Genomic DNA, 54,578 nt, shown 5'->3' on the forward strand with positions numbered 1-54,578 from the left:
AAATCCAATAATCTCTCTAAAACGATGAAACAAAACCACTGCCGCGGGATGGAGCAGCCAGGTAGCTCGTCAGGCTCATAACCTGAAGGTCGCAGGTTCAAATCCTGCTCCCGCAACCAACTTCCGTGAAAATCGCATCACCACGCACGGCGTTGAGAGATCTCGGCGCCGATTTGCATAGATGTTTCTATTCCTTTTCAAATCTCCGGAATTTTGCAGGAGGTCCGAAAGGCGAAGTGCGGCTTAATGGCTTCAGACAGCGGAACTCAGCTCAAATCCGCTTTGCTCAGAATGCCGCAAGCAAATAACGGGCTGCGGGTCGGGCCGCACGTCAGGCTATGCCGCGAGTTAATTGCAAAGGCAGTTCGAAAATGACTTAAGAACTTTTTGCAGATACGCGCTGGTGAACCTTCATACCGTGGCAAGCTGCTGCACCATGATTTCGCGCATCTTGAACTTCTGCGGCTTGCCTGTGGCAGTCATCGGCAACTCCGGCACGATCCGCACATACTGCGGGATCTTGAAATGCGCAATTTGGCCTCGGCAGTGGCTGAGCACCGCCTCTTCGTCCAGTCCGGCCCCCGGTGCAGGCACGATCCAGGCGCAGACCTGTTCACCGAATTTTTCGTCCGGCACCCCGAACACTTGGGCATCTGCGATCTGCGGGTGGCGGATCAGGAACTCCTCGATTTCGCGCGGATAGATGTTTTCACCTCCGCGGATGATCATGTCCTTCAGCCGCCCGGTTATGCTGCAGAATCCGTCCGAGTCTATGGTGGCGAGGTCGCCAGTGCGCATCCAGCCGTCCGAACTGGCGGCCTCCGTCGCGGCGGGGTCGTCCCAATAGCCTTGCATCACCGAGTAGCCGCGCACCAGCAGTTCGCCCCGCTCGCCCGCGGGCACGGTGCGGCCTTCGCCGTCCACAGCTTTCACCTCCAGATGCGGATGCACGCGGCCGACGGTGGTGCAGCGTTTCTCTGCCGGGTCGGTGGTGAAGCTCTGGAAGGAGACCGGCGCGGTTTCGGTCATGCCGTAGCAGATCGTCACCTCCTGCATGTGCATGTCCGTGTTCATCCGGCGCATGATTTCAATGGGGCAGGGGGCGCCGGCCATGATGCCGGTGCGCAGGGAGGAGATATTGCGCGGGGCCCGGTCCAGCTCCTGCAGCATGGCGACGAACATCGTCGGCACGCCGTAAAGCGCGGTGGCGCGTTCCGCGGCGGCGGCATCCAGCACCGCGGCCGGCTCGAACGCCTCGCCGGGGAAGACCATCGCGGCGCCCTTGGAGACCGCGCCCAGCACCCCCATCACCATGCCGAAGCAATGATAGAGCGGCACCGGGATCAGCAGCCGGTCCGCCCCGGTCAGCTTGATGCGGCTGGTGACGAAACGGGCGTTGTTGACGATGTTGAAGTGGGTGAGCGTCGCCCCTTTGGGGAGGCCGGTGGTGCCGGAGGTGAACTGGATGTTGATCGCATCGTCCGGAGCGAGCCCCGCGCTGATGGCGTCCAGGGCCGCGGTGTCCGCACCCGCGCTCATCTCCTGCAATGTCTCAAAGGGCAGAACGCCGGGGCCGGGTTCCGCCGCCATCACCACCGCATGGCGCAGCGCCGGCAGCCGTGCCGCCGCCAGCCGGCCGGGGGCGGCCGCGGCCAGTTCGGGCGCCAGTTCGCGGATCATCTCCAGGTAGCGGGAACTCTTGAAGCTTTCCGCCGCGATCAGCACCTTGCAGCCGGTCTTGTTGAGCGCATATTCCAGCTCCGCCAGCCGGTAGGCCGGGTTGATGGTCACCAGAATGGCGCCGATCCGGGCGGTGGCAAACTGGGTCAGAACCCATTCGCAGCGGTTCGGGGACCAGATGCCGACCCTGTCGCCCTTGCCCACGCCCAGCTCCAGCAGCCCCGCCGCCAGCCGGTCCGTTTGCCGGGCCAGCTCGGCATAGGTCATCCGGATGCCGGTATCCGTGAACACCAGCGCCTCGCGGCTGCCGTGCCGTTCCGCCGCCTGCCGCAGCAGGGCCGGGATGGTGATGTGCTGCAGCGGCGGCTCGCTTGGGCCGCGCACATGCGAAAGGCCGTCAATCGGGGCGGTGGGATCGGTTTGCGGGTCGGTCATGGTCAGTCTCTGCTGGGGGCTCTGCGGGGGGCGCGGGGCGGGCCGCCGCGGCGGCGGCCCGGCCGGAGTTTACTGCGGATCAGCCGCGGGCGATGTTGATCACCTGCATCTGGGTGTATTCCGCCAGCCCCTCGACCGATTGCTCGACGCCGAGGCCGGAGCCCTTGAAGCCGGCCATCGGGATGTGCGGGCCGATGTTCAGCTGCTGGTTCACCCAGATGGTGCCGGACTCGATGCGTCCGGCGATCTCGGCCGCCTTGGCGGTATCGGCGGAATGCACCGAGCCGCCCAGCCCGTAGTCGGAGGCGTTGGCGCGGGCGATCACCTCGTCGATGCTGTCGAAGCGGATCACCGGCAGGATCGGGCCGAACTGTTCCTCGTCGACGATCTTCTGGCCGTCGGTGACATCGCGCACGATGGTCGGGCGGACGAAATAGCCGGGTCCGTCCTTGGCGCTGCCCCCGGCAATGATCTGCCCGCAGGCGCGGGCGTCTTCTAGGAAGCCCTTGATCTTGTCGAACTGCGCCTTGTTCTGGATCGGGCCGATGGTCGTCCCCTGCTTCATGCCGTCATCGACCACGGCCTGCTCCGCGAGGGCCGCCAGCTCGGCGCAGAACGCCTCGTAGATGTCGCTGTGGACATAGGCGCGCTTCACCGCCAGGCAGACCTGGCCGGCGTTGAGAAAGGCGCCGCCATAGACCTTTTCGGCCGCCGTCTTCACGTCCACGTCCGGCAGCACGATGGCAGGGTCGTTGCCGCCCATCTCCAGCGTCACCCGCTTCATGGTGTCGGCCGCACTGGCCATGATCCGCTTGCCGGTTTCGGAGGAGCCGGTAAAGCCGATCTTGGCCACATCCGGGTGCGCCGTCAGCTTGGGTCCGAGGTCGTTGGCATCGGTGATGATGTTGACGAGGCCGGCCGGGAAGATGCGGGCGCAGATCTCGCCCAGCTTCAGGGCGGAGACCGGGGTGGTCGGGGCCGGTTTCAGCACGATGGCGTTGCCGGCCATCAGCGCCGGACCGATCTTCCAGCAGCACAGGAGCAGCGGGAAGTTCCAGGCGATGATGCCCGCCACCACGCCCAGGGGCTTGTGCCGCGTCTCGATGCGGAACTCGGCGTCATCCTGGATGACGCGGTCCGGCAGCTCCAGCGTCGCGGTATGGGCGAGATAGCCCTGCGACCACGCGACCTCTCCCTGCGCTTCGGGCAGCGGCTTGCCCTGCTCCAGGGTGATCAGCCGCGCCAGTTCGTCCGCCTCTTCGCCGATGGCGGCGGCCAGCGCCTCGACCTTGGCGCGGCGTTCTTCCATTGGCGTTTCCGCCCAGGCTTTCTGCGCGGCCTTGGCGGCGGCCACCGCCTGGTTCAGATGCGCCTCAGAGGCATGCGGCACGCGGGCAAACACCTCCTCCGTCGCCGGGTTGATCACCTCGATCATGCGCTCCGCCGAAACCTGTTCGCCGTTGATCAGCATGCCATAGTCCATTGCCGTTCTCCCTGTTTATCCGTCAGCCGGGTTTGATTGGGAAAGACAAGCACGGTCCGGCGGCGGGGTCTTGGGGGCGGGTGCCAAAGAGTTTGCGTCCTGCGCCAAAGATCCGCCGGGATCGCAGGTGCCGAGGAAGCCGCGCGGCGAGCAGCCGAACTGCTGGCGGAAGGTGCGGTTGAAGTGGGAGATATCGCCGAATCCCGCGCCGTAGGCGAGCTGGGCAATCGGCACACGGGCCTTCTGCCGCGCCGCGTGGCGCAGCTTGCCCGCCACCGCGGCCAGCCGGGTGCGGGTCAGGCAACCGGTGAAGGTGGTTCCGTTCTCTTGGAATTCCCGCTGCAGCTGGCGCCGCGACAGCCCGGTGCGGGCGGCCAGCGTGTCCACCGTCAGCCGCGGATCGGCGCTGAGCAGCTCCAGCGTTTCGCGGATCAGCCGGAACCGGCTGCTGCGGCTGCCAAGACTGCCGGCCCCCGGGCGCGGGCCGGCACCGGCAAAGGCCAGCGGCACCAGGTCAAAGATATAGCCGGCGGTGTCCTCTGCGCCGCCGGCATCCAGCAGCCCGCACAGGCTGGCGTGCAGCGGATGCGCTCGGGTGATCTTGCGGCCCGCCGCGGGCATCTCCCGGCGGGTTTCCAGCACCAGCGCCCGCGGCAGATGCGCCGACAGGAAGGCCGCGGGCCCGCCGCCGATGCTCAGCTCCGCGGCGCGGGTGGAATCCAGCAGCAGGAACTCCCCCGGTTTCAGCAGCGTCTCGCGGCCCGCGTGAAGGATGCCGGTCTCGCCTTCCAGCTGGCGCAGCAGGAAGAAATGCTCCTGATCGTCGCGCAGAATGCCCTTGCGGGTGCGCTCGATGCGGGCGGACGGGCAGCGGATCTCGGCCACATCGACGCCGCTGCGCCACCGCAGGTCAAAGGTCCCTGTCCACTCGCCGACGGCCCGGTCCGGGACCGCATAATAGTGGCCGCAGCTGGCGCGCAGGGTGCTGTTCCATGGTTCAAATCCGATCATGCGGCGTGCGGGCCTCCTGTCCCTATGCGCTCGCGTCCGGTGAAGGACGGGGTTTGCAGCATCTCCCCGACCCCGCCTTCCGCGTTGGCCCGGGCCAGCAGACCGGTGAAATGCGCAGCCGCCAGGCTGGCGCCCCGGACCGGCGAGCCGGGGCCGCCGGGGCAGGCGCCGAAGCGTGCGGCCGGGAGGTTCAGCAGCGACCACTGGCCGGCGCCGCAGCGGGCATCGCCCTGCACCGAGAACACGCCATCGCAGCCGGCCGGGCAGACCGGCGTGCCGCGGGCCGGGGCCGAGGCCACCAGCAGCTTGCCCGACCGCAGCACTGCGGCCGCGGCCGCCGCCAGCAGCGGGCTGGCACCGGCATGGCCGAACGAGCAGTGCACGATTGCCGCCTCCGTCTCCGCGGCGCGGTGCAGCGCCTTTGCCGCGGTTGCGGGCGTGGTGGACAGGCGGCCCGGAAAGATGCTGATCCCGAGGATCTGCGCATCCGGTGCATTGGCGCGGATGGCTGCGGCCATGCAGCTGGCGTGCAGCGCGGCCGGGCTTCCGGCAGCGCGGGGATGCACATCGCAAATTTCCGCCCGGCCGGCGAGGCCCGGGGTGTCCGCGGCCAGCGGACCGTCGATCAGCGCGATCAGCGGCGCAGGGGTCATGCCACGGCCTCCGTCAGGTTGATTTCCATGCCGAACTCCCCGCCCGCCGCCGCGCCGCCGTGGGCGGTCAGGATGCGGGTGGCATGGGGAAAACGGGCGTCGATATAGGCCAGGATGCGGGCGGCAGCGGCGGGGTCCACCTCCGACAGTGCCTCATCCAGGATCAGGATGTCGAACGGGGCCAGCAGCGCGCGCAGTAGGCACAGCCGCTGGCGCTCGCCGCCGGACAGGGTCAGCCCGCTTTCGCCCAGCAGGGTGGCGAGACCGCCGGCGCTGCGGAACCTGTCCGCCAGGCCGAACAGCTCCAGCAGCGCCCAGACCTCCGCTTCATTATCCGGATCAGCCCAGAACGCGCGGCTCTGGAACAGGTTGTCGCGCAGGCTGGCGCGCAGGGTAAACGGCCGCTGCCCGGCAAAGGCCACGCGCGGCGGCAGGGCGGCGCCGTCCAGCAGGGCCAGGTCCGCACCGCCCAGGCTGGCACGCCCGGCTAGAGGCTGCGCCCGCCCGCAGAGCACCGCCAGCAACGAGGTCTTGCCCGCGCCGCTGGCCCCCCTGAGCGCCACCCGGGTGCCCTCGGGGATGGTCAGGGACAGCGGGCCGAGCGGCGGAGCAGCCCCGCGGGAGACGGTCACGCCGTCCAGCCGCAAGGCATAGCCGGACGGTGAAAAAGCGGCGGTGCGGGCGGGGGCATCCGCCTGCATCACCGCATTCAGCCGGGCCGCCGCGACCTTGACCCGCGCCTGCGCGTGCCACAGGCCCAGCAGCGATTGCATCGGACCGGTCATGAATCCCATGTAGGCGATGAAGGCGATCAGCGACCCCAGCGGCCACTCGCCGCGGATCACCATCAGCCCGCCCGCCAGAAAGATCGCCGAGCGGGTCAGGGCCGACAGCAGTACCGGCACGGCGCGGGTGAACTCGCGCCAGAGGTTCTGGGCGATCAGCTTCCGGCTCAGGCTGTCGTGGTCGCGCAGGCTGCGCCGCTCGGCCCAGAGGGTGCCGCGGGCGGCCTGCAGGGCGGGCAGTCCGAACAGGGTTTCCGACAGACCGGCTGCGTAGCGTCCCTGCATCTCGCGCACCGCGGCGGCGTGGCGCTCGGTCCGGGGCCGCGCCCAGGCCAGAAAGGCAAGCTCGACCGGGGCCAGCAGAGCGGTCAGCAGGCCGAGCCGCCAGTCCAGCACCATCAGCATCGCCGAGCCGCCGATCAGCCGGATCAAGGCCGAGGAGCCGCCCAGCACCGCGTTGAAGGCGAATTTCTGCACTTCGGCGGCGTCGCCGTCGATGCGGGACAGCAGCTCGCCCGCGCGCTGCGCGGCAAACCAGCCGGCGGGTTTGGCGGCCAGCCGGGACAGCAGCCGCCGCCGCAGCCGCGCCAGCATCCTGACGGACGCGCGCATATGGAGGATGCTGCTGAGCGCGCCGGTGCCGGTGGCCAGCAGGCCAACCGCAAACAGCGCGAGCGACCAGACCACCAGCTGCGCGGCATCGCCCGCGATCAGCCCGCGGTCGATGACCAGCTTGCTGATATAGGGCGGCAGCAGGCCGAGGCCGGCGGCAAGGAAACTGATCAGCAGCAGCAGCGCCAGCCGGCGCCGGTGCGGGCGCAACAGCGGCAGCAGCCAGCCTGCGGCGGCGGGTGTAAAAAGCGCCGCACCTGCCCGGGCAGGCAGATGCGGCCAGGCGCGGGCCACGGCGGGGCGGCCCGGCTGGGGAGAAAACTTTCCGGCGCTGCCGGTCATCCCTGCGGCACGACTTGCAGGGTGGAGACGGACATGTCGCCGCCGGAAGGCATCCGGATTTCGCCAATGCGCTCCAGCGTTTCGCTGTCATAGATGCCGATGTCGTCATTGGTGCCGGCGACATAGATCTCCTTGCCGTCGCTGGACACGTTGATGACGTAATAGGTGTGCGGCAGGTCGACCCGTTTCACCAGTTCGCGGGTTTCCAGATCGTGCTTGGAGAGTTGGGTGTAGACCCCGTAGAGATACTTGGGGTCCACGGCGCTGCGCACACCGGAGAACATAAGCACCTCGAAGGAGGCGAAATCGGCAATCTCGGTCTCGCCGGTCGTGAGGTCGACGGACTGGTAGCCCCAGACAAAATCCGCCATTTCCTGCTGGCTCTCGTCGGTGAAGACCGCAGCTGTATACATCAGCATGAACTCGTCGTTCTGGCTGCCGGTGGGCCAGAAGGCGAGAACGTCCGGCGGGCTGTACGTCGGGCGGTCCCAGCTGGCGTTGGCGATGGCCACCTCGGTGCCGCCGGTTGCAGGATCAATCCGGTAGACCTCGTGGCCGGCCAGGTAAACGCTGCCGTTGCGGTCGGTGGCCATCAGCGTCGCCCGCCGCGGGGCGTCGAACAGCGCTGCCGGCTCGGCCTCCAGCCCGGCGCTGGCATCGTAGACCGCGAACTCGGGCTGAAGCACCTCGTAGCGGTCGATCTTTTTCCGTACCGGGTTGCGCACCGTGTAGATCTGGCTGCCGTCCTTGGAGACTGCGAGCGAGGCCAGCGAGCGGCGGGTCACATCGCCGTCCGACTGGGCGGCATGAAATACGGTTTCGCAGGTTTCGATATTGACGCCGACCACATCCTGCCAGTGGTTCAGCAGCACATAGGCGATGCCGTTGTCCGGCGACATGGCGATCACCCCGGGCGTCACGTTGGTGCCGAGGTCGCAGTCCTGCTTCAGCGCGCGGGTATCGGCATCGAACACGTAAAGGTTGGAGGGGCGGGCCACCGTTACCAGCAGATCGCCCGCTGCCAGCGGCAGGGCGGAGGCGCACAGCGCCGCAGCAGCAAAAAGCGCGGATTTCATGATACGGGTCTCCTCAGGTCTCGGCATCGGTGGGGTAGGTGGCGCCAAGCGCGCGCCAGTCCTTGGCGGCATTGGGAGCGTTTTCGTCCCAGTTCTGGTGATTGACCATGATGTCGGGCACCTGGGCGGGCCACCAGCAGGGGTCGGAGCAGCCGTAGAGATCCGCCTCCATCGGCTGACAGAGGGCCGCGAGGCCGCCGAAGGGATCGACTTCCCAGCCCGGGTCGAATGTGGTGGCGCAGCCCGCGGTCACGGTTTGCATCGCGCGGACCTCTTCCATCTGGCCTTCGGCGGCGGCCTGCTGGACGCGTTCGGCTTTCTGATTGAGCGGTTTCATTTTCCAAACGCCCTCCTCGGCGCAACATGCTGGTGAAAGTACTGCGGCGCCTTGGCGATCAGTTCGGCATAGGCGGCGACTCCGAAATCGATCCAGTCGCGCATCAGGTCGCAGTAGTGATAGGTCGGCATCATCGGGTCGCTGAAATGGGCATAGCTCTCGTGGTAGCAGCCGCCCGCGCACAGGTTGCGGATCCGGCAGGTGGCGCAGCCCTTCTCGGTGCGGTCGGAGCGCGCCTTGATGAACCCCGACAGCTCCTTGCGCTTGATGCCCTCATCGACGGTGCCGAACTGGTCCATCTCCGAGCCGGTGAACCGGTGGCAAAGGTTCAATGCGCCATCATGGTTGACCGCCAGCATCCCCACACCGGCCCCGCAGGGCAGAGCCTTGGAGCGCCCCTCGTAGAGGTCGTTCATCATCTGATGCATGTTGGAAAAGCCGATGTTGCGGCCCTCGAGCGCCTCCTCGACATAGCGGCGGCCGAGGGATTTCATGCCCTCGAACACCTCCAGCAACTCGGCGCCGTTGAGGTTGAAGGCATCCATCTCGCCCGAGGTCACCGGCGAGAAGCCGACCTCGGCAAAGCCGATATCGTTGATCAAGTGGTCCCAGATCTCGACAATGTTGGTGATGCCGGCGGTCAGGGTGACGCGGGCGCCCACCGGTTTGGATTTGTAGCGCGACAACAGCAGCCGCGCCTTGGCGGCGACCGCATCATAGGTGCCCTTGCCGCCCACCGTCTTGCGGTTGAGGTCGTGCTGCGCCTTGGGGCCGTCAATGGAGACCGTCAGGCCGAACCTGTGCTGGTCGAGCCAATCGATCAGCGGCTCGGTCAGCAGGGTCGCGTTGGTGGTGAGGCTGAAGTTCACCGCCTTGCCGAGGGAGGCGAAATGCGGCTCGGCCCAGTCCACCACCTGCCGGATCAGCGGCAGGTTCGACAGCGGCTCGCCGCCGAAGAACACCACGTTGTAGCTGTCCCGGTCCGGATTTTCCGCCAGCAGCATCTCCACCGACTTCTGCGCGGTTTCAAAGGCCATCTTCTGGCCCTTGGACGGGATCGCCAGATCTTCCTTGTAGCAGTAGGAACAGGCCAGGTTGCAGCCGGTGTTGACGTTCAGGACGATGGTGGTCAGCGGGAAATTCTCGATCTCGATGGGCGGCCGTTCCGGCTGCAGCGGGCGGCCGTCGTTGACGATGTCGAGCCGCACCAGCCCGTCGAGCCGTGCCACCGCATCCGATGCCGCAAACCGCGCCTCGAACTCCTCCATCGAGAAGGCCTGCGCCTGCGCCGCATAGTCGAGGATATCCCTGTCCACCCCGTCCATCTCGAAGATCGAGGTGGTGGGGACGTGGAACAGAACCTCGCGCCCCTCGACCGCGACCCGGTGCGCATTGGCCGGCTGATAGTGAAAGTCTTTCATGGTCTCTCTCCCCTGTCTCAGCGGATCGGCGGGTCGATGAAGCGCTGCACGGTGACGATCAGCATCGCCTCCGCCTGCTGGCCCATCGCCTCGGCCTGCACCTTCAGCTCACCCGCGTTGTTGGCGCTGAAAGGGCGCTCCGGGTTGGGGCCGGCAATGGCGGGCATGAAGATGCCGTTGGCCTGCATGTCCCCGGCGTATTCGGTGTCCTTCATGTGGGCGGCGTGTTCATGCGCGTTGGCCACGGTCCATTGCGCCTCAACCCGGCCGATGCGGACGTCGTCGTCGGTGCCGGCCTGGCCGTCGGGGCCGTTCCACATGCCGACCGCGTTGAAGTAGGCGGGCACCGCGGCCGGGCCTTCCTCGCTGCCGCCGCCGACGCGGGCGATGGTGAACTCCGGCTCGACCCGGATGCTGTCCACCGAGGTGTAATGAGCGATCTGCCCCTCGGCCCCGCCTGCGCTGAAGGTGACCACGCCGTTGCCCTCTGCCGCCAGCGACAGCGCCGCGCCAAAGCTGTTCGCCGTTGCATCGCCGCTGGAGGCGTCAAGACCGTCAAGCCCGGTGCCAACCACCTGCACCAGTGCCTCCCCTGCCGGCACGGCAGAGGGAACGGTGCCCAGGATGACGCTGCCAGCCCCGTCCCGCACACCGCTCAGCGGCGCGCCCAGGGCGTCGTTGCTGCGGTCGAACTGGCGGCCCTGCAGGCTGTTGCCATCCTCGGACAGCGCCAGCACCTGGCGGTAGGCGGTGCCGCCAATGTCCAGATTGGCGCGCCATTCATAGCCGGTATAAAGGTTCATCTGCCCCGACGCCGGATGCGCAGTGCCGTCCGCCGTCATGAACGCGCCGCTGACCTGATAGGGCGAGGCATCGCCCGTCACCGTCAGCTTGCCGTAGGCCTCACCGATGCCGGGCAGGTCGGTCATCACCACCCAGTCGCCCGCCACCGGCTGTTTGTCCGCTGCCTGCCAGTCCGTCCAGGCGGCCGTCTCCAGCGGGTTCTGCTCCGCCAAATAGCCGGCGATTTCGGTCCGGGCGATCTTGTACCACTCCCGGTCGCGGCCAAGCGCCTGGTATTCGATGGTGGGGAAATGGCCGACATGGAAATCCATATGCAGCTCCCATTCCTCGGCGGTGCGGTTCTGCAGAAGCCCGCGCGCGCCGGTATGGCAGCGTGAGCACATCGAGGCGAAGGGCTCGTCAAAGCTCTCCTGCGCGTTCGGGTCCTTCTCCAGCGCATAGCGGAACGGGGCAGCCTCGGACGGGGCCAGACCCTGGGTGTCCGCCAGGTGCTGCACGATGGCCCGGCGGTTCCCGGCGCTGACGTCCAGCCCATGCGCCTGCTGCATCCGGACAATGGTCATCATCCAGCCTTCCGGCGTCTTGCGCTGGCCGGTAATCCGGGTCAGCCCGCCGTCCTCGGCGGTGTGGCAGCCGCCGCAGGTGTCCTGCAGCAGCTCTTCGCTGGCGAGGGCGGCCGTGGCGCCGGTTATCGAAAAGAGCAATGCGGCCGTCAGACGGCCTGATCGTGGTGCCATTGAAATGTCTCCCTGTTGTTGGTGTCCAGGGGGAGCGCGGCCCCCCCGGTGAAACCCTGCGCTGCAAGCCAGCGGTGGATGGCCTGTGCCGCCTGCGGCGGGGCTTCGGGTATAAACTCGGCGTGAAACCGGGCCGGGTCCGGCAAGGGGCGCCCGTTCAGACGGCGCAGGAGCGGAACGATCTCCTGGCCGCCGACAAAGGCAGCGCCGCCGGGCGCATCGCTGGTGATCAGCACCTCGCGGCGCGCCAGCCGGCCGTTCTGGACGACAACCCGCGTGCCGGTATGAGGGCGGATGTCCGTATTATGGGCGGGCGCATCGTCCGGCCAGGCCGCGCGCTGTTGCCAGAATGTGCTCCGAAACCCCGCCTCGCGGTAGAAATCCCGGCCCACCCGCGCCTGCCGCCAGAAGGTCTCTGCCACCCGGTTGCGGTAGAACTCGCGGGCCAAATCAGCCTTTCCCGCCAGCAGCGCCCGCGCGATGGGCACCGCCATCAGTGCCGAGGATACGGCCCAGAACATCCCGTGCCCCGACAGGGGATCCAGCGCCACCGCCGCATCACCTAGCCGGGGGCAGCGCGGATCCAGATCCGGTGCCGTCAGCCGTGGCGCAATTGCGTGTACGACGGGACGGGCGGGCAGGGGAGGGACTCCTGCTACAGTCCCCCACAAAGCTGCCACAGCGTCTTTGCCGCCCGTCTGGCCCAGCGAAGCCGCAGCCCCCACCGCCTGCAGCCAAAGCCGGTCCCGTTTCACTGGAACCGACCAGATCCAGCCCTCGGGCCGCGCTTCGAGCCACGGCGTTTCCATATATCCCTTCTGTGCTGGCACAATCCCGGCAACGGAGATCGTGTCCGGCCCCACCTGCTCAGCTCGGCTCGAATCCGAACTTTGGCGCGGCGCCCGGCGGCCTCGGGCTTCGAAAAGCAACCCGGCAGACAGGCATTGGCCATCGCTCAGCCGGATTTCCCCGGCCTCCGGCCGCACGCTGGAGACCGCCGCCAAAACAACACTGACGCCCTCGGCCCGCGCCGCTTCCAGCAGCCCGCTGTCAAAGGCGCTCCGGTCGGCCGGATGCTCGCTATTCTGCCCGCCCTGGAACGCGCCCCAGCTGACATGGCGCTGTGCCGCCGGGCTGATCCCGGCCAGCGGCAGCCGGTGCCGCGCCAGGATGGCAGCGACGCGGCCGGACATGCCCTCGAAGCGGGTTCCGCGCGGCGGCAGGGTGGCCAGCGCCACGCGGAACCCGGCGCGCGCCAGCAGAACTGCCGCCACTGACCCGGCCGGGCCGCCGCCTGCAATCGCAATATCAAAGGTGTCTGTTTGAGGTGCCATTCAGCCAAAATGCCTCGGCAGGCCGCCTCTTGTGGCGGACACTTCCGGACAACAAGACGACATTTCCGGACAGAATCGGCGGCTCTGGCCCCGCCTGCCGTGATTTTTCTGGAATGGCGATTTTTTGCGGTATTCTGGCGCAATCCTGAGGAAGCGCACGATGCCACACAATTATCAGCCGCGGATTTCCGCCACTACATTGAACGACCCGGTGCGGGCCGTCGAATTCATGAATGGCGATGCAAACACGATTTTCCGCAGTGCCAGGATCAGACCGTCTGACCTGAACGGGGAGATCGGCCTGAAGAAGTTCGTGGATTTCTGCGAGCATGCTTCCGCGGCACTCGGGCTGCCGGACTTCGGCTGGCGGGTCGGTTCAGTCTTCGATCTGCAAAACCTTGGAACACTTGGGGAATTCATAAAGCAGGCCCCAACGCTCGGCGCCGCGTTCTCGTTGTTCCGGAATGCCTTCCCGGTGGTGCAAAGCGACTCTGAAATGCGGCTGAGCGTCGAGGGCGACAAGGCGCTTCTGACATACAGGATTCTGGACAACAGCATCTGGCCGCGTCAGCAGGATGCCGAGCTGACTCTTTCGGTTTTCAACAGTCTCGTTAAATCCGCAACCGGGCCCGACTGGCGGCCTGAAAAGCTGTTGCTTGAGCACGAATCAAGTGCGCTGCGATGCGAAAACAAGGCGGGTCCCCGCTGTCCCGTGCAGTTCGGAGCTCCATCTAACACGCTGGTGTTTTCCGCCTGCCTGCTGGACTTGCCTTTGCCGGGCAGCGAAAACTCAGCATTCAAGGAAGCCTCGCAGTCCATTGTTCTTTCTGCCCGGCAGAGTGAACGCCAGGCGCCTGTGTCCGTGCGGGTGCGGCGCGAGTTGCTGATGCGCATCGGCCGGGAAAGTTTCGAGCAAACCACTGTCGCGGCCGCGCTGGGCATGTCACGCCGCACCTTGCGCCGCAAGCTGGAGGATGAGGGCGAGAAATTCTCCCGGCTGCTGGCGAGTTGCCGGATGGAAATCGCCAAGCGCATGCTGCGGGCGCCGGGAACGCAGCTGCACGATATTTCCGAGAGACTGGGCTATTCCGAGGTGTCCGCCTTCGAACGCGCTTTCCGGCAGCAGGAGGGGGCCACCCCCAGCCAGTACAGGAAGCAGACATCTGCCTGAACACCCGGAAAAGTGCTGCAGCAATGAAACCGGCACCAAAGCCGGGCCAGCAACCTGTCCGAACAGAGCGTGGAGGTCTTGGTCCGGGAGCGCGAGGCGGCATTCATCGAGGAACCGCGCCGCATGATGCCCCTAGCGTGACGCCCGGCCCTGCTGCCGGAACACGCCCGAAACGCTGCCGCCTGAAGAATTCTGACCGTAACTAAATACACTGGCCGCCAGGGGCGGCCAGTGTATTTGCATATCGCGCACAGCGCAGTGTGCTATCCTCAACGCTTCCCGGCGACGATCCGGTCGAGGATCAGCGCGCAGAACAGGATCGCCAGCCCTGCCAGAATGCCCTGCCCGGCGGCCGCATACTGCAGCGCCTCCAGCACGTCCTCGCCCAGCCCCTTGGCGCCGATCAGCGAGGCCACGACAACCATTGCCAGCGACAAGAGGATGGTCTGGTTGACGCCGGCCATGATCGTCTTGCGCGCCAGCGGCAGATCCACCCGCCACAGGAGGTAACGCGGGGTGGCGCCGAAGGCGAGCGCCGCTTCGCGCACGGTTTCAGGCACCTGCTGCAGGCCGAGCACGGTGAAGCGGATCACCGGCGGGCTGCCGAAGATCATTGTTGCCACGACCCCCGCGGGCTTGCCCGAGCCGATAAAGGCCACCACCGGGATCAGATAGACAAATGACGGCATCGACTGCATGAAATCCAGCACCGGGCGCACAACTGAAAACACCTTGGGGCGGCGCGCGCAGTAGATGCCGAGCGGAATGCCCAGGGTGATCGAGATCAGTGCCGCAGCACCCAGCAGGGCGATTGTGGTCATCGCCTTCTCCCAGAAGTCCAGCAGCCCCAGGTAGGCCAGCGCTGCACCCGTGAAAATCGCCACCCGGGCTCCTGCCGACAAGTAGGCGAGCATCACGATGACCAGTGCTACCACCGGCCAGGGGGTATCGACCAGCACCACTTCGATCCAGTCCAGAAGCGTACGCATGCCCGCAGTCAGCCCGTCAAAGAAGCCCCTGCCGGACGTCTTGGTCCAGTCAAACACTGCTTGGACCCCGTCACCCACATTCAGCCGCCAGTCCCGGTTGGTCGGAAAGGCATTCAGCAGGGAGAACGCATCGGGCAACGCAAATTTCAGCGCCGACAGCACAACAACCGCCGCCGCAAGCACAGTGGAAACCGCCAGCCGCGGCACCGACCAGCCGCTCGCCACGTTCCGGTCGGAGCGCCAGCGGGCAAACTGCCCTTCCAGCGTCCAGTTCGCCAAGGAGGCCGCCAGTAACTTGACCGCCAGCAGCAGCGCACCGCCGACCATCAAATAGATGACCCCGCTGGCGTTCGCCGCCGCTGCAGCCTCTTGCGTGCTGGCCAACGCTCCCTCTAGCGACTCGGCAGCGCGTTTCAGCGACTCCAGCGAGGAAGCGCCTGACGCCTCTGCCGCCGCAATCTGCTGATGCCGCAATTCCAGCGTCTGGGCGATCTGCTCGGCCCGGATGCGCAAGTCGCGGCCCAGATCGCCGAACAGCCCCATGGCGATCTGGATATAGGCCAGGGTTTCCAGCACCAGAAATCCCAGGAACCAGGACCACAATCCCCTTGCCCCGAACCAGACCGGACCGAGAAAGCCTGCCGCCCGGTTCAAGGTGAACCGGTAGCCCGGCGCCTCCATCATGTAGCTGAAAACGTTCCGGTAATAGCTTTGCGACTGGCCAGTGAACTCGTCCACGAGCGAATTCAGGCGCCCGGCGGTTTCCGGCTTGATCTGCGATTGGTCGATGTGTTTCATAACCGTCTCCTTAGGCCTGGCTGTCCTGAATGGCGCGGATCAGACCCGCGCGGTTGATCACCCCAACAGTGGCCCCGGCGTCCGCCACCTTCACGATGCCGTGGCCGTCCACCGCCAGCTCCATCAGGTCGCTCAGGTCCATGTCGGGCCGTGCCACCTTGGCATCCGCAGGAAGCGCCCCGTGCGTTGCTTCGAATTCGGCCACCGGTTTCATCACCGAATGGGCAAAGATCATGTTCAGCTTGGAGATTCCGGCCACGAAGTCCGCCACATAATCATCCGCCGGATTGAGTATGATCTCCTCCGGGGTGCCAATCTGTACGATGCGCCCGTCCTTCATGATGGCGATGCGGTGGCCTATGCGGATCGCCTCATCGAGATCATGGGTGATGAACATTGTGGTCTTGCCGAGCTTGCGGGAGAGCTGCATGAACTGGTCCTGCAGCTGCTTGCGAATCAGCGGATCAAGCGCCGAAAACGGCTCATCCATCAAAAGGATCTCGGGGTCCGAAGCAATTGCCCGCGCCAAGCCAACCCGCTGCTGCATGCCGCCGGACAGCTCATGGGCGTATTTGTCCTCCCAGCCCGAAAGCTCCACCAGATCCAGCACCCGGTCGGCCTCTTCCCAGCGGCGGGCCTTGCCGGTGCCGCGGATTTCAAGCGGCATCGCCACGTTGTCGCGCACCGTGCGGTGCGGCATCAGGCCGAAGTTCTGGAACACCATGGCAACCCGGCGGTTGCGCAGGTCGCGCAGGCCTTCGGCGTTCAGACCCATCACATCATCACCGTTGATGTAGATATGCCCGTCGGTGGGCTCCAGCAGCCGGTTCACATGGCGCACCAGTGTTGATTTTCCGGAGCCCGACAATCCCATCACGCAGAACAGTTCGCCGCGTTCGATCTGGAAGCTGGCATCTGCCACCCCGACCACGCAGTTGAACCGCTCCAGAACCTGCGGCTTGGTCAGCCCTTCCGCGTGAATGGCCTGCAGCGCCTCATCTGCGCGTGCCCCGAAAATTTTCCAGACGCCGCGTGCGTCAATTGCGATATCACCCGCCATGGCCTTCCCCTGTCTTTGAAGTCTCGTGCCGGCACCTGCAGCCGCGCGGGCGGCAGGTGCCAATGGATGGGATCAGTTCAGGCCAAGCCAGCCGTCAACAGTCTCGCCGTTGGCGGCCAGCCAGTCCGACACCGCAGCGTCGATCTCCTGGCCCTGGATCACCACTTGATAGGTGAGTTTGGACAGCTCGCCGGAGTCCATGTCGATCCGGCTCAGGAAGGCGGCCGCCGCCGGGTTCCGCTGTTCCAGCGATTTGGAATAGGCCACGGTCACCGTCTTGACCGGGTCGCCTGATGTAATCGAGGATTTGTTGTACCAGTCGGAATCCTGATCCGGCTGCAGCATGGTATAGGTGTCCGGATTGTGCTCCGGTTCCTCAATCATGGTTACGTCGTAGAGCGCATGCACGTAATGCGGCTCATAGCAGTAAAAGACCACGCCCTGTTCCTGATCGATGGCGTCCTTCAGGCGGGCGTAGAACACTGTTTCGTCCTCGGTCGAGGGCTCGAGAAAGGTTTCGATACCGTAGTCGCGCACCTTCACTTTATGCACATTGGTCGAGGCCCAGCCGGTCGCGCCGAGCCAGATCTCGCCCTTGCCGTCGCCATTGGTGTCATACAACTCCTGCGCCATCGGCGTGGCCAGGTCGAAAACGGACGAAATGCCATGCTTCTCGACCATGTAGGTGGGCGTGCAGAAGCCGGTGCGGCCCTGGTAGCTGCCCGAGGACAGGCCGACGGTGCCTTTCTGATCAACATATTCCTCGGTAAAGGACAGGTGGTTGGGCAGCCAGACGTCCGGATGCACGTCGATATCGCCGCGGCCGCCGTCCATGGCGGCAAAGATCACCGCATTGGCGCCGGGGGCATAGCCGGCTTCGCCGCCTAGGCGGGTCTCGATCACCTGGCCGATCACCCGGCTCATCACCTTGGCGCCGGGCCAGCTCGGCTCGCCCACCATAACCTTCTCCTGTGCCATGGCACCCGCGGCGCTCAAGCTCAGGGCCGTCGCGGCAGTCAATCCAGTCAGCATCTTCATTGGTCTTGTCTCTCCTGTTGGGGTTGAGGTTGCGCGCTCAGGCGCGGGCCCGCTTTCGCTGCGGGTCTATGAAGGGAATATCGGTGACAGTAGCGCCGAGGCGCTTCATCCGCCCGTCCAGCTGGCCGATTTCCAGCCGGGCGCCATTCCCGGCGTGTTCGACGCCCAGCCGGGCGATGGCGATGGCGTGTTCCAGCGAGGGTGACCGGGTGGCGGAGGTCACCACCCCCACCTGCCGCTCGCCCTGATATACGGGGCTGCCGTGCAGCGGCACGTCGTAGCAGCCAAGGAGCAGGCCTTTCAGCACCCGGCGCGGTTCGCGGGCATTGCGCTCCAGCGCCGCCTTGCCAGTGAAGGAGGGCTTGCTCAGGTCAACCGCGAAGCCCAGCCCGGCCTCGAATGCATCCACGCCCGGCGCAAATTCCGCATTGGCGGCAGCCAGACCGGCCTCGATCCGGATAATGTTCAATGCGGCGGAGCCCATCGGGGTGATCCCGAATTCCTCTCCCGCCGCCATCACCGCATCCCAGATCGCCAGGGCATCTGCCTTGGAGCAGAAGATCTCGTAACCCAGTTCACCTGTGTAGCCGGAGCGGGACAGCATGAAGGGCGCTCCCTCCCGGTCGTTTAGGCGGGCGACCGTGACGCCGAACCATTTCAGCTGATCCAGCTGGGGCACATGCGGCTGGGTAAATGTGATCTTGCGCAGCAGATCCCGCGATTTGGGGCCTTGGATCGCCAGATTGGGCATCGCCCCGCGCATGTCATGAATACGGACCTGCAGTCCCATTTCCTGCGCCAACGTTTCCAGCACCCGGCCGCTTTCCTCCGAGCCGCAGCACCAGCGGAACAGGTCGGGGGCCAGGCGGAACAGGGTGCCGTCGTCGATCACCGTGCCGGCCTCGTCGCACATCAGTGTGTAGGAGCCGCGCCAGACCGCCAGCTTGGCCACGTTGCGGGTGGTCGCCCGCTGCAGCAGCACCTCGGCATCGGGGCCGGCGATGTCGTATTTCCGCAGCCCGCTCATATCCTGAACCGTGACCGCATTGCGGCAGGCCCAGTATTCGCCGGTGGTTCCATGCGACGGGAAACTCACCGGCGCCCAGAGATCACGCGCGGGGGCAAAATGCTGGGTCAACGGTTCAAGCCGTTCATGGAATGCGGAGTTCTGGCTGATCGACATCGGGGCGTCTTCCTTTTCGCGGTAGGCAACAGCGCGGCGCAGGGGTGTTTCGGGACGGTAGATGCGCACATGGACATCGGTCGGGTTCCAGCCGTTGATCGGATCTATGTCGTCCGGGCAGGCGGTGGAGACACAGACCAGGTCCTCCAGCGCCCGCATCGCCACATAGTCGCCGGGCCGGGAGTGGGACTCCTCGGTCATGATGTGATGCGAATGGGGGTCGACCCAGGTGTTCCAGAAGAAGTTGATGGCGGGCCAGGCGGATCGCCGGGCGATGCCGAAACGGGACAGTGATTCCGAGATGTTATCGGAACAGTTCACGTGACCGGGAAAGCCGCGCTCCTCGTAGCCGCGCGCGGTGCAGGCAAGGCCAAAGGTGTCATGCCGCCCGCAGGTGTCCTGCACGACGTTCAGCAGCGGCCGCATGTCCCGGTCAAAGAACTTGTCCAGCAGTCCAGGCCCCGGATAGGCGCGGCGCACCATCGAACGGGTCGCGGTGCCGTCGATCATCTTTTCCTCTCCGCGCTGCAGTTCCGCAGCGTTGAAAGCGGTGAAATCCGAGCATTGCTGCCCCTGCACGTCGATGATCTGGATGATTTCGCCTTTTTTGACCTCGTAAGACATGGCCGTGGCGCGGCTGACGGTGAATTCGTCGCGGGTATCCCCCAGCAGCGGCGGCAGCAGCGGCGTGTTACTTGCCGCGGGCTGCCAGGTTACCGTGGCATTGCCTGCTGACCCGCCAAATGCCAGCTGCTCCCGGTTGGCCGGGCAACAGATCCATGCGGTGACCTCCGCTGCCGCTTTCAGAAGCAGCGGCTCTCCGGTCAGCTTGGCCGTGCAAGCCGGAATCCCCGCGGCGCTATCGCCGCCATTGACGCTGATCCAGCCCAGCAGCTCCGCAATATCGCAGGTCTCCTGCGCCAGTTCCGCATCAGGCTGCAGCCCTAGCGCCGCCAGCGCCGGGCGCCCGGCGGCATCAAAAACGGCGATCTGCAGCGCGGCGCCTTGCCCTGGCCCTTCGAGCGACAGCAGGTCGCCGGCCCGCAGCTCCTGTTTCAGAAGCTCTCGCGGCGCCAGCACGCGGGCCACTCCCTCGCGCGCCTTCCGGAAGCCGGGAAACGCTCTCACTGGGGTCTGAAACCCCATGTTGTCAAAGTCGTGCAGCACGCCATAGCAGGTCATTGCAGTGTCCGAATCTCAGTTATGTAACCGGTTACATGGTTGATGAAACCGGTTACATGTGTCAAGAATTTCCTCACAGCCGAGAAAACGGACAACAGAAAGCAGGCGGGCATGACCGGAAAAGCGACCAGAAAGAAAGCTAACCTTCGGGATGTTGCCGCCGCCGCAGGCGTTTCGGTGGCAACCGTTTCCAGGGTGATGAATTCACCTGAAGCGGTTTCGCAGGCGACCCGCAAAAAGGTGCAGGGCGCGATGGACAGCCTGCGCTTCATGCCCAGTGCTGCCGCCCGCGCGATCAGTACCGGCCGTACCCGTTTCGTCGGCGCGCTGGTGCCGACTCTCGACAACGCGATCTTCGCCCGCTACCTGTCGCGGCTCGAAAGTCAGCTGGGCAAGCACCGTCTGTCGCTGATCGTCTCCACCACCGACGGCGTTCCGGAGACCGAAGTGGAAAAGGCCCGGACTCTGGTCGACATCGGCGCCGAGGCGCTGATCGTGTCCGGGGTCACGCACGATGCCGCGCTTTACGAACTGATCGACCGCGGCGAGATCCCGGCAATGGCCACCTCCTGCTTCGATCCCGGATTTGCTTTGCCCACCATCGGCTATGACAACGCCGCCGCTGCACTCAGCGCGCTGACGCATCTGTCCTCCCTGGGCCACAGCCGCATCTCGGTGATTCACGGGCCGACCGAAACCAACGACAGGACCGGCACCCGCGTCGAGGCTCTGCGCCGCCAGCCAGGCGGCGCAGAGCTGATGTTCCATCTCGAACCGCTGTCGATCGAGGGCGGCTGCAATGGCGTGCAGCGCGTGATGGAGGCACGGCCGGACACCACCGCAATTCTCTGCATGTCCGACGTGCAAGCGACCGGCGCGCTGTATGAGCTGCAGCGCCGCGGCATCGCTGTGCCCGCGCAAGTGTCGCTGATGGGGATTGATGACCTGCCTGGCTCCGCCCATACCTCGCCTGGGCTCACAACCGTCCATCTGCCGGTCAGCCAGATGGGGATCGTGGCGGCCGATGCTCTGTCCTCCTGGCTGGAGGCGCAGACCTTGCCTGAACCCGTTCTGCTTGAATCCCGGCTGGTTGTCCGGGATTCGACGGGCCGGCCTGCCTGAGGCCCGGCCCTGCCGGCGTACAAGGCGGCAGGGCACCTGCAGCAGGCGCCGGGAAGAAAGCCGGCGGGTCACAGGGGGTCAGCGGCTTCGCGTGCCCCCGGACCCTCTATGCCGCCCCAATCCTTCCCGCGGGTTGTGCCGGGCCGTCTCGCGCCATCGCTTCGCCAGCTCTTCCATGTCGCCGGTAATCTGGTCCGGCATCACAATCCTCAGCCGCACAAACTGATCACCCGGCCGGGCCTTGGCGGCGGTTATCCCCTTTCCCTTGAGCCGCAGGCGGCGGCCGGAAGAGGAGCCTTTTGGCAGCGCCAGCGTAACAGGGCCGGATATGGTCGGCACCTCGACCCGCGCGCCTAGAACCGCCTCGTCAAACGTGACCGGAAGCTCAATTTCGATATCGTTTCCGATCCGGGTGAACAGCGGGTGCGGGCGCACTCCGATTTCCACATAGGCATCGCCTGCCGGGATGTTGCCGCCTCCAGGCCGCCCCTTGCCGCGCAAACGCAGGGTCTGGCCGTCCCGCACCCCCGGCGGGATCGTCAGCTCGATCGTCTGGCCATCCGGCAGCGGCACCGTGCGTTTGGCGCCGCGCGCGGCATCCAGAAAATCGACCTCGAGGTGGTAACGCAGGTCCGCTCCGCGGGGGGCAAAGCCGCGGGTGCCGCCGCTGGTGTGCCTGCGCCCAAAGATGCCTCCGAAAAGGTCTGAGATATCTTCGTAGTCGCCAAAGCCGCCTGCCGGGCGGCCGCGGTCTTCGCGGTCTGTCCCTGTGTAGCTGCGGTAGTACTGCCGTTGCGGCCGTTCCTGGCCGCTGGCATCGATTTCGCCGGCATCGAACCGGCGCCGCATTCCGGGGTCGCCGATAATGTCATAGGCGGCCCCCACGCGCTGGAACTCGGCTGCCTTGGCCTTGTCGCCGGGCGACAGGTCGGGGTGAAGCGACTTGGCAAGCTTTCTGTAGGCCTTCTTGATTTCAGCCTGTGTCGCGTCCCGCGAAACCCCAAGCACCTTGTACGGATCGTCTGTCATGTTCAGGTTCCTCTGCATTGGGCGCTCGCTGCCGGACGCCCCGCTGCTGCCTCAAAGGTAGGATGCCGCATGGAATTTCACTCCCGCGCCGGCGCGCCCGCGGTGCTGCCAGCGGCTTTCAGCGCCATGATCCGGCGTTCAAGCGGCGGATGGCTGGCAAAAAGGGCCTGCACCCGGCCGGCGTCAAACGCGAGTGTCCGCATTTCGTCCGGCAGCGGCCGGCTGTTCTGCAGCGTCCGCAGCCGCTCCAGCGCGGCAATCATACTGGCCCGCCCGGCCAGCGCCGCCCCGCCTGCGTCGGCGCGGAATTCGCGCCAGCGCGAGAACCACATGACAATCGCCATGGCAGCGACACCCAGCACAAGCTCGGCCACAAGCGAGACGATCCAGAACGCCGGGCCGTGGCCGCGCTCGACCCGCAGGACAAGCCGGTCAACCAGAAAGCCCGCGAGGCGCGACAGGAAGATCACAAAGGTGTTCACCACGCCCTGAATCAGCGCCAGTGTGACCATGTCGCCATTGGCGGCATGGCTCACCTCATGGCCCAGAACGGCTTCGATCTCGTCCGGCCGCATCTGATTCAGCAGCCCGGTGCTGACCGCGATCAGCGCCGCGTCGCGGTTCCAGCCGGTGGCAAAAGCATTGGGCGAGGGGTAGTCGAATATGCCGACTTCCGGTTGCCGGATGCCCGCCCGCCGCGCCTGGTCCTGCACGGTTTGCAGCAGCCAGTGCTCAGTCCGGTTGCGCGGCCGGGTGATGATCCGGACCCCCATCGCCGACTTTGCCATTGATTTTGACAGGAAAAGCGAGATCAATGAGCCGGAAAAGCCGATCACAGCCGAGAACACCAGCAGGGCTTGCAGGTCGAGGTCAACGCCATTGGCCTGAAGCAGACCTTCAAATCCCAGCAGCCGGAATGTAACGGACAACACGGCAAGAATGCCCAGGTTGGTTCCCAGGAACAGGGCAATTCGCAGCATTGCTCAAACCTCCTTGCCGCCGCCGCTGACTGTGACTTGGGCCGGGCGGATCAGCCGCTGCTTCAGGGCAAAGCCGGGGCGGTGCAGTTCTATGACCTGACCGGCAGGGATGCCGGGGCGGGCCGCCGTCGCCAGCGCCTCGTGGCATGCGGGATTAAAGCTGCAGTTCTCCGGCGCGACCACATCGATGCCAAGTACGTTCAGCGCCGCCTCGAAAGTGGCGCGGATGTTGCGCAACCCCTCCAGGTGGTGGCGCACGCGCGGATCTTCCGCATCCGGCGAATCCTGTGCTGCCGCGATTCCCAGCGCAAGCGCGTCCAGCGCGGGGGCAAAAGCGCGAACGGCTTGCACCACGCCCTGATCAAACCCTTCGAGACGGGCGGCTTCGGCCCTCTTGCGGTTGTTCTCGGCGTCCGCAAGCGCCTGCTTGAGGCGCTCGGTCAGACGTGCGACTTCATCAGCATCCCCTCCGACCGGCGGGGCAGCGGACGTGTCCGCAGCTGCTTGCACAGGTACTGTATCCGGCAGCGGCTTTTTCTCCTTAGGGGATCGTTCGTTTGTCATCAGCATCACCTCCTCGGCAATCTCATCGCATCACCAGGAAAATACGGGCGCCGCCCCTTTGAACGGTCAGCGCAAGGGCGCCATCAGCCCGGGACAGCTCGCGGCGCAGTTCGGTGACCGAGCTGACCGGGTTGCGGTTCACAGCCAGGATGATGTCGCCGGCCTCCAGCCCGGAGCTTTCGGCGCGGCTGCCGGGATCCATGCGGGTGACCAGAATGCCTTCCAGTTCGCCGAAGTCCGGGTCGCCCGGCTGCAGGTTGCGCAGTTCGGCGCCGGCCAGCCGGTCAAACCTGCGGTCGCCTGCCGCAGCAATCGCCCCGCCTTCGCGCAGCGTGGCGCTAAGCGTCATTGCGGTGCCGTCGCGGATGACGTCCAGTTCAACTTCCGTGCCAACCCGCTTCAGCCCGATCTGACTGCGCAAATCCGCCGAGCCGGCCACTGCCCGCCCGTCAACCGAGACGATCAGATCTCCAGGCTGCAGCCCGGCTTCCCCGGCCGCGCTGCCGGGTTCCACTTGGGTGATCACTGCGCCTGAGGCGGTATCAATATCCAGCGCCTCGGCAAGGTCTGGGGTGAAATCCTGGATGATCACGCCTAGCAGGCCGCGCCGCACCTCGCCGAACTCGATGAGTTGATCCATCACCGCCCGCGCCATATTAGCCGGCACGGCAAAGCCGATCCCCACATTGCCGCCCGAGGGGGCAATGATGGCGGTGTTGATACCCACCAGGCGCCCGTCGAAGCTGGTCAGGGCACCGCCGGAGTTGCCGGGATTGATCGAGGCGTCGGTCTGAATGAAATCCTCGTATCCATCAACGCTAAGACCGCTGCGGCCCAAGGCGCTGACAATGCCCGAGGTCACGGTTTGCCCGAGGCCGAAGGGGTTGCCGATGGCCAGCACGTAGTCCCCGACCCTGAGCCGGTCGCTGTCGCCAAGCTCGAGCGCTTTCAGGTTCTCGGCTTCGATCTGCAACAGCGCGATGTCGGTGCCGGGGTCACTGCCCACGAGCTCGGCATCAAAGCGCCGCCGGTCCTTCAGCGTGATCACGATCCGGTCGCCGTTGTCGATCACGTGATGATTGGTCAGCACGTACCCCTTCTCCGCATCAACGATTACCCCGGAACCTGCGCTCATCTGCCTGGGCGGGGTAGGGGTCTGGGGGGGCGGCATGTCGAAGAAGCGCCGGAAGAACGGATCGTTGAACAGCGGGTTCATTTCAGCTTTCTGGCGGCTTTCAACGGAAATGTTGACCACCGCAGGGGTGATTTGCTCCAGCAGCGGCGCCAGTGTCGGCAGGCCGTCTTCATTCAGGAACACGGGCCGGTCTGCCGGCTGCGCGGGGGCCGGAGCGGTGCCGAGTGCCAGTGCAACGCAAAGCAGCGCAATGGCCCGGCCGGTTTGAAAAACGATCGAACGCATATGAACTCTCCTTACGCGGAAAGATGGCGGCCGGCGGGCCGGCCGCCGCGGGCGGCTTGCGCGGGGTCAGGTTGCCTTGACCGGGATGCGCTTGACCTTGGCCTGGGCATCTGCAGTTTTGGGCAGTGCAACAGTCAAGACACCGTTTTTGAAGGTCGCCTCGGCCTTGTCCGTATCGACTCCCGGCGGCAGCGGAATGGTCCTGTAGAAGGCCCCGTAGGAGCGTTCGGACATATAGACGCCACGGCGCTTCTCCTCGTGTTCGACCTTCTTCTCGCCGCGGATGGTGATGGCGTCGCCCGACATGGAAATGTCGATGTCCTTTTCCGACATGCCGGGCAGTTCTACCGTCACCTCGATGCTGTCATCCGCTTCCGAGACATCGGTGCTGGGGCCGAACATGCCAATCGCGCTGCTGCGGCCATTCCAGCCGCTTTCGACCTTGTGCCAGAAGTCCTCGAACACGTTGTTGATGTCGCGCTGCAGAACGGCCAGCGGGTTCGACGGGCGGCCGGTTTCTGATGCAGGGGTCTTTTCCTTGTCACGACCCCACGGGATGAGATCGCTGATCTGCATGATGAGTTCCTCCTTTGCTCTTTCGGTGAGGCAACCTTACGCGGCTTTTACCGGGATTTTCTTGGGTTTGGCCTCGGCTGCGCGCGGCAGCTCCAACCGCAGCACGCCATGCTTGAAATCGGCCTTGATCTTGTCCTGATCGACCTCGTCGGACAGGGTGAAAGCACGTTCGTAGTCGCCTTCGCGGTATTCCGCGGCGATCCGCCGGTAACCCTCGGGAGCATGCGGCCGGACATGGCCGCGCAGGGTCAGCACCTGCCGCTCCAGCGTCACATCCATGTCATCGGGTGCAACGCCCGGCATATCGGCCATGATCACCGTCACTTCGCCCTGTTCGAAGATGTCCACGGCGGGCATGAACGTCATCGCCGTGCGGCTGCTGCCTGTCTCTCCGCGGGTGACTTCACGGCCGCCTTGGGCAGTCAGTTCCTGTGCCATTTTTTCCTCCTTTCGTTTTGCGGATTTCATGACGCTTTAATCTTAATGCGTTTGGGCTTGTCCTCTTCCGGGCGCTGCATCTCAACGGTCAGCACTCCGTTCCTGAACCGCGCGTCGACCCGGTCCGGATCAACCCGGAAGGGCAGTTCGACGGTCCGCGAGAACGATCCTGACGGCCGTTCGCGGCGGCGCCAGGCCACATCTTCGCCGGACGCCCGCTCCGGATAGCTGCCGCGCAGCACGGCGGTGGTATCCTTTACCGTCAGTTCGATGTCGTCTTCGGAGAGGCCCGGCAGTTCTGCGGTCAGTACGATGCTGTCCTGTCCGGCCCAGAAATTCACCGCAGGATAGACCTGAGGCCGCTGGGCCAGACCATAGCCATTGAACAGTTCGTTCATGTCGCTTTGCATCCGGCGCATGTCGGCGAAGGGGTCGAGTGCCCTGAACGGTGCTAAGGTTGACTGAAGCATTTCGGTTCCTCCTTTCCCATTCCAGTTCAGAAACTTCCGGCCCGATCCAGGTGTCCGGCACGGCAACAGGGCCGGCGGGACCGGGCAGGCAATCGAATTTTCGGGGAGACGAGGCGGCAGGCCGCAGGAGGGAACACTGCACAGGAAACCAGCCCGGCTATCTGTAGCGCCGGCAGCCGGTGTGGCAGCAATTCGGAGAGCCGCTTGGCAGCCAGCCGTCCGGTGTCCACTACCTGGGGACCCGCCTTCGGCATCCCCAAAATTTCAGATGGGAGGCAAAAAGGAGATGTCAACCCGGCTATGTTGCACAAATCGGGCTCTGAATGCCGAAACCTTTCACCGGGCGGACTTTTGCCACATTTCAAGCCGCAGTTATGCCAAACCGGATCCCAAGCTTGAGCCCTGCAAAGCTGTTTGAAGCCTGCCGGCCGAAGTCTCTATTCATGAGGCATTGAACCAGAAGCTTCACAAAATGCTTCTTTTGGCATGGAGCTTCCTGCTTGTATCCGCTCCACAGCTTCCACAAGACTCGTCCAAGGTTCAGCGGGCCGGTGACGCTGCGATGAGGGCCGGTTCCGCACTCTCAGACCGAAGCTCGGAATAGTGAGCTTCGGCACTTTCAAGCTCAGCCAGGCAAGTTGAAAAACGGCGACTCTCCAGTTCGCAAGGTACCAATTTCCCGGGGCCCGCTCCCGTCCGGTTTCCTGGGCCGGCAGCGGAGAAACAAGGCCGTCCTTGGTTTGACTGCGGCAACGTTCTCCTTGCAGGCCAAGCGGCGTCAATTGCTTCAGGCGGCGGTGGCGTCCGTGAGACACCCGCTCTCGAATATTGACAAAACCGGTTTTTTGGTTATTTTTTGCCTCATGACAATATCAAGTTCCAACGCCCGCGCCCTTGCCGCCCTGGGTCACGACGCCCGCCTGGCCATCTTCCGGTTGCTAGTAAAAGCCGGGGAGGACGGATTGAGGGTCGGCGACATTGCTGAGCATCTGGGCTTGGCCGCCTCCACCTTGGCGCATCACCTGTCTACACTCGTGGATGCCAGGCTGGTGGTGCAAGAAAAGCGCGGGCGCGAAGTGTTCAACCGGGTCGATTACCCCGTCATGCTGTCCGTCGTGAACTTTCTGACGTCGGAATGCTGCGCGGGCGTGACCCCGTCTGAAAAGGAGGGGACCGCTTGAGCAACAGGCGGCCTTTTCTTTGCCCAAAAGAAACTACAAAACCGGTGATTTAGAAATGACTACCGCAACAGAAAACACACTGAGGCCCGGCGCTGCCGTCTGGCAACTTCTCAAGGTCCAGCGGGTCTGGGCGGCCTCCGCGGCCATCCTGCTGCTGCTGGCCCTGTTCGACCCGGCGCAATCCGCGGACAGTGCGGTCTTTGCAGGCGCGGCTCTGGCCCATACCGCGCCTTACCTGCTGTTCTCGATCGCGGTCGCAGCCTGGGCCGGAGCAACCGGGGCGGACAACCTGGTGGCAAAAGCCTTTACCGGCTCGCCGCTTCTGATGATTGTGCTGGGGGCATTGGCCGGCGGTCTGTCGCCGTTCTGCTCCTGCGGGGTGATCCCGCTGATTGCGGCGCTGTTGTCGATGGGGGTGCCGCTGTCCGCCGTCATGGCGTTCTGGCTGGCCTCGCCGATCATGGACCCCTCCATGTTCTTCCTGACCGCGGGCGTGCTGGGAGCCGAGGTCGCCGTGGCCAAAACCCTTGCGGCCATTGGCCTCGGCCTGTTCGGCGGCCTCACAGTCCATCTGCTGAGCCGCGGCGGCGCACTGACCGACCCGCTGCGCGCTGGCGTCGGCAACGGCGGCTGCGGCGGCTCGAAAATGCGTGCGCCCAAGCCAGTGGTCTGGAAGTTCTGGCATGAGGCGGAGCGCCGGGCGAAATTTGCCACGACCGCCTGGACCACGACCCTGTTTCTGGCCAAGTGGCTGCTGCTGGCCTTCATTCTGGAAAGCCTGATGCTGGCCTGGATCCCGGCAGAGACCGTGACCTCCGCCCTTGGCGGCGAGGGCTTGCTGCCGATCGTCACCGCGACACTGGTGGGGGTGCCTGCCTATCTGAACGGCTATGCCGCGCTGCCGCTGGTCGGCGGGCTGATTGAGCAGGGGATGGCACCGGGTGCCGGTCTTGCCTTCCTGGTGGCCGGCGGCGTCACCTCGATCCCGGCGGCCATGGCCGTTTGGGCGCTGGCAAAACCCAAGGTCTTCGCCCTCTACCTCGGGCTGTCGCTCTCCGGCGCCGTTGCCGCGGGGCTGCTCTACCAGCTCTGGCACGCAGTCTGAGGGGAAGCCATCCCGGCCAGAACCGCTGACGGTCAGCGGTTTTGGAGCCGGTCTGCCTGAACCGGCAGGGCCCGAACCCGGCCGGTTCAGGCCCTGCCAGGTCAGTTAAGCCTCAAGCGCCAGCTTATGGACATGGATCTCGTTGATCGGGTGGCTCTCGGCGCCGGCAACTCCGGGCCGCGCGTGCCGGTAGAGAGACCGCCAGTACGGCTGGATGATCGTCCCGTCCTCGCGCATGAACTGTTCGATCTTCTCCATGTGGGCGCGGCGGGTGTCCGCGTCGGCAATGGCCGAGGCCGCTTCCAGCATGCTGTCGAACTCGGCGCTGGCGAGACCGGTTTCGTTCCAGGCGACGCCGGTCTTGTAGGCCAGCGTCAGCACCTGCACCCCCAGCGGCCGGTGGCCCCAGTCGGTGGAGCTGAACGGGTATTTGTTCCAGTCGTTCCAGAAGGTGTTGCCGGGCAGCACCGTGCGGTTGACCTTCAGGCCTGCGTCCCGCATCTGGGCGGCCAGCGCATCCGTGGTGTTGCGCCGCCAGTCGTCGTCGATCGAGATCAGTTCGTGCTCGAAATCGAGCATCCCGGCTTCTTCCATCAGCTGGCGGGCGGCCTCTGCATCGCGCTCCGGCGCGCCGATGTCGGCATATTCCGGGTGGATCGGGCAGACATGGTGGTTCTCGCCCAATGTGCCGCGGCCGTCATAGCCGAGTTCCAGCAGCACCGCGTTGTCGCAGGCCAGCGCCAGAGCGCGGCGCACGCGGGCGTCGGCGTAGGGCTGGGTTCCGTTCACCTCCGCATCACGGTTGGTGCGCAGCACAAGGGTATTGGCGGAGACCGACTCGCTCACATTCCAGCCGATGGAGGTGAAGATGTCGACGTATTCCCCCACGGTCTCGTAGACCATATCGATTTCTTCGGCCTCGGCGGCGGACAGATGCGTGGCGCCGTCAGTGCCGTAGTCGATGAATTCGATCCGGTCCAGATGGGCGCCTTCGCCCCACCATTGATGATCGGTGTTCTTTTCCAGCACAACTTTCACGCCGACTTCGTATTCGGCCAGCTTGTAGGGGCCGGTGCCGACCGGATCGGTGCCCGGGTCGCCCGACCAGCCGTCCGGCACGATGGCGGCGGGATACTCGGTCACCGCCGGAATGATGGTGATGTCGGGGCGGGTCAGGTTCAGCCTGAGCGTCAGGTCATCGACGATCTCCAGCGCCCCCTCCGCCGGGCCGTCGCCTGCCTCGTTCTGCAGCGAGCCCATACGGGCGGCCATCGAATTGCCTTCCCATTTGCCGTTGCACCAGCGGGCAAAGTTATAGGCGACGTCCTTGGCGGTCAGGGTGCCGCGGCCGTCGTTCCAATTCACCCCGGGGCGGATGTGCAGCAGGTATTCGGTGGCGTCCTCGTTGACCTCCCAGCTTTCCAGCAGCCGCGGTTCAAAGGTGCCGTCGGCGTTATACTGCACCAGGTATTCAAGATAGCCGCGGACCAGGTTGCCCAGCTGCGGCCAGTTGAACAGCGGCGGGTCGAGCAGCGCGCGAACCACCTGCTGAATGCGGATGGTGCCGCCCTCCTGCACGCTGGCCGCGGCCTGCACCGGCTGGCTGAGGCCGATGAGCCCGTAAGCGGTAGAGGCGGTTACCCCCAGTGCGGTCGCGCGGCTCAGGAACTCGCGGCGGTCCAGCTTGTGCCGGGCGACTTCTTCCGCATGCATCCGGATCGCGGGGTGAAGGGTTTCCCTGTTGAAGAATTCGGTCATTTCCAGGTCCTTGTTGTGGTTGCGCGCAGCTGCTGCCGGGGTTGGCTCCGTCTGAAGTAGGTGAGGGGGAGAATAGCGGCCGCCATCTGGGGACCGGGTACGGGGGCTTGCCCGGCGGTTGTCCTGGCGGCAAATGCGCCAAAAGGCTGGAACGGCATCGAATCTCCCTGCGGTCCTAGATCTGCTGCGGTGATCCGGCCGCGCCAGCGGTCTTAGCAGAGCTTACGCAAGGAAATTTCTGGTACAAAAGCTGCGTCTTTTGCAGTAGGCAAAAATTAATGAGAGACCTTAGCGGCATTAATAGGAAGCTGAGCTACAACCTGGTTGCGCTGCACACGTTCGACCTGGTGGCCCGGCATGGGAATTTCACCGGCGCCGCCGAGGCTCTGGGGCTGACGCAGTCGGCGGTGTCGCAGAAGATCAAGGGCCTGGAGACCGAATTGGGCGTTGCCCTGTTCCGGCGCGAGCACCGCGGCGTGTCACTGACAAACGAGGGCGCGCGGCTGTTGAATGTGGTCCGCCCGGCCATGGCGCAAATGGGAAATTCGGTGGCCTCGCTGCTGGAGCGGAAGTCGCGGCCGAAGGTGCGGATATCTTCGGATTTTGCCTTTGCCAGTTTCTGGCTGCTGCCGCGCTTGTCGCACCTGCGGGCAGAGCTGGGAGATGAGATCGAACTGCAGATCCTTGCCTCGCAGGTGCCGCCGGATGACAGCAGCGAGGATTGCGACATCAAGATCCACGTCGGCCCGAAAAGCCCTATGGGCGATGGCGATGTGATGCTGCTGCAGGAGCGGGTGGCTGCGGTGTGCAGCCCCTCCTATCTGGCGGCGCATGGCAAGGTGGCCGGTTCTGCGGACCTGCTGGGTTGCCAGCTCCTGAGCCTGTCCAAGCCGGCGTCGGCAGAGTGGCAGACTTGGCAAGGCTGGTTCGACAGCCTTGGCATTGCCGGGGAGCGGTCAAGGAATTACATCAGCTTCAACAATTACGACATGGTGGTGCAGTCCGCATTGTCCGGGGACGGTATCGCACTGGGCTGGCTGGGGCTGATCGACAACCTGCTGCAAGATGGCAGGCTGGTGCAGGTGACAGAGGACATTGTGACCAGCAACGCAGGCTATGTCATGTCGCGCGACCACTCCAGCCGGTTGCGCGGCCCGAGCCTGGTGTTCGACTGGATTGCGGAACATTCTGCGGGCTTGCATTGAGCGGGCCTGATCCGCGTGTTGGGCGCGGGGCCGGCGGCTCGTCTCGGCCTGCTGCGGCGGCCAAGAAGCTGTCGGGAAAATGATACCCGGCGCAGCATTCCGGCGGCTCCCGGATCATTTGCCGGGCAGCCGGAACTCTGTCATTGCCACCCCCCGGCGAGTCTGTTAAACGCCATCCATCCTGAAGACCCCGGATTCGTTTCCGGGGTCGTTATGTTTGTCAGGATGTTCGAACTCGGGGACCTTCGGGGCCCTATAACTTGGCCACCTTCGGGGGGCTTCAACATAGCTGGGCCAAAGACAAGAACCTAAGGCCTGGCACGCTAAACGGAAGACAGAAAGCATGGCACTCAAGTCGTATAAACCGACGACGCCGGGCCAGCGTGGGCTGGTTCTGATCGACCGTTCGGAGCTTTGGAAAGGGCGTCCGGTCAAATCTCTCACTGAGGGTCTGACCAAATCGGGCGGCCGGAACAACACCGGACGGATCACTGCACGCCGCCGTGGCGGCGGCGCAAAGCGCCTCTACCGGATCGTTGACTTCAAACGGAACAAATTTGATGTAGCGGCCACCGTTGAGCGGATCGAATACGACCCGAACCGGACCGCATTCATCGCGCTGATCAAATACGAAGACGGCGAGCAAGCCTACATCCTGGCGCCGCAGCGTCTGGCTGTCGGCGACAAGGTCGTCGCGTCTGCAAAAGCCGACATCAAGCCGGGCAACGCAATGCCGTTCTCGGGCATGCCGATCGGTACCATCGTTCACAACATCGAAATGAAGCCCGGCAAAGGCGGCCAGATCGCCCGTGCAGCCGGTACCTACGCTCAGTTCGTTGGCCGTGACGGCGGTTACGCTCAGATCCGCCTGTCCTCGGGCGAACTGCGCCTGGTCCGCCAGGAATGCATGGCCACCGTCGGTGCCGTGTCGAACCCGGACAACTCGAACCAGAACTTCGGTAAAGCCGGCCGTATGCGCCACAAGGGCAAGCGTCCTTCCGTGCGTGGTGTCGTCATGAACCCGATCGACCACCCCCACGGCGGTGGTGAAGGCCGGACCTCCGGTGGCCGCCACCCGGTGACCCCCTGGGGCAAACCGACCAAGGGCAAACGGACCCGCAACAAAAACAAGGCGTCGCAGAAGCTCATCGTTCGCTCGCGCCACGCCAAGAAGAAAGGCCGCTAATCCATGGCACGTTCCGTATGGAAGGGCCCCTTCGTTGATGCTTACGTCCTGAAAAAGGCCGAAGCAGCGCGTGAATCGGGCCGCAATGAAGTGATCAAGATCTGGTCGCGCCGTTCCACCATCCTGCCGCAATTCGTCGGCCTGACCTTTGGTGTGTACAACGGCCAGAAGCATATCCCCGTCAACGTCTCGGAAGACATGATCGGTCAGAAGTTCGGTGAATACTCGCCGACCCGCACCTATTATGGCCACGCCGCAGACAAAAAAGCGAAGCGGAAGTAAGTCATGGGCAAGGAAAAGAACCCCCGCCGCGTGGCAGACAACGAAGCAATGGCAAAACTGCGCATGCTCCGTACCTCCCCGCAGAAACTGAACCTGGTGGCTCAGATGATCCGCGGCAAGAAAGTTGAGAAGGCCCTGACCGACCTGACTTTCTCCAACAAGCGGATCGCCCAGGACGTGAAGAAATGCCTTCAGTCCGCCATCGCGAATGCTGAAAACAACCACAACCTGGACGTCGATGAGCTGATCGTCGCCGAGGCATGGGTTGGCAAGAACCTGACCATGAAGCGCGGCCGTCCGCGTGCCCGCGGCCGGTTCGGCAAAATCCTGAAGCCGTTCGCGGAGATCACCATCAAGGTGCGTCAAGTTGAGGAGCAAGCCTAATGGGTCAGAAAGTCAATCCGATCGGCATGCGCCTTCAGGTCAACCGCACCTGGGACAGCCGCTGGTACGCCGACACCAAAGACTACGGTGATCTGCTGCTCGAGGACCTGAAAATCCGCGAGTTCATCAAGGAAGAATGCAAGCAGGCTGGCATCGCGCGCGTCATCATCGAGCGCCCGCACAAGAAATGCCGCGTGACCATTCACACTGCCCGTCCGGGCGTCATCATCGGCAAGAAAGGCGCGGACATCGAAGTCCTGCGCAAGAAAATTGCCAAGATGACCGACTCCGAGCTGCACCTCAACATCGTTGAAGTGCGCAAGCCGGAACTGGACGCTCAGCTGGTCGGCGAGTCCATCGCTCAGCAGCTGGAGCGCCGTGTGTCCTTCCGCCGTGCCATGAAACGGGCCGTGCAGAACGCCATGCGCATGGGCGCCCTGGGTATCCGGGTGAACGTCGCTGGCCGTCTGGGCGGTGCGGAAATCGCGCGTACCGAATGGTACCGTGAGGGCCGCGTGCCGCTGCACACCCTGCGTGCCGACATCGATTACGCACATTCCGAAGCGATGACCCCCTACGGGATCATCGGGATCAAGGTCTGGATCTTCAAAGGCGAGATCATGGAGCACGATCCTTCGGCGCGTGACCGTAAAGCACAAGAAATCCAGGACGGCCCTGCACCCCGTGGTGCTGGTGGCGGCCGTCGCTAAGGAGGATTTGAGATGCTTCAGCCAAAGCGCACTAAATTCCGCAAGATGCACAAGGGCCGGATCCACGGCCTGGCAAAAGGCGGTTCCGACCTGAACTTCGGCACATATGGCCTGAAGGCGACCCAGCCTGAGCGTGTGACTGCACGCCAGATCGAAGCTGCCCGCCGTGCCATGACCCGCCACATGAAGCGCCAGGGCCGTGTTTGGATCCGTATCTTCCCGGACACTCCGGTGACCTCGAAGCCGACCGAAGTCCGTATGGGTAAAGGTAAAGGCTCCGTGGACTACTGGGCAGCCAAGGTTAAGCCTGGCCGTGTGATGTTCGAGATCGACGGCGTCAGCGATGAAATCGCCCGCGAGGCCCTGCGCCTGGCGGCGATGAAGCTGCCGGTCAAGACCCGCGTCGTGGTCCGCGAAGACTGGTAATCACTGCCGGATCTGAAAGTCAGAAGCCCCCGCCGGGAAACCGGCGGGGGCTTTTTCGTGCTGACGGGGTGGCGCGGGTCAAGCCGGGAGTGCAGCGGCTCCATTGCCGGTCGGGGTCAGGGCGGCGGCCGGGGGGAGTTGCACCGCCTCCCCGCCGGGGCTCAGCCGCTGGGTATCTTGCGGGAAGGCTAAGCCGGTATCCCCGGCGAAACAGCTTTGAATGCAGCGGTCCAGTTCGCCCTGTTCTTTGAGGGCCGCTGCCAGGCCGTGCCCCGCGCCGGGGAAAACCCAGTGGTGAATGTTGGGGGCCTTCGGAAACAATTGCGCATGCTTGCCATCCATCCCCTTCCCGCTGGAGAAAATGAAATACTCGGTCTCCGGCACGAAATAGTATGAGGCCGGTTTCATCGGAAAGCCTTTGATCGTCTTGGAGTACATCCGCCAGCGCCTGTCATGCGGCTCGGCATCCGGATCGACGGTGAATTGCGGCACGAAGGAAATTGACCGGGTGATGGGCAGGTAGGCGCTTGCGGCGATAGCCAGATACCCGCCCATGCTGTTGCCAATTGAATACAGCGTGCAGCCGCCAGCCGCCTTCCTGACAGCGCTGGTCAGCACGTCCCAATCCAGCCGGTTTCCCCAGGAGCGGGTCTTGTCATAGCAAAAGACGGCATTGGCGAAGCCGCGCCCGGTGCCGGCAAACTCGGGCTTCTGCGCTTCAACCAGCTCCGTCTTCTGGCCGATGCCTGGAAAGGATAGCAGCGCAGTGCCGCCTTCGGGCGCCGGCTGCGGTTTCAGGGCTTCAACCCGCAGGAGCTCGTCTTCGTAGATGGTATGCAATGTTCCAACGCCTTCTGAAGTGCGGTCCGGAGGCATTCTGCACAACGGGTGTTAACTTGCGGTAAGCCGGGGCAGGAGCGCGGCGGCCTTTACCGCAAGGTTGCCCGCCCGGCGAGTGCTGTGTCTCAGGGCCGGTGGGGGCAGCGAATTGCTTCGCTTTTTAGGCGATTTCCTGACGTTAATATGATGTACAGCATTTGTTCCCACTCTAATCTTCAGGTTGCTCGGGCCTGGATCGCTCCTCTCATGGTGGAGGTGCTGCTGACGCTGGCCGGGGCGGTTTGTGTGAAGCGAGTACGAGGACTGCCGATGAAACGGATGATTGTTCCCGCAACCCTGTGCCTGGGCCTCTCAGCCTGCGGAGCGATGGAATTTGACCGCAACGACCTGTCGCAAATGTTCGGCCCTGCCACGAATTACCGGAACCCTGTGGCGAAACGGGAAATGGTGAACAGTTTTATTTCGCAGGAGAGCGTGTCCCGCGACGGCAGGGCCGCGCATTGGACGTCGCCGGACGGCTGCACCTATTCGCGCACCCAGGCGCCCGGGTATGCGCCGGTCTGGTATCTGGTTCAGAACCCGCATCACGTGGGTATGCCCAATGCGCACCGCGATTGCCCGATTTCCGTGGTCGAGGGCTGACAGGGCAGGGGGGGGGGTATTGGCCGGGGCCCGGGCGGCGGCTTCCCGGCAGCCTGTGGGGCTGACAGGAAGCCTTCTGCTGCGGCCGGATGCATCTCGCCAATGCCGGCGGGCTGCGCTATCACGGCGCCATGGCCCAGATTGAATCGCTCTTCGTGACCCGCCTCTACCGCGCGCAGCTGTCCGAATTCGGACCCAAGGTTGACGCGCAGGAACTGGAAAACTCCTGCCTTGTCATCGCCGGCGACGACGATGCCGGCCAGGACTGGTGCGAGGAGAACGGTTATCCCGGCTACACCTCCTACGCGTCGCTCACCGATCTGCCCTGGCGGTTCCCGATCTTCGCCGATCTGGTGAAATCGCTGGACCGGCACGTCGCGGCCTTTGCCGGGGATCTGGAGCTGGACCTGGACGGCCGCGCGCTGGTGCTGGAGGATCTGTGGATCAACATCCTGCCCGAGGGCGGCACCCATGCCAGCCACATCCACCCGCATTCGGTGATTTCCGGCACCACCTATGTGTCGATGCCTCAAGGCGCCTCGGCGCTCAAGCTGGAGGACCCGCGCCACGCGATGATGATGGCGCACCCGCCGCGCGTGAAGGACTGCCGCCAGGAGCTGAAGACCTTTGTTTACCAGTCGCCCAGCGTGGGCGACGTGCTGCTGTGGGAAAGCTTCATCCGCCACGAGGTGCCGATGAACATGGCCGAGGAGGAGCGGATCTCGGTCAGCTTCAACTACAAGTGGGGCTGATCAGCGTTTCTATGTCGCCTGCCATCCCAGGGTGCTTCGCCTCAGTACGATCATGCGCCGGCCAAACTCTGTGAGGATGAGCAGCTTGTGCAGTCTGTACACGCGCTCACCGAAGTTGTGATTATTGCTTTTTGTGCACCGGTTGCTTCGGTGATCTGGCTGTGTATTCACAGGGCCTTCCGCTTATCCGCCTATGTGATACCCACCCGGCGGTTTCTGGCAGTGGATAAGCGGGGGACTTGCGGCGAAGTTGCCATTGGAGACATCCAGCGTTTCAGAACATTCCGCGGTGCTATGATGATAGAACGCGGTGAGACACGCCTACGGCTCCCCTAGCTTCCGGACGGATGGCATTTGGAAACCATCCTGACAAGGTGCGGCAATTGAGCTAGCGGTTTGACTTCGACGCAATTGTAAAAACTCGAAAAGCTGCTTAGCCTCCGGGAACAGCTCTGCGGGAGGTTTTCATGACGCGGCGTCCTTCTTTCGAAATCGGCGGCTTCCTCATTCCGCCCGGCACCCGCCGCACGGTGGATCTGCCGGTCAGCGTGCTGTCGGACCACACGCCGGTCACCATGTCCGCCCATGTCATCCACGGCGCGGAGGACGGCCCGGCGCTGTTTGTCTCCGCCGCCATCCACGGTGACGAGGTGATCGGGGTGGAAATCGCCCGCCGCCTGCTCCGCAGCCGCCAGTTCTCGCGGCTCAAGGGCACGCTGATCGTGGTGCCGATCGTCAACACCTTCGGCTTCCTCAACCACTCCCGCTACCTGCCGGACCGGCGCGACCTGAACCGCTCCTTCCCCGGCAGCGAGGGCGGCTCGCTCGCCAGCCGCCTGGCGCATCTGTTCATGACGGAGGTGGTGGCGCGCTGCGATCTGGGCATCGACCTGCATTCTGCCGCCATCCACCGCACCAACATGCCGCAGATCCGGGTGTCGCCAAAGGCCAAGGACACGCTGGCCTATGCCGATGCCTTCGGCGCGCCGGTGGTAATCCGCTCGGGCCTGCGCGACGGCTCCCTGCGCAAGGAGGCGCAGAAGGCCGGCGTCGATATCCTGCTCTATGAGGCGGGGGAGGGGCTGCGGTTCGACGAGCAGTCCGCCCGCGTCGGCGTGGCCGGCATCCTGCGGGTGATGCATGCGCTCGGCATGATCCCAGAAGACGGCGTGCCGCTGGCCGAGGCGGTGCCGGTCAAGGCCAGCGACAGCAGCTGGGAGCGCGCCCCCGCCGGCGGGCTGCTGCGCGCCTACAAAAGCACCGGCGAGATGGTGGAGGAAGGCGATGTGCTCGGCTTTGTCTCCGACCCCTTCGGCGAGAAGGAGGAAGAGCTGCGCGCCAGCATGGCGGGCCTGATCATCGGCCGTGCCAACATGCCGATCGTCAACGAGGGCGACGCGCTGTTCCACATCGCCAAAGTGGCGACGCCGGAGGAAGCCGAAAGCCGCATCGAAAGCCTGAACGCCCAGCTGGACGGCGCCGCGATGTTCGACGAGGATGAGATCATCTGACCGCCTGCGGCGGGCGGCCCAATCTTTCCCTTGCCCCTGAACTCCTTGTCCTCTATAGGGACCCATCGCTTGCGCCCGGTCCGGCATGGATCAGGGGCAGGTGATTCTTTTTTGCTGCCCGATCCGGGCGGTTGACATAACCCACCAGGTAACAAGGTGACCCTCGGGGCCTTCTGGTGCTTTGGACAAGGAACAAAGGCGATGAACGCCAATGATCTGCGCGAGAAGACCGTGGATGAACTCCGCGACATGCTCGCATCCCTGAAAAAAGAGAGCTTCAACCTGCGCTTTCAGCAGGCAACCGGTCAGTTGGAATCGACCTCCGGCATCAAAGCGGCCCGCCGCAACGCTGCCCGCGTCAAGACCATCCTGAACGAAAAAGCTGCAGCAGCAGCCGAATAAGGAGCGACACAATGCCCAAACGTATCCTGCAAGGCGTTGTGACCAGCGACGCAAACGCCCAGACCGTCACCGTCTCGGTTGAACGCCGCTTCACGCACCCGGTTCTGAAGAAAACCATCCGTAAGTCCAAGAAATACCGGGCTCACGATGAAAAGAACGCTTTCAAGGTCGGCGATTCCGTACGCATCATCGAGTGCGCGCCGAAATCGAAAACGAAACGCTGGGAAGTTCTGGAAGCCTAAGAGTCTCATCCGAGACTCCTGGCGGCTAGACTTAACAGTCAGTCGAAACCCTGGGGGATACCAGCACGCATCGCTGCCCCATAGGTCGGGAGAAACCACATGATCCAGATGCAAACAAATCTGGATGTTGCTGACAACTCCGGCGCCCGCCGAGTTCAGTGCATCAAGGTTCTGGGTGGCTCCAAGCGTAAATACGCTTCCGTTGGCGACATCATCGTCGTCTCGGTTAAAGAAGCCATCCCGCGCGGCCGCGTGAAAAAAGGCGACGTCCGTAAGGCCGTTGTCGTGCGCACCGCCAAAGAAGTCCGCCGCGAAGACGGCACCGCGATCCGTTTTGACCGGAACGCAGCTGTCATCCTGAACAACAACAACGAGCCGGTCGGTACCCGTATCTTTGGCCCGGTTGTTCGTGAACTGCGCGCGAAGAACTTCATGAAGATCATCTCGCTGGCTCCGGAGGTGCTGTAATTATGGCTGCGAAACTCCGTAAAGGCGACAAGGTCGTCGTGCTGGCAGGCCGCGATAAGGGCAAGGAAGGCACCATTGCTTCCGTTGACCCGAAAGCCGGCAAAGCCGTCGTCGAAGGCGTGAACATGGCAATCCGCCACACCCGCCAGACTCAAAACAGCCAGGGCGGCCGTCTGCCCAAGGCACTGCCGATCGACCTGTCGAACCTGGCACTGCTGGACAGCAACGGCAAAGCAACCCGCGTCGGCTTCCGCGAGGAAGACGGCAAGAAGGTGCGCTTCGCCAAGACCACCGGGGAGACTGTCTGATGCTTGACGCTGCAACCTACACCCCGCGCCTGAAAACTCTCTACAAGGACACCATCCGTGGCGCCCTGAAAGAAGAGTTCGGCTACAAGAACGACATGATGCTCCCCAAGCTGGAGAAAATCGTTCTGAATATCGGCTGCGGCCGTGCTGCTGTCAAAGACAGCAAGAAAGCCAAATCCGCCCAGGCCGACCTGACCGCGATTGCGGGCCAGAAGGCTCTGACCACCGTGGCAAAGAACTCCATCGCCGGCTTCCGCGTTCGCGAAGGCATGCCGATGGGCGCCAAGGTGACCCTGCGCGGTGACCGGATGTACGAATTCCTCGACCGTCTGATCACCATTGCGATGCCCCGTATCCGCGACTTCCGCGGCGTTTCGGGCACCTCCTTCGACGGCCGCGGCAACTATGCCATGGGCCTGAAAGAGCACATCGTGTTCCCGGAAATCGATTTCGACAAGATCGACGAAGCCTGGGGCATGGACATCGTGATCGCCACCACCGCGAAAACCGACGCGGAAGCAAAGGCGCTGTTGAAAGCTTTCAACATGCCCTTCAACAGCTAAGCGCGGGAAGGATAGAGACCATGGCTAAGAAAAGCATGATCGAACGCGAGAAGAAGCGCGAGCGCCTGGTGGCAAAATACGCCGCAAAGCGTGCCGAGCTGAAAGAAATCGCAAACGACGAATCCCGCCCGATGGAAGAGCGCTTCAAGGCGCGTCTGAAACTGGCGAAACTGCCGCGTAACTCGTCGGCAACCCGTCTTCACAACCGTTGCCAGCTCACCGGCCGTCCGCACGCTTACTACCGTAAGTTGAAGGTCAGCCGTATTGCGCTGCGCGAGCTGGGTTCTGCTGGTCAGATCCCCGGCCTGGTGAAATCGAGCTGGTAAGGGAGAGACTGATATGAACGATCCTATCGGCGATATGCTCACCCGTATCCGTAACTCTCAGATGCGCGGCAAATCCACCGTCATGACCCCGGCCTCCAAGCTGCGGGCATGGGTGCTGGACGTGCTGGCAGACGAGGGCTACATCCGCGGTTATGAGAAGATGACTGGTGAAAATGGCCACCCGGCCATCGAAATCAGCCTCAAGTACTTCGACGGCGAACCTGTCATTCGCGAGCTCAAGCGGGTCTCCAAGCCCGGCCGCCGCGTTTACATGGGCGTCAATGACATCCCGTCGGTCCGTCAGGGCCTGGGCGTGTCGATTGTCTCCACCCCCAAGGGTGTGATGTCGGACGCAAACGCACGCGCAGCCAACGTTGGCGGCGAAGTGCTTTGCACCGTCTTCTAAGGAGGCCTCGCAATGTCCCGTATTGGTAAGAAACCGGTCGAACTGCCCAGCGGCGTCTCCGCCTCTGTGTCCGGCCAGACCATCGAAGTGAAAGGCCCGAAAGGCGCCCGCACCTTCACCGCAACCGACGACGTCACCCTCTCCGTGAACGACAACGTTGTCACCATCGAGCCGCGCGGCAAGTCCAAGCGTGCCCGTCAGCAGTGGGGCATGTCCCGCACTCAGGTGGCCAACCTCGTGACCGGCGTGACCCAGGGCTTCAAGAAAGAGCTGGAGATCCAGGGTGTGGGTTACCGGGCTCAGATGCAGGGCAACACCCTGAAGCTGAACCTGGGCTACAGCCACGACGTCGACTTCGTTGCACCCGATGGCATCACCATCACCGCACCGAAGCAGACTGAAATCGTTGTGGAAGGTATCGACCAGCAGCAGGTGGGCGAAGTGGCGGCGAAAATCCGCGACTGGCGCCGTCCCGAGCCGTACAAAGGCAAGGGCATCCGCTACAAGGGCGAGTTCATCTTCCGCAAGGAAGGCAAGAAGAAGTAAGGACCAGCAAAATGGCAAACAGCAAACGTACCCTGTTTCTGAAGCGCCGGCTGCGCGTCCGGAACAAGCTTCGCAAAGTGAACGCAGGCCGTCCGCGTCTGTCCGTGCACCGTTCGAACAAGAACATCTCTGTTCAGCTGATCGACGACCTGCGCGGCGTGACCCTGGCAGCGGCGTCGACCCTGGAAAAAGATCTCGGTGTTGTCGGCAAGAACAACATCGACGCAGCGTCCAAAGTTGGTGCAGCGATCGCCGAGCGCGCAAAAGCGGCTGGCGTGACCGAAGCCTACTTCGACCGCGGCGGCTTCCTGTTCCACGGCAAGGTGAAGGCTCTGGCCGACGCTGCGCGTGAAGGCGGCCTGAAGATCTAATCCCATGCGGGCGGCCTCTTGGGGCCGCCCCGATGATCCGGGAACCCGGACCCGTTCCGGGTTCACCAAGGATTGATAGAACAGGCGCCTGGCGCCCTATGAAAGGAATGCCTGATGGCAGAACGTGAAAACCGCCGCGGCCCCCGCCGCGAGCGTGAAGAGGCACCGGAATTTGCAGATCGCCTGGTCGCGATCAACCGCGTGTCGAAAACCGTAAAAGGCGGTAAGCGCTTTGGCTTCGCAGCCCTGGTTGTCGTTGGCGACCAGAAAGGCCGCGTCGGCTTTGGCAAGGGCAAGGCGAAAGAAGTGCCCGAGGCGATCCGCAAGGCGACCGAGCAGGCGAAACGCCAGATGATCCGCGTGCCGCTGAAAGAAGGCCGCACCCTGCACCACGACATGTCCGGCCGCCACGGCGCAGGCAAAGTTGTGATGCGGACCGCACCGGAAGGTACCGGTATCATCGCGGGCGGCCCGATGCGTGCCGTGTTCGAGATGCTGGGCATCAAGGACGTGGTCTCCAAGTCGATCGGTTCGCAGAACCCCTACAACATGATCCGCGCCACCCTGAACGGCCTGCAGAAAGAGCAGAGCCCGCGTTCGGTGGCTCAGCGCCGCGGCAAAAAGGTCGCCGACATCCTGCCCAAGCGGGACGACGCACCGGCAGCTGCCGAAGCTGAAGCGTAAGGAGTAGAGAGACATGGCAAAAACCATCGTCGTCAAGCAGATCGGCTCGCCGATCCGCCGCCCCGCCAAACAGCGCGCAACCCTGGTTGGCCTGGGCCTGAACAAGATGCACAAGACCCGTGAGCTGGAGGACACTCCTTCGGTCCGCGGCATGGTCAACTCGATCCCGCACCTGGTTCAGATCATCGAAGAGCGCGGCTAAGCCCCTTTTCGAGCACTGACATTGGAAAACGCCTCCGGGAAGCCGGGGGCGTTTTTCGTTGTGCGGAAGAAACCGCAATCAGGGCCGGGTGGCTTCCGGAAGGCGCAGAAGTGTTGTGCCGCAGCCATAGCGTGGTATGCGTGTGCACGACCTTCCAGCCAGCAGCAGTGAAACAGAAATGACCCATCCGGCCCGCGATCCCGTGAGAACAGGAGCCAAATCGGCGCTCTGGGCCATTACCGGCCTCGTTCTTCTTTGCGCCGGGGTCTTCGGTCTCTTCGGGCGCAGCGAGTGGAACCCCCTTGTTTCTGCGGCGGAGCGGACTGCCGAAGATATCGCAACGTCCTCTGTGGCCGTTTACGTCTCGCTGCGGGCGATCAATGCCGCGCTGTCCACCGCACAGGAGATCGAGGTGGGCGCGTCGGTCGTCGGGCAGGCCAGCCTCCAGCCGCTGAAGATACTGGAACCTGTCGACGACACGGTGGAACGCGTGGCCGATGCTGTCTTCATCGTCGCGGCAGGGGCCGCACTCGCCACGGTGGGATTGTCGCCTGTGGTTTCCATCGGGCTCATTATTCTAGGAGCCGGCATGTTGGGCCGGACTTCCGCTGGCCTTCATCCCTTTTTCGCCGGACCGGTAGAACAGCTCTGCAACAGGGGGATCGCCTTCGGCTTTGCAGTCGGTCTTGCCATGCCTCTGGTCTTCGCCCTCGGCGTTTGGGCCGGAGAGCGCGCCACCGAAGCCCGGATGAGCACAGCGATGGCTGAGCTTGAGGGCGTTGCGCAGCAGGCGAAAATTCTCATCGGGGCAGAGGAGGAAGACACGGCGGAGGCGGCCCGGAGCGAGGAAGGCGAGGCCGGGGTATTGGAATGGCTGAGCGGCCAGATCACCGGCGTCAGCGATGGCATAAGCGGCGTCTTTGAGCAAAGCGGCCGGTACCTGGAGGCGGCGCAGGTCTTTGTGGAGGAGGCGGACGCAATTTTGCGCGCATCTCTGACACTCATCGGCATCCTCACGCTCCGCATGCTGGTCTTGCCGGTCTTCCTGCTTTGGGGGGCCATGTCGCTGCTCAGAGCGGTCCAGCGTCCCGCGGCCTGAAAGGGAAGCCGTGAAGTGGTCGTGCGCGGAATGCGGCCACGCCCAACGATTGCGAAGGAATGAGCCGGAAAGGGCGGGTGGGCAAGCGTCAACACCCCTTGCAACGCGCGCATATCGGCTTGCCGGTTGCGTCAGTTGTTGGAATCGCCTCCCGGTCCTATCTCGGTGCCACAGCAAGCGACCAAACACCAAGCACCGGGAATAGGCCCGGACCGCCGCAGACAAGGATCTTAACCATGGCACATGTTATCTCCACCGCCCAGTCCAGCCACAGCCTGACCGCGCGCATCCGCGCAACCGTTGACGGGCTGATCGACTCCTGGGCAAAAGCCCGTGAATTCCAGCGCACCTACAACGAGCTGGACGCGCTGAGCGACCACGAGCTGTCCGACATCGGCGTCCGCCGCAGCGATATCGCCGACATCGCGCGCCAGCACGTCTACGGCTAAAAAATTCCTTTTCCCGGGCGCTCCTCTCCTCCTCCTCTCCATGCCCGGGCCAAAGCGCCTCTGCCCCTCCGGGGCGGGGGCGTTTTCTTTTGCCGGCTTTCAAGATCCCTCACGCGTTTGTGCTATGCGTGCCCGGCATAGCCGCCAGACCAAAGCGCCCGTTGCACCTCCGCCGGGCCATCCTTATCTCCCGTTCACCTCAGACGAACAGATCAAGCGACGCGCCGGAAGCACGTTCCGGCAGCGCAGCGAAGGAACAAGAACAATGGCTTATTCAACTCTTTCCGCACCGGTCTCCGCCGGTCTTTTCACCCGTTTCCTGAGCGTGGCCTCCGGCCTGTACCGGAACTGGCAGCGGCGCCGCGAATACCGGCAGACCGTGCACGCTCTGCGCGCCCTCTCGGCCCGCGATCTGGCCGACATCGGCCTCAGCCGCTGCGCCATCCCCGGCGCCGCCCGCGAGCACGTCTACGGCAAGTGATCTCCCCGGCCGGCTGACGGATCCTCCTCCCTCTCCAACAGCCCGGCCCCAAAGCGCCCCCGCCACTCCGGCGGGGGCGTTTTTGTTTTCAGGTTCAGCGCCCCGCCCGGCCGGCAGGCCGGGCAGCGCCCGAACCGCCCGTGTCAAACCGAAGGTTTGCCTCCGGCAAAACGGGCGGGCGCTCCTCGCCCACCCCTCGGTTCGGGCACTGCCCTCCGTGATCTTCAAAACCGGGGTCGCCAGCCCGTTGCGCACCCACCGTACGCACCGCCTACGGCGTTTTAACCGGTCTGTTGCAGGATCATTCCCGGTCATGATCACCCGCCGGGCCTGACACCCCCGGCACCTGGAACAGGGCTCCGGTCTGGCACCCGGAGCGCGCAAGACGCGTTTTCGCATGGGCTATGCTCATCCCATCTCCACCCCGGCGGCGCCGCCACCCTTTAACGGACGGTCAGCAGCGGAACGGAAACAGAGAGGCAGTGGGTACAGAGAGCAACCGGCAGGGCAGGGGCCTTGGCGGGGCGCATTCAGTGTGCGAGTTTCCCGGTCAAGTATTTGAGTAGCGGTGTGATTGATGAGCAAGGACAAAGCTATTGCAGATTTGAAAGCCCTTGTACGCTCGGCCTCCCATGAAGCGCTTTGGGAAATTGCCCGCCATGATAGCTATGTTGACGCTAAGGGGCACCAGAAGCATTTCGATGCAATGTTGGAATTAATCAATCTGTATGATTGTGAATTCAAGGCGCGAGTAAACATGAGTTGGTACCCGCAGGAAGCCATTGAACTATGCTCGCACTGCTATGAGGAACACAACCCTGAACCCTTTGCCGTCTCGACTGCGATCTTGCTGATTGATGACCTAGTTTATGAGTTCATGGACTACATGGATTTTCGCTTGGAGAACCTTGGCGAAAAGACATATGCAGCCCTTCCAAAAATTTACTGTGAACCGATTTTGGCCGGTATTCAGGCATTGGATTTGCCCCCTTACATCAGAGATGTTTAAGGTCGGCCGCGTCCCGGCGATGAAGAGACCTTGATCCCACTCCCCATCCCGTCTATAGGCACCCGGTGGCGTTCTGCGCCACGGAATCACCAATCAAGAAACGCCGTGTTCGGGCCATCACGCTTCGGGGCCCGCATCCGGCAAGGAGAAGCGACATGAAACTTCACGAACTGCGCGACAATGCAGGCGCCGCCAAGAAACGCACCCGTGTGGCCCGTGGCCCGGGTTCCGGCAAAGGCAAAATGGGCGGCCGCGGCATCAAAGGCCAGAAATCCCGTTCGGGTGTCTCGATCAACGGCTACGAAGGCGGCCAGATGCCCTTGTACCAGCGTCTGCCCAAGCGCGGCTTCAACAAGCCGAACCGCAAGGCATACGCCGTTGTGAACCTGGGCCTGATCCAGAAGTTCATCGACGCAGGCAAGCTGGATGCAGCTTCCATCACCGAGGATTCGCTGGTTGCCTCCGGCCTGGTCCGCCGCAAACTGGACGGCGTCCGCATCCTGGCCAAAGGCGAAATCACCGCCAAAGCAACCATCGCAGTCACCGGCGCATCCGCTGCTGCTGTTGACGCCGTGGCAAAAGCTGGCGGCACTCTGACTGTGGCAGCCCCCGCCGCCGCAGAGTAACGGCTTGTGAGCGGCGCCAATGCCGCTTACATAGTCTCCGAGTTTTCCTAGAACGCCGCCCGAGCCGGAAAACGGTTCCGGGCGGCGTTTCGCTAAAGAAGAGACCTTTTCATGGTATCAGCAGCAGAACAAATGGCGGCGAACACCAGCTGGGCTGCCCTTGGCAAGGCCACGGATCTGCGCAACCGCATCCTGTTCACCATCGGCCTTTTGATTGTCTACCGCCTGGGCACCTTCATTCCGGTTCCGGGAATCGACGCAGCCGCCCTGCGCCAGTTCATGGAGCAGGCCGGCCAGGGCATCGGCGGCATGGTGTCGATGTTCACCGGCGGCGCGCTCGGCCGCATGGGGATTTTTGCCCTCGGCATCATGCCCTACATTTCCGCCTCCATTATCGTTCAGCTTCTGACCTCGATGGTGCCTTCGCTTGAGCAGCTCAAGAAAGAGGGCGAGCAGGGCCGCAAGAAGATCAACCAATATACCCGCTATGGCACCGTGGCGCTGGCGACTGCGCAGGCCTACGGCCTTGCCGTATCGCTGGAGCAGGGCGACCTGGCGACCGATCCGGGCATGTATTTCCGCATGGCCTGCATGATCACCTTGGTCGGCGGCACCATGTTCCTGATGTGGCTGGGCGAGCAGATCACCCAGCGCGGCATCGGCAACGGCATTTCGCTGATCATCTTCGTCGGCATCATCGCCGAGGTTCCGGCCGCCATCGCGCAGTTCTTCGCCTCCGGCCGCTCCGGCGCGATCAGCCCGGCGGTGATCATCGGCGTGATCGTCATGGTGATCGCGGTGATCATGTTCGTGGTGTTCATGGAGCGGGCGCTGCGCAAGATCCACATCCAGTACCCGCGCCGCCAGGTCGGCATGAAGGTCTATGACGGCGGCTCCTCGCATCTGCCGGTCAAGGTGAACCCGGCGGGCGTGATCCCGGCGATCTTCGCCTCCTCGCTGCTGCTGCTGCCGACCACCATCTCGGCGTTCTCCTCGGGCGCGGCAACCGGTCCGGTGATGTCCTGGCTGCTGGCGAACTTCGGCCCCGGCCAGCCGCTGTACCTGCTGTTCTTCGTCGCGATGATCGTGTTCTTTGCCTATTTCTACACCTTCAACGTCTCCTTCAAGCCGGAGGACGTGGCGAACAACCTGAAGAACCAGAACGGCTTTGTCCCCGGCATCCGCCCGGGCAAGAAGACCGCCGAATACATCGAGTATGTGGTCAACCGCATCCTGGTTCTGGGCTCCGGCTACTTGGCGCTGGTCTGCCTGCTGCCGGAGGTCCTCCGCGGCCAATTCGCCATCCCGGTATATTTCGGCGGCACGTCCGTTCTGATTGTGGTATCCGTCACCATGGACACCATTCAGCAGGTGCAAAGCCACCTCCTCGCGCATCAGTATGAGGGCCTTATCGAGAAGAGCCAGCTGCGCGGGCGCAACAAGAAACGGACAAAACGGGGACCCTCTCGCCGATGACCAACATTATTCTCCTTGGCCCGCCTGGTGCGGGCAAAGGTACGCAAGCGCGTTACCTGGTTGAATCCCGCGGCATGGTGCAGCTCAGCACCGGCGACATGCTGCGGGAAGCCCAGACCTCGGGCACCGAAATGGGCAAAAAGGTTGCCGCCATCATGGCCGAGGGCAAGCTGGTCACCGACCAGATCGTGATCGGCCTGATCCGCGAAAAGCTGCAGGGCGGCGCCGAGGGCGGCTTCATCTTCGACGGCTTCCCGCGCACCTTGGCCCAGGCCGACGCGCTGGCTAAGCTGCTCGACGAGATGGACCTCAAGCTCGACGCCGTGATCGAGATGCAGGTCGACGACGAGGCGCTGGTCGCCCGCATCACCGGCCGCTCCACCTGCGGCGGCTGCGGCGAGGTCTACCACGACCAGACCAAGCCCTGGCCGGCCGACGGCAAATGCGCCAACTGCGGCAGCACCGATGTGCAGCGCCGGGCGGACGACAATGAGGACAGCCTCAAGACCCGCCTGATGGAATACTACAAGAAGACCTCGCCGCTGATCGGCTACTATTATGCCAAGGGCAACCTGCAGCGCGTCGACGGTCTTGCCTCGATCGAGGAAGTGCGCAAGAGCATGGCCTGGATCATGGGCGAATAAGCCGCCCGTTTACCGGTTTGAAGTGCCCTGTGCTGCAGAAGCGTGGGGCATTTTCTTTTTGCGGGGACCCCATGATCACTCAATTTCTGAAAACTCCAGCCGCCCTGGCCGCGGCGGCTGCCCTGGCCGGCCCGCTGGCCGCGGAGCAGCTCTACCTGGACGACGCCACTGCCTGCGACCGGGTGCTGATCAGCCAGGACGGGATCGCGGACTACACCGGAGAGGGCGGGCTGATCCTGCATGAAAACGGCTTCAGCTCGATGGAGTATTTCTGCGACTTCCAGCCGGCGCTGCACCTCGATTGGAGCAGCTACCGGGTGAGCGACCACACCGGCCGCTGCGAGCTGCCGGGGCCGCAGTATTTCCCGCAGCTGTTCACCGTTGCCCTGGACCCGGAGGACCCCGGGATTGTATCCATCTGGATGGGCGATCCCGAGCCGCTGCGGTTCTTCGCCTGCAGCAGCTGACGGGGCAGGGGAGCAGGCCGCGGCGTTTTCGCAGATCACGGGTTGACCACCGCGGCAATTCCACATAGGCAACCCCATCCCTTCTGGGAATGATTCCCGGCGGATGGATTCGTCTGTCTGCCTTACCACCTCGAAATGCTGGACCCTCTGGCCACACTGCCACGGTCAAGTGTTGTGAAAAAAGGTTCCGGCGTTACGGAACCGCAACGAAAAGGAAAGTGACACGTGGCACGTATTGCCGGCGTTAACATCCCGACTGCAAAGCGGGTTCCCATCGCCCTCACCTACATCACCGGTATCGGCAACACCTCGGCCAAAGCGATCTGCGAAGCCGTGGGCATCGACGCAACCCGTCGTGTGAACGAACTGTCCGACGCTGAAGTTCTGGCCGTGCGCGAGCACATCGACGCCAACTACACCGTCGAAGGCGACCTGCGCCGTGAAGTGACCATGAACATCAAACGCCTGATGGACCTGGGCTGCTACCGTGGCCTGCGCCACCGCCGCAACCTGCCGGTCCGCGGTCAGCGTACCCACACCAACGCCCGCACCCGCAAGGGCCCGGCCAAGCCGATCGCCGGCAAGAAGAAGTAAGGGAGGGTTTGATCAATGGCACGTGATAAGACTCGCGTTAAGCGTAAAGAGCGCAAGAACATCGCCACCGGCGTTGCTCATGTGAACTCCTCGTTCAACAACACCAAGATCCTGATCTCCGATGTGCAGGGCAACGCGATCTCCTGGTCGTCCGCCGGCACCATGGGCTTCAAAGGCTCCCGGAAATCCACTCCTTACGCGGCTCAGATGGCTGCTGAGGACGCGGGCAAGAAAGCCCAGGAACACGGTGTGAAGACCCTGGAAGTCGAAGTTCAGGGCCCCGGCTCTGGCCGTGAATCGGCTCTGCGCGCACTGGCCGCTGTCGGCTTCAACATCACTTCGATCCGTGATGTGACCCCGATCGCGCACAACGGCTGCCGCCCGCCGAAGCGCCGCCGCGTCTAATTCGAATTTTTTGCTGGGGCCCCGCTTGATTCGCAGGGCCCCAGTGCGTCATTTAAACCTCGGGCGTCCTTGGCCTTCCGGACATGGGGCAGGGACAGGAATGGAGGGAACGCATGATCCATAAGAACTGGGCAGAGCTGATCAAGCCGGCACAGCTGGAAGTGAAGCCGGGCAACGATCCTGCACGCCAGGCAACTGTCGTCGCAGAACCGCTGGAACGCGGTTTCGGCCTGACCCTGGGCAACGCGCTGCGCCGCGTCCTGATGAGCTCGCTGCAAGGCGCGGCCATCACCAGCGTGCAGATCGACAACGTCCTGCACGAGTTTTCGTCCGTGGCCGGTGTCCGTGAAGACGTCACCGACATCATCCTGAACCTCAAGGGCGTGTCCCTGCGCATGGAAGTCGAAGGCCCCAAGCGCCTGTCGATCAATGCCAAGGGCCCGGCTGTCGTCACCGCTGGCGACATTGCCGAAACCGCCGGCATCGAGGTTCTGAACCGCGACCACGTGATCTGCCACCTGGACGACGGCGCCGACCTGTTCATGGAACTGACCGTGAACACCGGCAAGGGCTATGTTTCGGCAGACAAGAACAAGCCGGAAGACGCACCGATCGGCCTGATCCCGATCGACGCGATCTACTCGCCGGTCAAGAAGGTCTCCTATGACGTTCAGCCGACCCGTGAGGGCCAGGTGCTGGACTATGACAAGCTGACCATGAAGGTGGAAACCGACGGCTCCATCTCCCCTGACGATGCCGTGGCCTATGCCGCCCGCATCCTGCAGGACCAGCTGTCGATCTTCGTCAACTTCGACGAGCCGGAATCGGCTGGCCGCCAGGACGAGGACGATGGTCTGGAGTTCAACCCGCTTCTGCTGAAGAAAGTGGACGAGCTGGAACTGTCTGTCCGTTCGGCAAACTGCCTGAAGAACGACAACATCGTCTATATCGGCGACCTGATCCAGAAGACCGAAGCGGAGATGCTGCGCACCCCGAACTTCGGCCGCAAGTCGCTGAACGAGATCAAAGAGGTTCTGTCGGGCATGGGCCTGCACCTTGGCATGGACGTCGAGGACTGGCCGCCGGACAACATCGAAGATCTGGCTAAGAAGTTCGAAGACAGCTTCTAAGGGTTTCGAGGAGGGCTCCGGCCCTCCTCTTCAATGCCCGGACTGCCGGGGACAACATGGGCACCCGCCCCAAGGTGAGCGGCTGACACGCATCAGCCGCCTGACAAAGCAAAACGCAAGATAAGGAATTGAAAAATGCGTCACGCACGTGGTTACCGCCGCCTGAACCGTACTCATGAGCACCGCAAGGCCCTGTTCTCCAACATGGCCGGCTCGCTGATCGAGCACGAGCAGATCAAGACCACCCTGCCCAAAGCAAAAGAACTGCGCCCGATCATTGAAAAACTGATCACTCTGGCGAAACGCGGCGACCTGCACGCCCGCCGCCAGGCAGCTTCCAAGCTGAAAGAGGACAAGGACGTCGCGAAACTGTTCGAGGTTCTGGGCCCGCGCTACAAGGACCGTCAGGGCGGCTATGTCCGTGTTCTGAAGGCCGGCTTCCGTTACGGCGACATGGCTCCGATGGCCATCATCGAGTTCGTCGACCGCGACGTTTCCGCCAAAGGCGCAGCCGACAAGGCCCGCCTGGAAGCAGAAGAAGCAGTTGCTGAAGCAGACGAATAAGACGCGCTGAACCAGTCCGGTTCACCTGTCTGACCCCCGCTCCGACCCGAGCGGGGGTTTTTCGTTTCGCGGCGGCAGTTCCGGGCGGACCGGATTCACTTTCCATGCGAAAGGGAATCGTAATTTTCTTCTGACTTAACTTTGCCATCCGAAATTTCCGGGACAGATGTGATGGCAAAGAAGAAGACGTCCGCAGCCAGGCGGTTCTCACTGGCAAATCTCAGCACCAAGGTGAAGATCGTGTCGGTTGCGGTGCTGCCGCTGCTGCTGGTGCTTGGGGTCGGGGTGCTGGCGGTCTTCAACCTGGGCCGGATGGAGCAATCGGCCAGGGCGGTGGATCACACGCAGGAGATCCTCACCGGCTCGCAAACCCTGTCAGAGGCTGCCTCGGGCATGGAAGCGGGCCTGCGCGGCTATCTTCTGGCGGGGCGCGAGGAATACCTGGTCCCGTTCGAGGAGGGCAAGACCCGGGTCGCCGAAACGCTTGCCAGCCTGCGCAGCCTTGCGCAAGGCGATGCGGAGATGCTTGCCACCCTGGACGAAGCGGAGCAGATCCTGACCGGCTGGCAGGAAAACGTGGCCGCGGGCGCCATCGCGCTGCGCCGGGAAATCGGCGATGCGCTGACCATGAACGACATGGCGGCCGAGGTGAAACAGTCCAAGGGCCGGGTCTACTTCGAAGAGTTCCGCGCCGAAATGGTCAATGTCATCGAGGAGGAGGAAGTCGAGCTCAACAACCGGCGCAACACCTTCATGTCGCTGGTGAACGCCGGGATTGCCGACCCGGACTACCTGAACACCTCGCTGCAGGCGGTGGAGCAGACCCACAAGATCATCAGCCGGGCAAAGGACCTGCTGGCCGCAGCGGTGGATATGGAAACCGGCATGCGTGGCTTTCTTCTGGCGGGCGACCGGGCGTTTCTCGATCCCTACATGGAGGGCAACGGGCGCTTCAACGAAGTGCTGGCGGACCTCCGCCTGGCGCTGGCCGACAACCTGATGCAGACGAACCGGCTGAACAGCGTCGCCAAGATCATCGACAACTGGCGCAATGATGTGGTCGTGCCGATGCTGCAGCTGCGCCGGGTGATCGGCAGCGCTGCCACCATGGATGACATGGCCGACCTGGTCGCCCAGGGGCAGGGCAAGGAGTATTTCGACCGCTTCCGCACCACCATGGCCGCCCTGCAGGCCGCCGGAGCAGAGGCGATGGCCGAACGCCGCGCCGCCAACGAGGAAATCGCGGCCCGGACCCGCATGATGATTCCGGCGGCGATCGGGGCCGCGATCCTGATCGGCGCAGGGATGGCGCTGCTGATCGCCTCCGGCATCGCCTCGGGAATCCGCCGCATCGTGGCATCGATGCGGGGGCTGGCCGAAGGCAACAACGCGGTGGAGATTCGCGGCCAGAACCGCGGCGATGAAGTGGGCGACATGGCCCGCGCGCTGGAGAAGTTCCGCGACGAGCTGGTGCGGATGCAGGAGGCCGAACAGAAGAAGGCCGAGAGCAAGGACGCGGAACTGGCCGGCGTGGTGCGGCAGCTGAGCGAGCGCCTGTCGCGCCTGGCCCATGGCGATCTGACCGTCCGCATTGCCGAGGAATTCCCCGAGGAATACGAACAGCTGCGCGCCGATTTCAACGGCTCGATCGACAATCTGAACGCCACCGTGCAGCAAGTGATCGAGGCCTCCACCAGCATCCGCAGCGGTGCCGCCGAGATCAGCCAGGCCTCTGACGACCTGTCGCACCGTACCGAAAGCCAGGCGGCAACGCTGGAGGAAACCGCCGCCGCAATTGATGAGCTGACAGCATCGGTGAAATCGGCAGCCGAGGGCGCCCGCAACGTGGAAAACACCGTGCGCGAAGCCCGCCAGGAAGCCGAAACCAGCGGCGAGGTGGTGCAGGATGCGGTCGCCGCGATGGGCGGGATCGAGCAAAGCTCCAACAAGATTTCCCAGATCATCAGCGTCATCGACGACATTGCCTTCCAGACCAACCTGCTGGCGCTGAACGCGGGCGTCGAGGCGGCGCGGGCGGGCGAGGCGGGCCGCGGCTTTGCGGTGGTGGCCTCCGAGGTGCGGGCGCTGGCGCAGCGCTCCTCCGACGCGGCGATGGAGATCAAGACGCTGATTTCCGACAGCTCCCGTCAGGTGGATCAAGGCGTTGATCTGGTGGGCCGGGCCGGCCAGGCGCTGCAGTCCATCGTGGGCCGGGTCAGCCATATCTCGCAGCTGGTGTCGGAGATCGCCGAAGGCGCGGAGGAGCAGTCCACCGGCCTGCATGAGATCAACACTGGCGTCACCCAGCTGGATCAGGTGACCCAGCAGAACGCGGCGATGGTGGAGGAAGCCACCGCGGCGGGCCATATGCTGAACACAGATGCCGTGAAACTCGCCGAACTGG

At 63.9% G+C, this 54,578-nt stretch carries 60 protein-coding genes and 1 tRNA gene (1 of these 61 running past the window's edge); 38 read left to right on the plus strand and 23 right to left on the minus strand.

The annotated features are described in order from the left end of the window. The first annotated feature begins 42 nt into the window (after positions 1-42). A tRNA-Met gene (locus KUV26_RS08285) sits at positions 43-119 on the plus strand. Positions 120-411: 292 nt separating this feature from the next. Here the strand turns inward: KUV26_RS08285 and KUV26_RS08290 are convergent. From KUV26_RS08290 to KUV26_RS08335, 10 genes are all read right to left on the minus strand, one after another. Next, positions 412-2,115, minus strand: a complete 1,704-nt coding sequence (locus KUV26_RS08290) for an AMP-binding protein (protein WP_222508014.1) — start codon at positions 2,113-2,115, stop codon at positions 412-414. A gap of 79 nt (positions 2,116-2,194) precedes the next feature. After that, on the minus strand, positions 2,195-3,598 hold the full coding sequence (locus tag KUV26_RS08295; protein WP_222508015.1) for an aldehyde dehydrogenase family protein: 1,404 nt from the start codon (positions 3,596-3,598) through the stop codon (positions 2,195-2,197). A gap of 15 nt (positions 3,599-3,613) precedes the next feature. Further along, positions 3,614-4,609 (minus strand): helix-turn-helix domain-containing protein, encoded by a 996-nt coding sequence (locus tag KUV26_RS08300; RefSeq protein WP_222508016.1) that lies wholly within the window; start codon positions 4,607-4,609, stop codon positions 3,614-3,616. Beyond that, positions 4,606-5,262 carry a hypothetical protein gene (locus KUV26_RS08305; protein ID WP_222508017.1) on the minus strand — a complete coding sequence of 219 codons (657 nt, stop codon included), beginning with the start codon at positions 5,260-5,262 and terminating at the stop codon, positions 4,606-4,608. Before KUV26_RS08305 ends, KUV26_RS08300 begins: the two co-directional genes overlap by 4 nt. After that, positions 5,259-7,001, minus strand: a complete 1,743-nt coding sequence (locus tag KUV26_RS08310; protein WP_222508018.1) for an ABC transporter transmembrane domain-containing protein — start codon at positions 6,999-7,001, stop codon at positions 5,259-5,261. Before KUV26_RS08310 ends, KUV26_RS08305 begins: the two co-directional genes overlap by 4 nt. Continuing rightward, positions 6,998-8,077: a quinohemoprotein amine dehydrogenase subunit beta gene (gene peaD, locus KUV26_RS08315; protein WP_222508019.1), complete on the minus strand. Its 1,080-nt coding sequence runs from the start codon at positions 8,075-8,077 to the stop codon at positions 6,998-7,000. Before peaD ends, KUV26_RS08310 begins: the two co-directional genes overlap by 4 nt. 13 nt (positions 8,078-8,090) lie before the next feature. Beyond that, positions 8,091-8,414 carry a quinohemoprotein amine dehydrogenase subunit gamma gene (gene qhpC / locus KUV26_RS08320; RefSeq protein ID WP_222504435.1) on the minus strand — a complete coding sequence of 108 codons (324 nt, stop codon included), beginning with the start codon at positions 8,412-8,414 and terminating at the stop codon, positions 8,091-8,093. After that, positions 8,411-9,835, minus strand: a complete 1,425-nt coding sequence (peaB, locus tag KUV26_RS08325; RefSeq protein ID WP_222508020.1) for a quinohemoprotein amine dehydrogenase maturation protein — start codon at positions 9,833-9,835, stop codon at positions 8,411-8,413. Before peaB ends, qhpC begins: the two co-directional genes overlap by 4 nt. A gap of 17 nt (positions 9,836-9,852) precedes the next feature. After that, positions 9,853-11,376, minus strand: a complete 1,524-nt coding sequence (gene peaA / locus KUV26_RS08330) for a quinohemoprotein amine dehydrogenase subunit alpha (protein WP_222508021.1) — start codon at positions 11,374-11,376, stop codon at positions 9,853-9,855. Beyond that, complete coding sequence (locus KUV26_RS08335) at positions 11,352-12,710, minus strand: NAD(P)/FAD-dependent oxidoreductase (protein WP_222508022.1); 1,359 nt, start codon at positions 12,708-12,710, stop codon at positions 11,352-11,354. Before KUV26_RS08335 ends, peaA begins: the two co-directional genes overlap by 25 nt. Positions 12,711-12,870: 160 nt before the next feature. Here KUV26_RS08335 and KUV26_RS08340 point away from each other — a divergent pair, with 160 nt between their 5' ends. Continuing rightward, complete coding sequence (locus KUV26_RS08340; RefSeq protein WP_222508023.1) at positions 12,871-13,881, plus strand: AraC family transcriptional regulator; 1,011 nt, start codon at positions 12,871-12,873, stop codon at positions 13,879-13,881. A 269-nt stretch (positions 13,882-14,150) separates the two neighbouring features. On the opposite strand, the gene KUV26_RS08345 is transcribed toward KUV26_RS08340, so the two are convergent. The 4 genes from KUV26_RS08345 to KUV26_RS08360 form a co-directional block, all read right to left on the minus strand. Beyond that, positions 14,151-15,668, minus strand: coding sequence for an ABC transporter permease (locus KUV26_RS08345; protein WP_222508024.1), 1,518 nt, complete (start codon positions 15,666-15,668; stop codon positions 14,151-14,153). A gap of 10 nt (positions 15,669-15,678) precedes the next feature. After that, entirely contained in the window at positions 15,679-16,728 is a 1,050-nt protein-coding gene (locus KUV26_RS08350; protein WP_222508025.1) for a glycine betaine/L-proline ABC transporter ATP-binding protein, read from the minus strand. A gap of 72 nt (positions 16,729-16,800) precedes the next feature. Next, the gene (locus tag KUV26_RS08355) at positions 16,801-17,766 is read right to left on the minus strand and encodes a glycine betaine ABC transporter substrate-binding protein (protein WP_261398779.1); all 966 of its coding nucleotides are present in this window, start codon (positions 17,764-17,766) and stop codon (positions 16,801-16,803) included. A gap of 37 nt (positions 17,767-17,803) precedes the next feature. Then, the gene (locus tag KUV26_RS08360; protein WP_222508026.1) at positions 17,804-20,131 is read right to left on the minus strand and encodes a DUF1989 domain-containing protein; all 2,328 of its coding nucleotides are present in this window, start codon (positions 20,129-20,131) and stop codon (positions 17,804-17,806) included. Between the two features lie 111 nt (positions 20,132-20,242). Here KUV26_RS08360 and KUV26_RS08365 point away from each other — a divergent pair, with 111 nt between their 5' ends. Beyond that, positions 20,243-21,253: a substrate-binding domain-containing protein gene (locus KUV26_RS08365; RefSeq protein WP_222508027.1), complete on the plus strand. Its 1,011-nt coding sequence runs from the start codon at positions 20,243-20,245 to the stop codon at positions 21,251-21,253. Between the two features lie 78 nt (positions 21,254-21,331). Here the strand turns inward: KUV26_RS08365 and KUV26_RS08370 are convergent, their stop codons facing one another. The 7 genes from KUV26_RS08370 to KUV26_RS08400 all read right to left on the minus strand — a co-directional run bounded on the left by KUV26_RS08370 (position 21,332) and on the right by KUV26_RS08400 (position 26,730). Then, on the minus strand, positions 21,332-22,282 hold the full coding sequence (locus KUV26_RS08370; protein ID WP_222508028.1) for a DnaJ C-terminal domain-containing protein: 951 nt from the start codon (positions 22,280-22,282) through the stop codon (positions 21,332-21,334). Positions 22,283-22,359: 77 nt separating this feature from the next. Beyond that, entirely contained in the window at positions 22,360-23,262 is a 903-nt protein-coding gene (gene htpX, locus KUV26_RS08375) for a protease HtpX (RefSeq protein WP_222508029.1), read from the minus strand. Between the two features lie 3 nt (positions 23,263-23,265). Further along, the gene (locus KUV26_RS08380) at positions 23,266-23,826 is read right to left on the minus strand and encodes a nucleotide exchange factor GrpE (RefSeq protein ID WP_222508030.1); all 561 of its coding nucleotides are present in this window, start codon (positions 23,824-23,826) and stop codon (positions 23,266-23,268) included. Positions 23,827-23,848: 22 nt separating this feature from the next. Beyond that, positions 23,849-25,246, minus strand: a complete 1,398-nt coding sequence (locus tag KUV26_RS08385; protein WP_222508031.1) for a DegQ family serine endoprotease — start codon at positions 25,244-25,246, stop codon at positions 23,849-23,851. Positions 25,247-25,312: 66 nt separating this feature from the next. Further along, positions 25,313-25,822, minus strand: a complete 510-nt coding sequence (locus KUV26_RS08390) for an Hsp20/alpha crystallin family protein (protein WP_222508032.1) — start codon at positions 25,820-25,822, stop codon at positions 25,313-25,315. A 36-nt stretch (positions 25,823-25,858) separates the two neighbouring features. Further along, positions 25,859-26,260 (minus strand): Hsp20/alpha crystallin family protein, encoded by a 402-nt coding sequence (locus KUV26_RS08395; RefSeq protein ID WP_222504421.1) that lies wholly within the window; start codon positions 26,258-26,260, stop codon positions 25,859-25,861. Positions 26,261-26,286: 26 nt separating this feature from the next. After that, positions 26,287-26,730 (minus strand): Hsp20/alpha crystallin family protein, encoded by a 444-nt coding sequence (locus KUV26_RS08400; protein ID WP_222508033.1) that lies wholly within the window; start codon positions 26,728-26,730, stop codon positions 26,287-26,289. Between the two features lie 863 nt (positions 26,731-27,593). Here KUV26_RS08400 and KUV26_RS08405 point away from each other — a divergent pair. Both KUV26_RS08405 and KUV26_RS08410 read left to right on the plus strand, forming a co-directional pair. Continuing rightward, positions 27,594-27,911: an ArsR/SmtB family transcription factor gene (locus tag KUV26_RS08405; RefSeq protein WP_222508034.1), complete on the plus strand. Its 318-nt coding sequence runs from the start codon at positions 27,594-27,596 to the stop codon at positions 27,909-27,911. A 55-nt stretch (positions 27,912-27,966) separates the two neighbouring features. Beyond that, positions 27,967-29,016, plus strand: a complete 1,050-nt coding sequence (locus KUV26_RS08410; protein WP_222508035.1) for a permease — start codon at positions 27,967-27,969, stop codon at positions 29,014-29,016. Between the two features lie 105 nt (positions 29,017-29,121). Here KUV26_RS08410 and KUV26_RS08415 read toward each other — a convergent pair whose 3' ends face one another. After that, positions 29,122-30,774 carry an ABC transporter substrate-binding protein gene (locus KUV26_RS08415; protein WP_222508036.1) on the minus strand — a complete coding sequence of 551 codons (1,653 nt, stop codon included), beginning with the start codon at positions 30,772-30,774 and terminating at the stop codon, positions 29,122-29,124. Positions 30,775-31,052: 278 nt separating this feature from the next. On the opposite strand from KUV26_RS08415, the gene KUV26_RS08420 reads away from it, so the two are divergent. The 6 genes from KUV26_RS08420 to rplP all read left to right on the plus strand — a co-directional run bounded on the left by KUV26_RS08420 (position 31,053) and on the right by rplP (position 34,967). Beyond that, on the plus strand, positions 31,053-31,979 hold the full coding sequence (locus tag KUV26_RS08420; RefSeq protein WP_222508037.1) for a LysR family transcriptional regulator: 927 nt from the start codon (positions 31,053-31,055) through the stop codon (positions 31,977-31,979). A 343-nt stretch (positions 31,980-32,322) separates the two neighbouring features. Then, positions 32,323-33,165, plus strand: coding sequence for a 50S ribosomal protein L2 (gene rplB, locus KUV26_RS08425; protein ID WP_019297986.1), 843 nt, complete (start codon positions 32,323-32,325; stop codon positions 33,163-33,165). A 3-nt stretch (positions 33,166-33,168) separates the two neighbouring features. After that, entirely contained in the window at positions 33,169-33,447 is a 279-nt protein-coding gene (gene rpsS / locus KUV26_RS08430) for a 30S ribosomal protein S19 (protein WP_008554066.1), read from the plus strand. A 3-nt stretch (positions 33,448-33,450) separates the two neighbouring features. Beyond that, positions 33,451-33,831: a 50S ribosomal protein L22 gene (rplV, locus tag KUV26_RS08435; RefSeq protein ID WP_008557868.1), complete on the plus strand. Its 381-nt coding sequence runs from the start codon at positions 33,451-33,453 to the stop codon at positions 33,829-33,831. Next, positions 33,831-34,541, plus strand: coding sequence for a 30S ribosomal protein S3 (gene rpsC, locus KUV26_RS08440; protein ID WP_019297987.1), 711 nt, complete (start codon positions 33,831-33,833; stop codon positions 34,539-34,541). The genes rplV and rpsC overlap by 1 nt, the downstream gene beginning before the upstream one ends. Before the next feature lie 12 nt (positions 34,542-34,553). Continuing rightward, a complete protein-coding gene (rplP, locus tag KUV26_RS08445) occupies positions 34,554-34,967 on the plus strand; it encodes a 50S ribosomal protein L16 (RefSeq protein ID WP_019297988.1) in 414 nt (137 codons plus the stop codon). Between the two features lie 78 nt (positions 34,968-35,045). Here rplP and KUV26_RS08450 read toward each other — a convergent pair whose 3' ends face one another. After that, complete coding sequence (locus KUV26_RS08450; protein ID WP_222508038.1) at positions 35,046-35,807, minus strand: hypothetical protein; 762 nt, start codon at positions 35,805-35,807, stop codon at positions 35,046-35,048. Positions 35,808-36,116: 309 nt separating this feature from the next. Between KUV26_RS08450 and KUV26_RS08455 the strand changes: the two genes are divergently transcribed. The 27 genes from KUV26_RS08455 to KUV26_RS08585 all read left to right on the plus strand — a co-directional run. Next, positions 36,117-36,449 (plus strand): hypothetical protein, encoded by a 333-nt coding sequence (locus tag KUV26_RS08455; protein ID WP_222508039.1) that lies wholly within the window; start codon positions 36,117-36,119, stop codon positions 36,447-36,449. A 131-nt stretch (positions 36,450-36,580) separates the two neighbouring features. Beyond that, positions 36,581-37,201 (plus strand): TIGR02466 family protein, encoded by a 621-nt coding sequence (locus KUV26_RS08460; RefSeq protein ID WP_222504413.1) that lies wholly within the window; start codon positions 36,581-36,583, stop codon positions 37,199-37,201. Between the two features lie 467 nt (positions 37,202-37,668). Continuing rightward, positions 37,669-38,712, plus strand: a complete 1,044-nt coding sequence (locus KUV26_RS08465; protein WP_222504412.1) for a succinylglutamate desuccinylase/aspartoacylase family protein — start codon at positions 37,669-37,671, stop codon at positions 38,710-38,712. 201 nt (positions 38,713-38,913) lie between these two features. Next, complete coding sequence (gene rpmC, locus KUV26_RS08470; RefSeq protein ID WP_019297994.1) at positions 38,914-39,114, plus strand: 50S ribosomal protein L29; 201 nt, start codon at positions 38,914-38,916, stop codon at positions 39,112-39,114. An 11-nt stretch (positions 39,115-39,125) separates the two neighbouring features. Further along, positions 39,126-39,356, plus strand: coding sequence for a 30S ribosomal protein S17 (gene rpsQ / locus KUV26_RS08475; protein WP_005621877.1), 231 nt, complete (start codon positions 39,126-39,128; stop codon positions 39,354-39,356). A gap of 99 nt (positions 39,357-39,455) precedes the next feature. After that, positions 39,456-39,824, plus strand: a complete 369-nt coding sequence (rplN, locus tag KUV26_RS08480; RefSeq protein WP_005621870.1) for a 50S ribosomal protein L14 — start codon at positions 39,456-39,458, stop codon at positions 39,822-39,824. A gap of 2 nt (positions 39,825-39,826) precedes the next feature. Further along, positions 39,827-40,132 carry a 50S ribosomal protein L24 gene (gene rplX, locus KUV26_RS08485; RefSeq protein WP_019297995.1) on the plus strand — a complete coding sequence of 102 codons (306 nt, stop codon included), beginning with the start codon at positions 39,827-39,829 and terminating at the stop codon, positions 40,130-40,132. Next, positions 40,132-40,695, plus strand: coding sequence for a 50S ribosomal protein L5 (gene rplE, locus KUV26_RS08490; RefSeq protein WP_039152141.1), 564 nt, complete (start codon positions 40,132-40,134; stop codon positions 40,693-40,695). Before rplX ends, rplE begins: the two co-directional genes overlap by 1 nt. Before the next feature lie 20 nt (positions 40,696-40,715). Further along, entirely contained in the window at positions 40,716-41,021 is a 306-nt protein-coding gene (rpsN, locus tag KUV26_RS08495; RefSeq protein ID WP_019297997.1) for a 30S ribosomal protein S14, read from the plus strand. 13 nt (positions 41,022-41,034) lie between these two features. Continuing rightward, the gene (gene rpsH / locus KUV26_RS08500; RefSeq protein ID WP_019297998.1) at positions 41,035-41,427 is read left to right on the plus strand and encodes a 30S ribosomal protein S8; all 393 of its coding nucleotides are present in this window, start codon (positions 41,035-41,037) and stop codon (positions 41,425-41,427) included. Positions 41,428-41,439: 12 nt separating this feature from the next. Then, positions 41,440-41,973, plus strand: coding sequence for a 50S ribosomal protein L6 (gene rplF, locus KUV26_RS08505; protein WP_039191295.1), 534 nt, complete (start codon positions 41,440-41,442; stop codon positions 41,971-41,973). A gap of 11 nt (positions 41,974-41,984) precedes the next feature. Further along, positions 41,985-42,344 carry a 50S ribosomal protein L18 gene (gene rplR, locus KUV26_RS08510; RefSeq protein WP_019298000.1) on the plus strand — a complete coding sequence of 120 codons (360 nt, stop codon included), beginning with the start codon at positions 41,985-41,987 and terminating at the stop codon, positions 42,342-42,344. Between the two features lie 114 nt (positions 42,345-42,458). Further along, positions 42,459-43,028: a 30S ribosomal protein S5 gene (rpsE, locus tag KUV26_RS08515; RefSeq protein ID WP_065268166.1), complete on the plus strand. Its 570-nt coding sequence runs from the start codon at positions 42,459-42,461 to the stop codon at positions 43,026-43,028. A 13-nt stretch (positions 43,029-43,041) separates the two neighbouring features. Continuing rightward, positions 43,042-43,230, plus strand: a complete 189-nt coding sequence (gene rpmD / locus KUV26_RS08520) for a 50S ribosomal protein L30 (protein WP_019298002.1) — start codon at positions 43,042-43,044, stop codon at positions 43,228-43,230. 178 nt (positions 43,231-43,408) lie between these two features. Then, entirely contained in the window at positions 43,409-44,329 is a 921-nt protein-coding gene (locus KUV26_RS08525) for a hypothetical protein (RefSeq protein WP_222508040.1), read from the plus strand. 236 nt (positions 44,330-44,565) lie between these two features. Then, the gene (locus KUV26_RS08530; RefSeq protein ID WP_222508041.1) at positions 44,566-44,778 is read left to right on the plus strand and encodes a DUF1127 domain-containing protein; all 213 of its coding nucleotides are present in this window, start codon (positions 44,566-44,568) and stop codon (positions 44,776-44,778) included. 265 nt (positions 44,779-45,043) lie between these two features. Next, the gene (locus KUV26_RS08535; protein WP_222504409.1) at positions 45,044-45,259 is read left to right on the plus strand and encodes a DUF1127 domain-containing protein; all 216 of its coding nucleotides are present in this window, start codon (positions 45,044-45,046) and stop codon (positions 45,257-45,259) included. A gap of 577 nt (positions 45,260-45,836) precedes the next feature. After that, positions 45,837-46,268, plus strand: a complete 432-nt coding sequence (locus KUV26_RS08540; protein WP_222504408.1) for a hypothetical protein — start codon at positions 45,837-45,839, stop codon at positions 46,266-46,268. Between the two features lie 155 nt (positions 46,269-46,423). After that, positions 46,424-46,894 carry a 50S ribosomal protein L15 gene (rplO, locus tag KUV26_RS08545; RefSeq protein WP_019298008.1) on the plus strand — a complete coding sequence of 157 codons (471 nt, stop codon included), beginning with the start codon at positions 46,424-46,426 and terminating at the stop codon, positions 46,892-46,894. A gap of 111 nt (positions 46,895-47,005) precedes the next feature. Further along, entirely contained in the window at positions 47,006-48,370 is a 1,365-nt protein-coding gene (secY, locus tag KUV26_RS08550; RefSeq protein ID WP_222504406.1) for a preprotein translocase subunit SecY, read from the plus strand. Further along, positions 48,367-49,014 (plus strand): adenylate kinase, encoded by a 648-nt coding sequence (locus KUV26_RS08555; RefSeq protein ID WP_222504405.1) that lies wholly within the window; start codon positions 48,367-48,369, stop codon positions 49,012-49,014. Before secY ends, KUV26_RS08555 begins: the two co-directional genes overlap by 4 nt. Before the next feature lie 71 nt (positions 49,015-49,085). Then, positions 49,086-49,481 (plus strand): hypothetical protein, encoded by a 396-nt coding sequence (locus KUV26_RS08560; RefSeq protein WP_222508042.1) that lies wholly within the window; start codon positions 49,086-49,088, stop codon positions 49,479-49,481. Between the two features lie 225 nt (positions 49,482-49,706). Next, positions 49,707-50,075: a 30S ribosomal protein S13 gene (rpsM, locus tag KUV26_RS08565; protein ID WP_019298012.1), complete on the plus strand. Its 369-nt coding sequence runs from the start codon at positions 49,707-49,709 to the stop codon at positions 50,073-50,075. Positions 50,076-50,090: 15 nt separating this feature from the next. Continuing rightward, positions 50,091-50,480 (plus strand): 30S ribosomal protein S11, encoded by a 390-nt coding sequence (gene rpsK / locus KUV26_RS08570; protein ID WP_039183843.1) that lies wholly within the window; start codon positions 50,091-50,093, stop codon positions 50,478-50,480. A 113-nt stretch (positions 50,481-50,593) separates the two neighbouring features. After that, on the plus strand, positions 50,594-51,610 hold the full coding sequence (locus tag KUV26_RS08575) for a DNA-directed RNA polymerase subunit alpha (protein ID WP_019298014.1): 1,017 nt from the start codon (positions 50,594-50,596) through the stop codon (positions 51,608-51,610). Between the two features lie 135 nt (positions 51,611-51,745). Beyond that, entirely contained in the window at positions 51,746-52,174 is a 429-nt protein-coding gene (gene rplQ, locus KUV26_RS08580; RefSeq protein WP_222508043.1) for a 50S ribosomal protein L17, read from the plus strand. A gap of 171 nt (positions 52,175-52,345) precedes the next feature. Continuing rightward, positions 52,346-54,578, plus strand: the 5' portion of a protein-coding gene (locus KUV26_RS08585) for a CHASE3 domain-containing protein (protein ID WP_222508044.1). 194 nt of this gene lie beyond the right edge of the window; only the first 2,233 of its 2,427 coding nucleotides appear in the window; it begins with the start codon at positions 52,346-52,348; the stop codon falls past the right edge of the window.

This window comes from Leisingera daeponensis (assembly GCF_019801465.1).
Taxonomy (GTDB): Bacteria; Pseudomonadota; Alphaproteobacteria; order Rhodobacterales; family Rhodobacteraceae; genus Leisingera; species Leisingera daeponensis_A.

Excerpts from the sequence above, each read along its gene's own strand:
- KUV26_RS08290 (WP_222508014.1), bottom strand. The coding sequence starts at position 2,115 with ATGACCGACCCGCAAACCGATCCCACCGCCCCGATTGACGGCCTTTCG.
- KUV26_RS08295 (WP_222508015.1), bottom strand. The coding sequence starts at position 3,598 with ATGGACTATGGCATGCTGATCAACGGCGAACAGGTTTCGGCGGAGCGC.
- KUV26_RS08300 (WP_222508016.1), bottom strand. The coding sequence starts at position 4,609 with ATGATCGGATTTGAACCATGGAACAGCACCCTGCGCGCCAGCTGCGGC.
- KUV26_RS08305 (WP_222508017.1), bottom strand. The coding sequence starts at position 5,262 with ATGACCCCTGCGCCGCTGATCGCGCTGATCGACGGTCCGCTGGCCGCG.
- KUV26_RS08310 (WP_222508018.1), bottom strand. The coding sequence starts at position 7,001 with ATGACCGGCAGCGCCGGAAAGTTTTCTCCCCAGCCGGGCCGCCCCGCC.
- peaD (WP_222508019.1), bottom strand. The coding sequence starts at position 8,077 with ATGAAATCCGCGCTTTTTGCTGCTGCGGCGCTGTGCGCCTCCGCCCTG.
- qhpC (WP_222504435.1), bottom strand. The coding sequence starts at position 8,414 with ATGAAACCGCTCAATCAGAAAGCCGAACGCGTCCAGCAGGCCGCCGCC.
- peaB (WP_222508020.1), bottom strand. The coding sequence starts at position 9,835 with ATGAAAGACTTTCACTATCAGCCGGCCAATGCGCACCGGGTCGCGGTC.
- peaA (WP_222508021.1), bottom strand. The coding sequence starts at position 11,376 with ATGGCACCACGATCAGGCCGTCTGACGGCCGCATTGCTCTTTTCGATA.
- KUV26_RS08335 (WP_222508022.1), bottom strand. The coding sequence starts at position 12,710 with ATGGCACCTCAAACAGACACCTTTGATATTGCGATTGCAGGCGGCGGC.
- KUV26_RS08340 (WP_222508023.1), top strand. The coding sequence starts at position 12,871 with ATGCCACACAATTATCAGCCGCGGATTTCCGCCACTACATTGAACGAC.
- KUV26_RS08345 (WP_222508024.1), bottom strand. The coding sequence starts at position 15,668 with ATGAAACACATCGACCAATCGCAGATCAAGCCGGAAACCGCCGGGCGC.
- KUV26_RS08350 (WP_222508025.1), bottom strand. The coding sequence starts at position 16,728 with ATGGCGGGTGATATCGCAATTGACGCACGCGGCGTCTGGAAAATTTTC.
- KUV26_RS08355 (WP_261398779.1), bottom strand. The coding sequence starts at position 17,766 with ATGAAGATGCTGACTGGATTGACTGCCGCGACGGCCCTGAGCTTGAGC.
- KUV26_RS08360 (WP_222508026.1), bottom strand. The coding sequence starts at position 20,131 with ATGACCTGCTATGGCGTGCTGCACGACTTTGACAACATGGGGTTTCAG.
- KUV26_RS08365 (WP_222508027.1), top strand. The coding sequence starts at position 20,243 with ATGACCGGAAAAGCGACCAGAAAGAAAGCTAACCTTCGGGATGTTGCC.
- KUV26_RS08370 (WP_222508028.1), bottom strand. The coding sequence starts at position 22,282 with ATGACAGACGATCCGTACAAGGTGCTTGGGGTTTCGCGGGACGCGACA.
- htpX (WP_222508029.1), bottom strand. The coding sequence starts at position 23,262 with ATGCTGCGAATTGCCCTGTTCCTGGGAACCAACCTGGGCATTCTTGCC.
- KUV26_RS08380 (WP_222508030.1), bottom strand. The coding sequence starts at position 23,826 with ATGACAAACGAACGATCCCCTAAGGAGAAAAAGCCGCTGCCGGATACA.
- KUV26_RS08385 (WP_222508031.1), bottom strand. The coding sequence starts at position 25,246 with ATGCGTTCGATCGTTTTTCAAACCGGCCGGGCCATTGCGCTGCTTTGC.
- KUV26_RS08390 (WP_222508032.1), bottom strand. The coding sequence starts at position 25,822 with ATGCAGATCAGCGATCTCATCCCGTGGGGTCGTGACAAGGAAAAGACC.
- KUV26_RS08395 (WP_222504421.1), bottom strand. The coding sequence starts at position 26,260 with ATGGCACAGGAACTGACTGCCCAAGGCGGCCGTGAAGTCACCCGCGGA.
- KUV26_RS08400 (WP_222508033.1), bottom strand. The coding sequence starts at position 26,730 with ATGCTTCAGTCAACCTTAGCACCGTTCAGGGCACTCGACCCCTTCGCC.
- KUV26_RS08405 (WP_222508034.1), top strand. The coding sequence starts at position 27,594 with ATGACAATATCAAGTTCCAACGCCCGCGCCCTTGCCGCCCTGGGTCAC.
- KUV26_RS08410 (WP_222508035.1), top strand. The coding sequence starts at position 27,967 with ATGACTACCGCAACAGAAAACACACTGAGGCCCGGCGCTGCCGTCTGG.
- KUV26_RS08415 (WP_222508036.1), bottom strand. The coding sequence starts at position 30,774 with ATGACCGAATTCTTCAACAGGGAAACCCTTCACCCCGCGATCCGGATG.
- KUV26_RS08420 (WP_222508037.1), top strand. The coding sequence starts at position 31,053 with ATGAGAGACCTTAGCGGCATTAATAGGAAGCTGAGCTACAACCTGGTT.
- rplB (WP_019297986.1), top strand. The coding sequence starts at position 32,323 with ATGGCACTCAAGTCGTATAAACCGACGACGCCGGGCCAGCGTGGGCTG.
- rpsS (WP_008554066.1), top strand. The coding sequence starts at position 33,169 with ATGGCACGTTCCGTATGGAAGGGCCCCTTCGTTGATGCTTACGTCCTG.
- rplV (WP_008557868.1), top strand. The coding sequence starts at position 33,451 with ATGGGCAAGGAAAAGAACCCCCGCCGCGTGGCAGACAACGAAGCAATG.
- rpsC (WP_019297987.1), top strand. The coding sequence starts at position 33,831 with ATGGGTCAGAAAGTCAATCCGATCGGCATGCGCCTTCAGGTCAACCGC.
- rplP (WP_019297988.1), top strand. The coding sequence starts at position 34,554 with ATGCTTCAGCCAAAGCGCACTAAATTCCGCAAGATGCACAAGGGCCGG.
- KUV26_RS08455 (WP_222508039.1), top strand. The coding sequence starts at position 36,117 with ATGAAACGGATGATTGTTCCCGCAACCCTGTGCCTGGGCCTCTCAGCC.
- KUV26_RS08460 (WP_222504413.1), top strand. The coding sequence starts at position 36,581 with ATGGCCCAGATTGAATCGCTCTTCGTGACCCGCCTCTACCGCGCGCAG.
- KUV26_RS08465 (WP_222504412.1), top strand. The coding sequence starts at position 37,669 with ATGACGCGGCGTCCTTCTTTCGAAATCGGCGGCTTCCTCATTCCGCCC.
- rpmC (WP_019297994.1), top strand. The coding sequence starts at position 38,914 with ATGAACGCCAATGATCTGCGCGAGAAGACCGTGGATGAACTCCGCGAC.
- rpsQ (WP_005621877.1), top strand. The coding sequence starts at position 39,126 with ATGCCCAAACGTATCCTGCAAGGCGTTGTGACCAGCGACGCAAACGCC.
- rplN (WP_005621870.1), top strand. The coding sequence starts at position 39,456 with ATGATCCAGATGCAAACAAATCTGGATGTTGCTGACAACTCCGGCGCC.
- rplX (WP_019297995.1), top strand. The coding sequence starts at position 39,827 with ATGGCTGCGAAACTCCGTAAAGGCGACAAGGTCGTCGTGCTGGCAGGC.
- rplE (WP_039152141.1), top strand. The coding sequence starts at position 40,132 with ATGCTTGACGCTGCAACCTACACCCCGCGCCTGAAAACTCTCTACAAG.
- rpsN (WP_019297997.1), top strand. The coding sequence starts at position 40,716 with ATGGCTAAGAAAAGCATGATCGAACGCGAGAAGAAGCGCGAGCGCCTG.
- rpsH (WP_019297998.1), top strand. The coding sequence starts at position 41,035 with ATGAACGATCCTATCGGCGATATGCTCACCCGTATCCGTAACTCTCAG.
- rplF (WP_039191295.1), top strand. The coding sequence starts at position 41,440 with ATGTCCCGTATTGGTAAGAAACCGGTCGAACTGCCCAGCGGCGTCTCC.
- rplR (WP_019298000.1), top strand. The coding sequence starts at position 41,985 with ATGGCAAACAGCAAACGTACCCTGTTTCTGAAGCGCCGGCTGCGCGTC.
- rpsE (WP_065268166.1), top strand. The coding sequence starts at position 42,459 with ATGGCAGAACGTGAAAACCGCCGCGGCCCCCGCCGCGAGCGTGAAGAG.
- rpmD (WP_019298002.1), top strand. The coding sequence starts at position 43,042 with ATGGCAAAAACCATCGTCGTCAAGCAGATCGGCTCGCCGATCCGCCGC.
- KUV26_RS08525 (WP_222508040.1), top strand. The coding sequence starts at position 43,409 with ATGACCCATCCGGCCCGCGATCCCGTGAGAACAGGAGCCAAATCGGCG.
- KUV26_RS08530 (WP_222508041.1), top strand. The coding sequence starts at position 44,566 with ATGGCACATGTTATCTCCACCGCCCAGTCCAGCCACAGCCTGACCGCG.
- KUV26_RS08535 (WP_222504409.1), top strand. The coding sequence starts at position 45,044 with ATGGCTTATTCAACTCTTTCCGCACCGGTCTCCGCCGGTCTTTTCACC.
- KUV26_RS08540 (WP_222504408.1), top strand. The coding sequence starts at position 45,837 with ATGAGCAAGGACAAAGCTATTGCAGATTTGAAAGCCCTTGTACGCTCG.
- rplO (WP_019298008.1), top strand. The coding sequence starts at position 46,424 with ATGAAACTTCACGAACTGCGCGACAATGCAGGCGCCGCCAAGAAACGC.
- secY (WP_222504406.1), top strand. The coding sequence starts at position 47,006 with ATGGTATCAGCAGCAGAACAAATGGCGGCGAACACCAGCTGGGCTGCC.
- KUV26_RS08555 (WP_222504405.1), top strand. The coding sequence starts at position 48,367 with ATGACCAACATTATTCTCCTTGGCCCGCCTGGTGCGGGCAAAGGTACG.
- KUV26_RS08560 (WP_222508042.1), top strand. The coding sequence starts at position 49,086 with ATGATCACTCAATTTCTGAAAACTCCAGCCGCCCTGGCCGCGGCGGCT.
- rpsK (WP_039183843.1), top strand. The coding sequence starts at position 50,091 with ATGGCACGTGATAAGACTCGCGTTAAGCGTAAAGAGCGCAAGAACATC.
- KUV26_RS08575 (WP_019298014.1), top strand. The coding sequence starts at position 50,594 with ATGATCCATAAGAACTGGGCAGAGCTGATCAAGCCGGCACAGCTGGAA.
- rplQ (WP_222508043.1), top strand. The coding sequence starts at position 51,746 with ATGCGTCACGCACGTGGTTACCGCCGCCTGAACCGTACTCATGAGCAC.